This window comes from Pseudaminobacter sp. Soil_N_29 (assembly GCF_057656055.1).
Genome location: NZ_JBDGLC010000013.1, coordinates 1 through 57,671 on the forward strand (window position 1 = coordinate 1; position 57,671 = coordinate 57,671).

The 57,671-nt window shown below is 61.0% G+C and carries 42 protein-coding genes and 11 pseudogenes; 21 read left to right on the plus strand and 32 right to left on the minus strand.

The features are described from left to right. A partial coding sequence (locus AC3A4H_RS22365) for an outer membrane protein assembly factor BamB family protein (protein ID WP_487768720.1) occupies positions 1-701 on the minus strand: 701 nt, incomplete at its 3' end. Between the two features lie 389 nt (positions 702-1,090). Beyond that, the gene (locus tag AC3A4H_RS22370) at positions 1,091-2,374 is read right to left on the minus strand and encodes a hypothetical protein (RefSeq protein WP_487768681.1); all 1,284 of its coding nucleotides are present in this window, start codon (positions 2,372-2,374) and stop codon (positions 1,091-1,093) included. 187 nt (positions 2,375-2,561) lie between these two features. Here AC3A4H_RS22370 and AC3A4H_RS22375 point away from each other — a divergent pair, with 187 nt between their 5' ends. From AC3A4H_RS22375 to AC3A4H_RS22390, 4 genes are all read left to right on the plus strand, one after another. Next, a complete protein-coding gene (locus AC3A4H_RS22375) occupies positions 2,562-3,320 on the plus strand; it encodes a thermonuclease family protein (protein WP_487768682.1) in 759 nt (252 codons plus the stop codon). A gap of 718 nt (positions 3,321-4,038) precedes the next feature. Next, the gene (locus AC3A4H_RS22380; RefSeq protein ID WP_487768683.1) at positions 4,039-4,779 is read left to right on the plus strand and encodes an outer membrane protein; all 741 of its coding nucleotides are present in this window, start codon (positions 4,039-4,041) and stop codon (positions 4,777-4,779) included. Between the two features lie 829 nt (positions 4,780-5,608). Beyond that, positions 5,609-6,031: a DUF2231 domain-containing protein gene (locus tag AC3A4H_RS22385; protein ID WP_487768684.1), complete on the plus strand. Its 423-nt coding sequence runs from the start codon at positions 5,609-5,611 to the stop codon at positions 6,029-6,031. After that, complete coding sequence (locus AC3A4H_RS22390) at positions 6,028-7,365, plus strand: PQQ-dependent sugar dehydrogenase (protein ID WP_487768685.1); 1,338 nt, start codon at positions 6,028-6,030, stop codon at positions 7,363-7,365. Before AC3A4H_RS22385 ends, AC3A4H_RS22390 begins: the two co-directional genes overlap by 4 nt. Positions 7,366-7,603: 238 nt before the next feature. Here AC3A4H_RS22390 and AC3A4H_RS22395 read toward each other — a convergent pair. From AC3A4H_RS22395 to AC3A4H_RS22405, 3 genes and pseudogenes are all read right to left on the minus strand, one after another. Continuing rightward, a pseudogene (locus AC3A4H_RS22395) lies at positions 7,604-7,766 on the minus strand (DoxX family protein); the annotation flags it as partial. Between the two features lie 330 nt (positions 7,767-8,096). Then, on the minus strand, positions 8,097-8,963 hold the full coding sequence (locus AC3A4H_RS22400; protein ID WP_487768686.1) for a TniQ family protein: 867 nt from the start codon (positions 8,961-8,963) through the stop codon (positions 8,097-8,099). Next, positions 8,960-9,181, minus strand: coding sequence for a hypothetical protein (locus AC3A4H_RS22405; RefSeq protein ID WP_487768687.1), 222 nt, complete (start codon positions 9,179-9,181; stop codon positions 8,960-8,962). The genes AC3A4H_RS22400 and AC3A4H_RS22405 overlap by 4 nt, the downstream gene beginning before the upstream one ends. 50 nt (positions 9,182-9,231) lie before the next feature. Here AC3A4H_RS22405 and AC3A4H_RS22410 point away from each other — a divergent pair. The 3 genes and pseudogenes from AC3A4H_RS22410 to AC3A4H_RS22420 form a co-directional block, all read left to right on the plus strand. Then, positions 9,232-9,303, plus strand: a pseudogene (locus AC3A4H_RS22410) (transposase); the annotation flags it as partial. Between the two features lie 264 nt (positions 9,304-9,567). Further along, positions 9,568-10,788: an MFS transporter gene (locus AC3A4H_RS22415; protein WP_487768688.1), complete on the plus strand. Its 1,221-nt coding sequence runs from the start codon at positions 9,568-9,570 to the stop codon at positions 10,786-10,788. A gap of 26 nt (positions 10,789-10,814) precedes the next feature. Next, positions 10,815-11,075, plus strand: a pseudogene (locus AC3A4H_RS22420) (VOC family protein); the annotation flags it as partial. A 278-nt stretch (positions 11,076-11,353) separates the two neighbouring features. On the opposite strand, the gene AC3A4H_RS22425 reads toward AC3A4H_RS22420, so the two are convergent. Beyond that, positions 11,354-12,313 (minus strand): DUF5996 family protein, encoded by a 960-nt coding sequence (locus AC3A4H_RS22425; RefSeq protein ID WP_487768689.1) that lies wholly within the window; start codon positions 12,311-12,313, stop codon positions 11,354-11,356. Between the two features lie 525 nt (positions 12,314-12,838). Here AC3A4H_RS22425 and AC3A4H_RS22430 point away from each other — a divergent pair. The 4 genes and pseudogenes from AC3A4H_RS22430 to grpE form a co-directional block, all read left to right on the plus strand. After that, positions 12,839-13,003: pseudogene (locus AC3A4H_RS22430) on the plus strand (hypothetical protein); the annotation flags it as partial. A gap of 286 nt (positions 13,004-13,289) precedes the next feature. Continuing rightward, positions 13,290-14,147: a cyclic nucleotide-binding domain-containing protein gene (locus AC3A4H_RS22435; protein WP_487768690.1), complete on the plus strand. Its 858-nt coding sequence runs from the start codon at positions 13,290-13,292 to the stop codon at positions 14,145-14,147. A gap of 155 nt (positions 14,148-14,302) precedes the next feature. Further along, positions 14,303-16,216: a molecular chaperone DnaK gene (dnaK, locus tag AC3A4H_RS22440; protein WP_487768691.1), complete on the plus strand. Its 1,914-nt coding sequence runs from the start codon at positions 14,303-14,305 to the stop codon at positions 16,214-16,216. Then, the gene (gene grpE / locus AC3A4H_RS22445) at positions 16,209-16,760 is read left to right on the plus strand and encodes a nucleotide exchange factor GrpE (RefSeq protein WP_487768692.1); all 552 of its coding nucleotides are present in this window, start codon (positions 16,209-16,211) and stop codon (positions 16,758-16,760) included. The genes dnaK and grpE overlap by 8 nt, the downstream gene beginning before the upstream one ends. Positions 16,761-16,848: 88 nt before the next feature. Here grpE and AC3A4H_RS22450 read toward each other — a convergent pair whose 3' ends face one another. From AC3A4H_RS22450 to AC3A4H_RS22465, 4 genes and pseudogenes are all read right to left on the minus strand, one after another. Next, positions 16,849-17,163 carry a chaperone modulator CbpM gene (locus AC3A4H_RS22450; protein ID WP_487768693.1) on the minus strand — a complete coding sequence of 105 codons (315 nt, stop codon included), beginning with the start codon at positions 17,161-17,163 and terminating at the stop codon, positions 16,849-16,851. Next, on the minus strand, positions 17,164-18,069 hold the full coding sequence (locus AC3A4H_RS22455; RefSeq protein ID WP_487768694.1) for a DnaJ C-terminal domain-containing protein: 906 nt from the start codon (positions 18,067-18,069) through the stop codon (positions 17,164-17,166). It abuts the gene before it with no gap. Positions 18,070-18,359: 290 nt separating this feature from the next. Beyond that, entirely contained in the window at positions 18,360-20,195 is a 1,836-nt protein-coding gene (nhaA, locus tag AC3A4H_RS22460) for a Na+/H+ antiporter NhaA (protein ID WP_487768695.1), read from the minus strand. An 88-nt stretch (positions 20,196-20,283) separates the two neighbouring features. Beyond that, positions 20,284-20,475 (minus strand): annotated as a pseudogene (locus tag AC3A4H_RS22465) (AI-2E family transporter); the annotation flags it as partial. Positions 20,476-20,640: 165 nt separating this feature from the next. Between AC3A4H_RS22465 and AC3A4H_RS22470 the strand changes: the two are divergent. Next, positions 20,641-20,823 carry a hypothetical protein gene (locus tag AC3A4H_RS22470; RefSeq protein WP_487768696.1) on the plus strand — a complete coding sequence of 61 codons (183 nt, stop codon included), beginning with the start codon at positions 20,641-20,643 and terminating at the stop codon, positions 20,821-20,823. 256 nt (positions 20,824-21,079) lie between these two features. Here AC3A4H_RS22470 and AC3A4H_RS22475 read toward each other — a convergent pair whose 3' ends face one another. The 6 genes from AC3A4H_RS22475 to AC3A4H_RS22500 form a co-directional block, all read right to left on the minus strand. Continuing rightward, positions 21,080-22,432 (minus strand): PQQ-dependent sugar dehydrogenase, encoded by a 1,353-nt coding sequence (locus tag AC3A4H_RS22475; protein ID WP_487768697.1) that lies wholly within the window; start codon positions 22,430-22,432, stop codon positions 21,080-21,082. A 188-nt stretch (positions 22,433-22,620) separates the two neighbouring features. Continuing rightward, entirely contained in the window at positions 22,621-23,061 is a 441-nt protein-coding gene (locus AC3A4H_RS22480; RefSeq protein WP_487768698.1) for a DUF1269 domain-containing protein, read from the minus strand. A 247-nt stretch (positions 23,062-23,308) separates the two neighbouring features. Continuing rightward, positions 23,309-23,824 (minus strand): trimeric intracellular cation channel family protein, encoded by a 516-nt coding sequence (locus AC3A4H_RS22485; protein ID WP_487768699.1) that lies wholly within the window; start codon positions 23,822-23,824, stop codon positions 23,309-23,311. Further along, complete coding sequence (locus AC3A4H_RS22490) at positions 23,821-23,964, minus strand: TRIC cation channel family protein (RefSeq protein WP_487768700.1); 144 nt, start codon at positions 23,962-23,964, stop codon at positions 23,821-23,823. The genes AC3A4H_RS22485 and AC3A4H_RS22490 overlap by 4 nt, the downstream gene beginning before the upstream one ends. 254 nt (positions 23,965-24,218) lie before the next feature. After that, positions 24,219-25,880 carry an MFS transporter gene (locus AC3A4H_RS22495; protein ID WP_487768701.1) on the minus strand — a complete coding sequence of 554 codons (1,662 nt, stop codon included), beginning with the start codon at positions 25,878-25,880 and terminating at the stop codon, positions 24,219-24,221. A gap of 346 nt (positions 25,881-26,226) precedes the next feature. Further along, positions 26,227-27,780: a phospholipase D family protein gene (locus tag AC3A4H_RS22500; protein WP_487768702.1), complete on the minus strand. Its 1,554-nt coding sequence runs from the start codon at positions 27,778-27,780 to the stop codon at positions 26,227-26,229. 188 nt (positions 27,781-27,968) lie between these two features. On the opposite strand from AC3A4H_RS22500, the gene AC3A4H_RS22505 reads away from it, so the two are divergent. Continuing rightward, the gene (locus AC3A4H_RS22505) at positions 27,969-28,847 is read left to right on the plus strand and encodes an endonuclease/exonuclease/phosphatase family protein (RefSeq protein WP_487768703.1); all 879 of its coding nucleotides are present in this window, start codon (positions 27,969-27,971) and stop codon (positions 28,845-28,847) included. 51 nt (positions 28,848-28,898) lie between these two features. Here the strand turns inward: AC3A4H_RS22505 and AC3A4H_RS22510 are convergent. From AC3A4H_RS22510 to uidA, 3 genes and pseudogenes are all read right to left on the minus strand, one after another. Then, positions 28,899-29,162 (minus strand): annotated as a pseudogene (locus AC3A4H_RS22510) (lipocalin-like domain-containing protein); the annotation flags it as partial. Positions 29,163-29,349: 187 nt separating this feature from the next. Next, on the minus strand, positions 29,350-32,178 hold the full coding sequence (locus tag AC3A4H_RS22515; protein WP_487768704.1) for a glycoside hydrolase family 2 TIM barrel-domain containing protein: 2,829 nt from the start codon (positions 32,176-32,178) through the stop codon (positions 29,350-29,352). Positions 32,179-32,269: 91 nt separating this feature from the next. Next, the gene (uidA, locus tag AC3A4H_RS22520) at positions 32,270-34,132 is read right to left on the minus strand and encodes a beta-glucuronidase (protein WP_487768705.1); all 1,863 of its coding nucleotides are present in this window, start codon (positions 34,130-34,132) and stop codon (positions 32,270-32,272) included. 521 nt (positions 34,133-34,653) lie between these two features. On the opposite strand from uidA, the gene AC3A4H_RS22525 reads away from it, so the two are divergent. The 3 genes from AC3A4H_RS22525 to AC3A4H_RS22535 all read left to right on the plus strand — a co-directional run bounded on the left by AC3A4H_RS22525 (position 34,654) and on the right by AC3A4H_RS22535 (position 39,778). After that, positions 34,654-35,784 carry an efflux RND transporter periplasmic adaptor subunit gene (locus AC3A4H_RS22525; RefSeq protein WP_487768706.1) on the plus strand — a complete coding sequence of 377 codons (1,131 nt, stop codon included), beginning with the start codon at positions 34,654-34,656 and terminating at the stop codon, positions 35,782-35,784. A gap of 38 nt (positions 35,785-35,822) precedes the next feature. Further along, positions 35,823-38,951 (plus strand): efflux RND transporter permease subunit, encoded by a 3,129-nt coding sequence (locus tag AC3A4H_RS22530; RefSeq protein ID WP_487768721.1) that lies wholly within the window; start codon positions 35,823-35,825, stop codon positions 38,949-38,951. A 554-nt stretch (positions 38,952-39,505) separates the two neighbouring features. After that, entirely contained in the window at positions 39,506-39,778 is a 273-nt protein-coding gene (locus AC3A4H_RS22535) for a hypothetical protein (protein WP_487768707.1), read from the plus strand. A gap of 898 nt (positions 39,779-40,676) precedes the next feature. On the opposite strand, the gene AC3A4H_RS22540 is transcribed toward AC3A4H_RS22535, so the two are convergent. The 9 genes from AC3A4H_RS22540 to AC3A4H_RS22580 all read right to left on the minus strand — a co-directional run bounded on the left by AC3A4H_RS22540 (position 40,677) and on the right by AC3A4H_RS22580 (position 48,132). After that, positions 40,677-41,039 carry a TraR/DksA family transcriptional regulator gene (locus tag AC3A4H_RS22540; protein ID WP_487768708.1) on the minus strand — a complete coding sequence of 121 codons (363 nt, stop codon included), beginning with the start codon at positions 41,037-41,039 and terminating at the stop codon, positions 40,677-40,679. 12 nt (positions 41,040-41,051) lie between these two features. Next, positions 41,052-41,663 (minus strand): NAD(P)-dependent oxidoreductase, encoded by a 612-nt coding sequence (locus tag AC3A4H_RS22545; RefSeq protein WP_487768722.1) that lies wholly within the window; start codon positions 41,661-41,663, stop codon positions 41,052-41,054. 11 nt (positions 41,664-41,674) lie between these two features. After that, the gene (locus AC3A4H_RS22550; protein WP_487768709.1) at positions 41,675-43,069 is read right to left on the minus strand and encodes an FAD-dependent oxidoreductase; all 1,395 of its coding nucleotides are present in this window, start codon (positions 43,067-43,069) and stop codon (positions 41,675-41,677) included. A 55-nt stretch (positions 43,070-43,124) separates the two neighbouring features. Next, positions 43,125-43,658: a DsbA family protein gene (locus AC3A4H_RS22555; protein ID WP_487768710.1), complete on the minus strand. Its 534-nt coding sequence runs from the start codon at positions 43,656-43,658 to the stop codon at positions 43,125-43,127. Beyond that, positions 43,645-44,136 carry a redoxin domain-containing protein gene (locus tag AC3A4H_RS22560; RefSeq protein WP_487768711.1) on the minus strand — a complete coding sequence of 164 codons (492 nt, stop codon included), beginning with the start codon at positions 44,134-44,136 and terminating at the stop codon, positions 43,645-43,647. Before AC3A4H_RS22560 ends, AC3A4H_RS22555 begins: the two co-directional genes overlap by 14 nt. A 291-nt stretch (positions 44,137-44,427) precedes the next feature. Then, entirely contained in the window at positions 44,428-46,854 is a 2,427-nt protein-coding gene (gene lon / locus AC3A4H_RS22565; protein WP_487768712.1) for an endopeptidase La, read from the minus strand. 17 nt (positions 46,855-46,871) lie between these two features. Then, positions 46,872-47,276 carry an Hsp20/alpha crystallin family protein gene (locus AC3A4H_RS22570; RefSeq protein WP_487768713.1) on the minus strand — a complete coding sequence of 135 codons (405 nt, stop codon included), beginning with the start codon at positions 47,274-47,276 and terminating at the stop codon, positions 46,872-46,874. Positions 47,277-47,311: 35 nt separating this feature from the next. Further along, the gene (locus tag AC3A4H_RS22575; RefSeq protein ID WP_487768714.1) at positions 47,312-47,698 is read right to left on the minus strand and encodes a hypothetical protein; all 387 of its coding nucleotides are present in this window, start codon (positions 47,696-47,698) and stop codon (positions 47,312-47,314) included. Between the two features lie 53 nt (positions 47,699-47,751). Beyond that, entirely contained in the window at positions 47,752-48,132 is a 381-nt protein-coding gene (locus AC3A4H_RS22580; protein WP_487768715.1) for an aldehyde dehydrogenase family protein, read from the minus strand. Positions 48,133-48,508: 376 nt separating this feature from the next. On the opposite strand from AC3A4H_RS22580, the pseudogene AC3A4H_RS22585 reads away from it, so the two are divergent. From AC3A4H_RS22585 to AC3A4H_RS22595, 3 genes and pseudogenes are all read left to right on the plus strand, one after another. Continuing rightward, positions 48,509-49,298 (plus strand): annotated as a pseudogene (locus AC3A4H_RS22585) (carbohydrate porin); the annotation flags it as partial. Positions 49,299-49,372: 74 nt separating this feature from the next. After that, positions 49,373-49,525, plus strand: a pseudogene (locus AC3A4H_RS22590) (carbohydrate porin); the annotation flags it as partial. Positions 49,526-50,237: 712 nt separating this feature from the next. Then, positions 50,238-52,049 carry a thiamine pyrophosphate-binding protein gene (locus tag AC3A4H_RS22595; protein WP_487768716.1) on the plus strand — a complete coding sequence of 604 codons (1,812 nt, stop codon included), beginning with the start codon at positions 50,238-50,240 and terminating at the stop codon, positions 52,047-52,049. Between the two features lie 333 nt (positions 52,050-52,382). Here AC3A4H_RS22595 and AC3A4H_RS22600 read toward each other — a convergent pair. Continuing rightward, positions 52,383-52,882: pseudogene (locus AC3A4H_RS22600) on the minus strand (ATP-binding cassette domain-containing protein); the annotation flags it as partial. 546 nt (positions 52,883-53,428) lie between these two features. Here AC3A4H_RS22600 and AC3A4H_RS22605 point away from each other — a divergent pair. Continuing rightward, positions 53,429-54,047 (plus strand): annotated as a pseudogene (locus tag AC3A4H_RS22605) (amino acid ABC transporter ATP-binding protein); the annotation flags it as partial. Here AC3A4H_RS22605 and AC3A4H_RS22610 read toward each other — a convergent pair. Together AC3A4H_RS22610 and AC3A4H_RS22615 are read right to left on the minus strand one after the other, a co-directional pair. After that, on the minus strand, positions 54,044-54,664 hold the full coding sequence (locus AC3A4H_RS22610) for a DUF3471 domain-containing protein (RefSeq protein WP_487768717.1): 621 nt from the start codon (positions 54,662-54,664) through the stop codon (positions 54,044-54,046). The pseudogene AC3A4H_RS22605 and the gene AC3A4H_RS22610 sit on opposite strands and share 4 nt — an antisense overlap. Positions 54,665-54,745: 81 nt before the next feature. Next, positions 54,746-56,341, minus strand: coding sequence for an outer membrane protein assembly factor BamB family protein (locus AC3A4H_RS22615; protein ID WP_487768718.1), 1,596 nt, complete (start codon positions 56,339-56,341; stop codon positions 54,746-54,748). A 250-nt stretch (positions 56,342-56,591) separates the two neighbouring features. Between AC3A4H_RS22615 and AC3A4H_RS22620 the strand changes: the two genes are divergently transcribed. Then, positions 56,592-56,861 carry a transposase gene (locus AC3A4H_RS22620; protein WP_487768719.1) on the plus strand — a complete coding sequence of 90 codons (270 nt, stop codon included), beginning with the start codon at positions 56,592-56,594 and terminating at the stop codon, positions 56,859-56,861. Positions 56,862-57,047: 186 nt separating this feature from the next. Here the strand turns inward: AC3A4H_RS22620 and AC3A4H_RS22625 are convergent. Beyond that, positions 57,048-57,398, minus strand: a pseudogene (locus AC3A4H_RS22625) (MFS transporter); the annotation flags it as partial. Positions 57,399-57,671 lie beyond the last annotated feature (273 nt).

The following is a 57,671-nucleotide window of genomic DNA, read 5'->3' on the forward strand; positions in this document are numbered from 1 at the left end:
TTGAGGCTGGAATCGGCGCCGATCGGCTTGCCGAGATCGGTCGTCTTCTGCGGGTCGACCAGCATGTCGGCATCCGGTCCCATCGAGTAGGCACGCCAGGCACGCGAGCCGTCCTTGATGTTGTAGGCGGTGAGATGGCCACGCACGCCGAACTCGCCGCCCGAGATGCCGACGATCACCTTGTCCTTGACGACCATCGGCGCGGAGGTTCCGGATTCGCCCTTGCCGCCGCTGCTGTCGTCGCCGTTCTTGACCGACCAGACCATCTTGCCGGTCTTGGCGTCGATCGCGGTCAGCATCGTGTCGGCCTGGTTGAGGAAGAGCATCCCGTCGCCATAGGCGACGCCACGGTTGACCGTGTCGCAGCACATGATCGGAATGACGTTCGGATCCTGCTTGGGTTCATACCTCCACAGAATCCTGCCGTCGTTGTTCAGATCGAGCGCATAGACGGTGTTCGGGAACGGCGCGTGCACATACATCACGTCGCCGATTACCAAAGGCCCGCCTTCATGGCCGCGCAGCACGCCGGTGGAGAACATCCATTTGACCTGGAGGTCCTTCACATTGTCCTTGGTGATCTGATTCAGCTTTGAATGACGGGTGTTGGCATAGTCGCCGGTGGGCATCGCCCAGTTCTTTGAATCCGCAGCAAGTTTCTGCAGGTCATCGTTTGCCCACGCCCCATATGCGCAGGTCATGAGCGCGGCGGCAATTGGAAGACAGACCGCATTTTTGAACACACGCATCGAAATCCTCCCTGGGCTCACAATCGGAACATAAGGCCGTGCGGATGTGGTTTGGCGGCGTTGCCGGAAATCGACTTCCGCCTGTATAACTTTCACGGCATCTAAGGCTCCCCCTAATAATAATGAAATACAAACGAATTTTCTTGCACCATCGATACGCTTATTTTAGTGTATAGTCTCTTTGAGAGCAGTCAGACAAAAAACAATAAAGTAATTGATCTGCATCAATTCAAATAAATATATTTAAGTCCGCTGTTGGAATGTCACCATCCGGTCCTTGCCCTGCCGTATGGTGGCAATGGTGGCGCAATGAAGCGTCAGCCGAGGCTTCGGCCGCAGTCCTACTTGCACGGAGCCGGCGCTGGATATGTCCGCAGCAGCGACCGCATGATCAGGGATTGATACCTGCCGATCCCGCCAATCGGAGGCTCCTGCAGGTCGATGCCGTCGTTTACGTTTCGGATGATTTCAAGCAGGTCGTCCTCCGGCGGCTCCGCGCCGCCGCATATGAGATCGCCGACCGCGGCGAGGCCTCGCCATGAGCTGACAACCTCGCGTCCGAACCTCGTGAAAGCCACGCGCTCGTCTTCCGTAGGTTTCATCGGCCAGCCAAAAGCCAGCTTGAGCATGCCGGATCGCGGCGTGGTCAACGACATCAGGGTCGTGTGGTTCAGGACCCGGGCGGTCGCGTCCCGGTGCTGCTGGAAGCCGAGCTCGCTGTCGAAGGGCTGATCCACCTTGACTGAAAAGTACGAGTTCGACAGACCGTAGGCGACGCCAGCGGCCGCCAGTCCCGCCAGGATCGCGTTGCCGATCCATTTGTCCTTGCGGCTGACGGGCTTCGCGGCCTCTTGCCCGATCAGTGCGAGCGTCGCCAGGCTTTCGACATCCGAGTCCACGAGACGGTCCCACTGCTCGGCGGCCCTGGCTTTGCGGGTGTCCGCCGCCTTCCGGATTATCGCCATCACCTGTGCGTTCGGGAGGTCCACAGTTTCCAACTCGCCACCTCCGGAAGGCTGGTCGACGTAGTGCCCAGCCGAGTGTACCCATGCGGCGCGTGCCCACTTGAGGGTCTCGTCCAGCGTCTCCGAACCGACGCCTTCGCTTCGGGCGGATTGGACAGCGCCGACCGCCGCTAGCCGCACCGCCGTCCTCGGGAAAGCGGCCTGTCGTTCGCGAATGGCAGCGGGTTCGCCTTCGCCCTTCAGGCCCTCGATGTGATGGACGTAGTCGATGCAGTATGAAAGCGCGCCTCCGGCTTCGCGAATGCGCGCATAGTGCGCCGCAGCCTCCCGCTTCGCGTTCTCAATCTTGTCGTCTGATCTTGCCATGAATACCCCCCAAGGGGCCAAATCCTTCGATCTGGCAGTTCGTGACAAAGCTGCAGTCTTACGGATCGGCATCGGCAACGTCCACCTCGAGAAAGCGGCAGAACCCGCCATGAGCGAATTGAGGCCGGCAAAAGAACGGCGGCTGACGGTTGATTTCTGATTGAAAGCTGCCTGTCCGCCGCCCTGGGGCCCGCCCGGTTGGGGTGGAGATGCGGCACAGTCCACAGATGGGATGGCCGGGACGAACGGCGGCGAGATGTTGCCAACGAGTGCCAGCCTCGTGGTCTTGTTCATAGTGGTGATCGTCATTGCTGGCATGATCACGTGACCACAAACCGCAGCGAGGATTGACCTCTGCGTCTTTTTACGCACCCTTCGAACGATGGGCGGGAACGTTCACAACATCAGGGACCGGCCACGGCCTAACCCCAAGGTTCAAGGCCATGGTCGCCGCAAGGGGCCACGCAGGCTGCCGTGTGCGGTGCGTCGGCTTGTTGCTGCCCTGGCGATTGTCGTCGGCGTCCTCGCTTTTCAGCAAGCTGTCCAGGGTTGGCCAGACGGTGGCCGCTTCGTTGAAGGCCTGACCTCATTTTGGCCGCGCGCCGCCGCTGCGCCCATCGAAGGCCGCGCCACCGTAATCGACGGCGACACGATCGAGATCGCCGGCCAGCGTATCCGCTTCAATGGCGTGGACGCTCCAGAGAGCTCGCAATACTGCGAGGATGCCAAGGGCTTCGAGTATCCCTGCGGCCGCGTTGCAGCTGTCGCGCTCGACGAGTTCCTGGCCGCATCCAGGCCGGCACGCTGCCAGTTCGTCAGTTGGGACCAGTACGGCCGCTTTGTTGGCGACTGCGCGCGAGCCGATGGCACCAGCATCCAGGCCTGGCTCGTCGAGAACGGGCATGCGCTCGATTGGCCGCGTTACAGCAACGGAGCCTATGCCGCTCACCAGAGGACAGCACAACAAGTGCGGCGCGGCATCTGGGCCGGTACCTTTGAGACGCCATGGGAGTGGCGCGCGGCCCACGCGCGCAGTGTCGAGCAACCCGCCAGCTTCTCCCTTTCAGCCGCTTCAAGCTGCAGCATCAAGGGCAACATCTCCGCCAAAGGCGAGCGCATCTACCATGTGCCAGGCCAGAAGTATTACAGCCGGACTCAGATATCAGAGGGCAAGGGCGAGCGCTGGTTTTGCTCCGAGCAGGAAGCGCGGCGCGCAGGCTGGCGCAAGGCTCGCCAATAGCGGAAGCACCCCGCCCCCTTGCTTTATCTCCCCTTTCTGCAAGCATCTGGGCGCTGCCTGGGGGCAGGCAGCCGAAGGCTCGGCGCTCACCCTCTCTGCCTACCGCGCCGCGCCTTCTGCTCAGGCGAGTTCTTCCCGGGTTTTGCCCGACTGGCTGCTTAATAGCGGTTCTGGCAAAATCGTGCCGCTGTCAACTTAGGGCGAGAGAAGTGCTGGATCTCACTGCTCACCCGCGTTGAATCGTCCTGCGCGGTTCGGCGCGGGTTTCAGCGCAAGGCAGGCGCACTGCTCAAGCAGATCGAGCAAAGGACTGGCAAGCACCGGAACGGGCGGTCTATGCCATCGCGAGAGCGATCGAGCACAACGCGATTGCCAGACCACAAGCATTCATCTTCCAAAACGCTGGTGGCCTGGAGGCGCGGGGGTCATTCCCCATCGCGCCCCAAATCCCAAGTGCCATCGCGTAAACCATCGTCTTCCACCATGCCACGGCTATGACACCAACAATGCGAAGATAAGCATGCCCCTTCCCGAGCGGCATCGCGGCGTCCAAACAGCTTGATTGTGCCCCGGCTACCAGCTTCCATGCCGATTGCCAGACCGCGTTGTTCACGCACCTCTAATACATCAAGCAACTGTACTGTTGCCTGATTGCAACTGCCTTTGCAGTCGTTGCCGACTATAAGGCTACTACTATTGAGTCTTCTAGAGGGTAGAGATGTTTTCAAAACGTACCACCATCGTAGCAACGTTCTCGATGCTTCTGTCTTCAAACGCGTTTGCTGCCGACATCTTATCGCCGGTCCCAGAGGTGATGCCGATCTTCAGCTGGACTGGTGCCTATGTTGGCCTCAACATCGGCTTTGGCGGCGGCAAGGCCAAGCATCCGTTCGATGTCTATGGCTATGACGAGGGCGATCGCATTGACCTCATGGATGGCTCGTTGGACCTCACCTCCAGCGGTTTCCTCGGTGGCGTCCAGGTCGGCTACAATTACCAGGTGGATCAGTGGGTCCTCGGTGTTGAAACAGATTTCCAGGGCGCCAACATCAAGGGCGAGGCCTCGGCCAGCTTTGACGCTCCGTTTGGGTCGATCGACGCGAGCGCCGGCACCAAGCTCGACTGGTACGGCACCATACGCGCTCGTGCAGGCGTCCTGGCAACTGACCGCTTCCTCGTCTATGCGACCGGCGGCGCCGCCTATGGTCGTACAAAGAGCTTCATCCGCGCTGATGAACTTGACATTGACGAGAGCGTGTCGAGGACCAAGTGGGGCTGGACCGTCGGAGCCGGCGCGGAGTACGCCATCACTGACAATGTGACCTTCAAAACCGAGTATCTTTATACTGATCTCGGCAAGGCCAATCTTTTCGATGACGAGTTCCTTGGCTTGAACGCAAGCCTGGATCGGAAGTTCAACTTCCACACCGTGCGTGTTGGCATCAACTACAAATTCTGATCTGCACTCAGAAGCAACTTTGGCCCCGGCGCAAGCTGGGGCTTTTTTTGCCGAAACAAAAAAGCCGGGAGACGACGGGCTGATGAGTAAGGGTGTAGTGGTAGCCGCGCTGGACCTCACCTGGCAAACTCGCCAAATCAAGGCCGCGCCCCACGCGGACTTTTTGATCGGAAATGGAGTCGATCAGAGCCCGGCTCCGGGATGAACAACGGGCTCCTAGGTCTCACTCGTCGAGCAACTCGTTCTGCTCAACGCCACCCGAATGCCCCACCTCCGTCAGTGTTCCAAATTCTCTTGTGTGTGGCGAAATCTTGATCACCTGAGCGGGTCCATCCGCAGCCAGGCGTCGGCCGTTTGTAGATGCGAAAGCACTGCTTTCCCCCAAACACAAAAGGAAAAGCCCGCCGCCTCGGGGGAGGAGACGGCGGGCCGATGAGTAAGGGTGCGCAATAACAGCTCGAGTGTTCAGTTGTTCCCACATGGCCGAAACAAATTGGCGGTGCTGGATCGCATTTGTCGCCAGCCGTCAACGAAAGTCCACAACTTCCGTTAGGGAAAAAGTGCCTTGCGACGAATGGCAGCTATCCCACTCTCGGTGCCTGAAAGCGGACAGTCTGGACCCGGCCCCGTTTTAGCCGCGCCAACGTCTTCGCCCGCAGGTGCGACGAAGGCTCGCATTGGGAATCGCGTTCATGTGGGCTGGTTCGGCTGTGGGAGGACATGCACAGAAGTCGAGGAGCGGCGGTGACGCTGGACTAGACCGAGGCGCGCGCTACCTACCCCCTAACCAGCGGGGAAAGTGCTCCGGGGAAAATGAGAGGAGCCCCAAATGGCAGCCGTGTCCGCTCCAGCCGCCCTGAGGCCGCTTCACCCCCTCCACGCGATTCTTCTCGCCTTTCCGTTTCCGCTGTTCCTCGGGGGCCTGGTCAGCGACATCGCATATTGGAACACGTTCCAGGTTCAGTGGTCCAATTTCTCTTCATGGCTGATAGCCGGCGGGTTGCTGGGCGGCGGCTTTGCGCTGCTTTGGGCGCTGATCGACCTGGTTCGGTTCCGGACGGGGCAGATTTTCCTATACTTCATCGTGTTGCTCGCCATGTGGGTGCTAGGCCTCGTCAACGCCCTCGTGCATGCCAAGGATGCTTGGGCAACCATGCCGGAAGGCCTATACCTGTCCGTAATCACGACGCTCTTGGCGCTGGTTGCGACGTGGATCGGCTATTCGGGCTTCCGCTCATGGAGGTCACCGTGATCCGCCCCTTGCTTCTGCTTGTCGCCTGCGCTGCCATCCTCTCCGGCTGCAACAACGAGGCCGCTTCTCCGCCGCAATATGGTGCCGACCCGAATCTTCCGGCGCCACGGCGAGGCCTCTTGCCCGACATGAGTATTGCGCTTCCGGCTGGTTGGGGCGACGAGCTGCCGACGGTGCCGCACGGCTTCAAGATCCAGCTGATCGCTACCGGTCTCTCGGTACCCCGTCAGACCCTGGTCCTTCCGAATGGAGACATTCTGGTCGCGGAGGGTTCCGGCGGCAATGAATCCGCATTGCGGCCCAAGGACCTCGTCGCGAACTATATAAAGTCGCTGGGCAAGACCCATGTGAAGGGTGGCAATCGCTTGACGCTGCTGCGTGACACTAAGGGCGACGGTACGTTCAAAACGCGGAGCATCTTCGCGGACAACCTCAACGCGCCCTATGGCCTCGCATTCGTGAACGGCGCCATCTACGTGGCCAACCAGGATGCGGTGGTCCGCTTCGACTACCGTGACGGCCAGACCGAGGCCAGCGGACCGCCGGTGAAGGTCGCCGACTTGCCGTCGGCCATAAACCATCATTGGACGAAGGCGATGACGGCCAGCGCCGACGGCCGCTTCCTATACGTGGGCATCGGATCCAACAGCAATATCACCGAGCGTGGCTTGGATGTGGAGACCGACCGGGCGATGGTGTGGCAGATCGATGTGCAGTCTGGAGCGCACAAGCCCTATGCGACCGGTCTTCGCAATCCAACCGCGCTTGCCATCCAGCCGGGAAGCGGCCAGCTCTGGGCCGTGGTGAACGAACGCGACGAGATCGGCCCCAACCTAGTTCCGGATTACCTGACTTTGGTGCGGGAGGGCGCATTCTATGGTTGGCCCTACAGCTATTGGGGCCAGAACGTCGATCCGCGCGCTCAACCGCAGGACCCGGAGAAAGTGGCCTCGGCGATCCGCCCCGACTACAGCCTCGGATCGCATGTCGCGGCCCTCGGCCTCGCTTTCTCGGCCCCGGTCATGGGTCCCGAATTTGCGGACGGCGTGTTCGTCGGCCAGCATGGGAGCTGGAACCGCACTCCGCCTTCCGGCTACAAGGTGGTGTTCGTACCGTTCCGCGACGGCAAGCCGGCCGGCGATCCGATCGATTTCGCCACGGGTTTCCTGACCGAAGACGGGAAGGCGCGAGGACGGCCGGTCGGCGTGACGTTGGATCCGCGTGGCGCGCTGATCGTTGCCGACGATCTGGCGAACACCGTTTGGCGCATTTCGGCTAGCCCGCCAGTGTCGCCGACCGCTCAAGGGCAGGGCCTGTCGACGCAGACACGCTAAGGCCTCCGATGCGACCCGGAACGGGCTACATCGCAATCCAGTTACCTGCTTCTGCCCCGATGGAACTTGCGGCTTCCGGGCTTGTTCCGAAGCAAGCGCATCGGCCGCTGGCATCACCGTCGCCTGCCAGGGAGGCCCAGATGAGAAAAGCCGAGGGATCCTTTCAGCGCCCAGACACACCCGAAGCCAATTCCCTGATCCCCTGCTACGATGAGCTGTTCAAGATCCCTGTTTACAAGAAGTTTTGCGGGGCATGGCCCAGGAAATAGGCCGCAGCCATCTCACCAGAAGCGATGAAGGCGGCAATTCGGGTGGAGGTAGCCTATGATTATCAAAAGCCCGCAAACCAACTCGATTGCGCCGGCGACCAGTATGATCGCAGGCAGCGGACCTGACATCCCGGAAGCGGCGCGGTTACGAGCCTCAGAATGGAAAGCATTAGGGAGTCCGATTTTGTAGCGCATGCCCGACCGCAAGGTACAACGCGGGATTGTAACCAGCGTCGATCGAAAGCTGGACCACAGGAAGCTCCTCTTCTGATGCGATGGCTCAGGAGTAAGCTCCAGCGCAGAAGATTTGCTTCCGCCCAGCGTCACTAAAGGTACTGCTGTCACCCATTCGGGGATATGAATTAGGGATCGGGCCGTGTGTCGCTTGGCACTTAATCGTAAGAATGCGCCGGTTAGGTTCAGGCTTGGCCTTTAATTGTGAGAATCTTTGCCGTCAGATTCTCAAATCAAGTGCATCTGGGATGAAGCTTTCCACCTCCGAGCTCGGGCTATCATGCTCTCGGTGGCGTCAGTGAACCGGCCCCTATTGTCACCCATCATGTGACCACGCAGCATTCCGAGCATCTCCGGTCCAGCGCGCTCGACGATGGCGATTCCCGCCAGCAGAGCGTGCCGCATGTGAAGCGGCAGGATCGGCTTTGCAGGCGTGGGCAGGTTCTCCTGTTCCGCGGCGACGACACGGTCGAGATCGGGGATGATTGCGCCGAGCACCCGGAAGCGCCAAGGGTCGTGCTCGCGTGGTATAGGTCTTGGAATGCGTCGCATCAGGAGAAGCCGAGCAATGTCGGCTGGCGATATCCAGGTTCCAATACCACGTTCGGCTTCATCGTCGAGCAGCTTTTCGCCATGAAGAGCGGCACCCCAATATTGCCGGAAACGGGAAGGGATTTCCCGCCTACCGGCATCCCGGAGTTGGTTTCCGCACAAAGAGCACGTAATACGCCACCCCAGAAGCTGGCTTCGCAGGGTCGGCTCCGGCTCCGTATGTCCCGGGCTGCAGCTGGTACAGACCTGCGTCGGCCGACGGGAGATGAGCCGATGCGATGATTGCGCGACATTTGTGAAGGTCATTCGCCGCATCACGGCCGGCTCGGTGGCAAACATGTTGGCCAGGCGGATTTCCTGATCCCTGCCCAGTAGGAGATCGGCCGCTCGCAATGAGGGGGCCTCCGGCAGGCAATGCCGAAGCATGACCAGCGGTGGAACCGAGTAAAAGGCGGCGTGCCGGCCGATCAAGGACGACAGGAGTTCATCAGAATGGGGCGGCAAGCGCACCGGCAAGCGCCGTGGCGGCGTGTTCTCAATCATGCGAATGCCGCCTCGGCATCGAACTCTGGCTCGCAGCACTCGACCGCTTCGTCAGTAATGTACTCGCGGCCGCTCTCGATGGCGTCGACCGCGAGGCTGTTGATCATGTGGAAGATGTTGGCGATCATACCCTCGGTGATCTGCAGGATCCGTCGCAGCGATTTCGGCGTAAGCACCGAGGGCCGACGCAGCGGCGTGTTGCGCAGGATCGACGCCACGTGAACTGCTCAAACCGTCGGGCAAGCGGAAGGTCGCTGTCAATGACCGTGGAGTTCCCTTCAACGAGCTTGCCTACCTGTCGCGCTACACGCACCGGGTCGCCATCTCGAACCGTCGCCTGACGTTTGGATTTTTCATGCGCCTAAGCTCGCTCGCTACGGATTCTGGAGCACGCCGCATGAAGCGCGTCCCGATTTCGACATGCTGCTTGGCGCACACTATCTACCCATTGTCGGTGCGGGAGCCTGGTCGCGGGATGCACTGCTGGCTCGAAAGATTGGGCACAAGCCGTGATCATTGATCTGCAAACCGTGAGGCTCAGTCCTCTATTTGACTCCCCCTCGCACTTGCCACGAGGGCCATCGGGCGATAGGTCTTTTCAGCCATGGCGGAGGTAACCTCCCAACGCTTCTTTGCTGGGCTATCCAGGAACATATACCTGCTGGCCCTTGCTAGCCTGTTCGCCGACATCTCGACCGAGATGCTCTATCCGGTGCTACCAATCTTCCTGACCCAGATGCTTGGGGCAAATGGCAGCATCGTGGGATTGATCGACGGCTTTGCCTTGGCCACGCAGAGCGTCGTGCAAGGCATCTCCGGCGCGGTGTCGGACAAGCTGCAAAAGCGCAAGCCCGTGGCATTGTGGGGCTATTTTCTGGCCGCGGTCGGCAAACCCCTGATGGGCGTCTCCACCGTCTGGCAGGGTGTGTTTGGTGCACGCCTGCTGGACCGGCTGGGAGCCGGCATGCGTTCGGCGCCACGCGATGCACTGATCGCCGGCTCGGTGGAAGAGGCCAATCGAGGCAAGGCTTTCGGCCTCGAGGGACTGGGCGACAACGCGGGAGCGTTCCTCGGGCCATTGCTTGCCGCTCTCCTGATCTACGTCCTGCATATTGGCCTGCGTACGATCTTCTACGTCGCCGTGATCCCCGGCCTGCTCGCATTCGTTATGGTCGTGCTTGTCAGGGAGCGACCGGCGGAAACGCACGCCAAAGCAAAGATCGATATACGCCTGAGCCGGTTTCCGCGCAGCTACTGGACATACCTGCTCGTCACGGCGCTGTTCTCCCTTGGCAACTCGAGCAACGCCTTTCTGATACTGCGAACCGAGGATATTGGCGCGTCGTTGGAGCTGACGATCCTGATCTATGCCGGGTTCAATCTGTTTGCGGCCCTGATCTCTTACCCGGCCGGCACCCTTTCCGATAAATGGGGCCGCAAGACCGTGCTCCTGGCCAGTTTCGTCATCTTCGCGATTGCCTATCTCGGCATTGCGCTTACGCGTCAGGTGTTCGCGGTCGCCGCGCTCTTTGTCATCTACGGGCTCTATCAGGGGATCTTCCGTACGGTCGGCAAGGCCTTCGCATCGGATTTCGTGCCAGAGCCTTTGCGGGCGAGCGGCATCGGCTGGTACAGCACCACGGTGGGTCTCCTGCAGCTCATCGCCAGCCTCGTTGCGGGAGCGCTCTGGGACCGTGTCAGCCATGAAAGTGTCTTCATTTATGGGGCAGTCTTCGCGATACTGGGAAGCATCGCCTTGGTCTGGTTCGTACCGCCATCCGCAACTAGCCGGGAGAGCGCCCCGTTTCCGCGAAGAGAGGGATGACATAGGAAACCGTCAATGTTCGCTCCATCGTCGATGACGTCGAAGCCGCCATCGTCTGGTACACTACGCACCTCGGATTCACGCCGATCTCCAATTCCAGCCCGGCCTTCGCCGACGTTCGGCGCGGTTCGTTGCGGCTGCTGCTGAGCGGCCCGACCAGTTCCGCGGGCAAGCCTATGGCCGATGGTGAGCAGCCCAAGCCCGGCGGCTGGAATCGCCTCCATTTGATTGTCGAAGACCATACCTCCGAAGTCTCCCGCCTCAAGGCTGCCGGCGTGCAGCCGAGGCCGTTGCTACCGGCTCCCATTTCGGAACGCCAGCGACGTTCATCCCTGCACCTACACGGGCGCAGCTCAAGCTCGTGCGCTGGGCGGCAGGGGATCATGAAGCACGTGGTAATGCTCGGCGGCTTTCAGGTCATTGAATTCGACTTCATTGTCAACGATAGCGGGGATGACGCCTCGGTAACGTCAGTCGCTGCCCGCATCGTCCACCATCGGCCGAACGACTTCTCGTCACCACTCGGGGATCGTCGCGACCGACCACTGCCAGCAAGATCTCTTTTTCAGATCATCTCAACCAAACGTGGCCGGTAGGGCGTGCCGTAGGGACATTCGAGCTCGCTGCGATCCCATCTGCCGAGATCGGCCGCCGCATCATAGGTGCTCTGCAGGAATGCCATGAGCTTGGCCTCGGGGTCCGGCGCCGTGCGCACGGTTTCGTATGGCAGAAGGAACTCACCGAGCTCCTCGGAAAAGAACGCCTCCCGAGGCTGGATAGGAGCAGAGGCATAGCCATCCGGCGCCGGATAGGCGTAGGAATAGAAGGCCGCGTAGTCGATCGACCCGCCGCCGGGCCAGAACCCGGCGCTGCTCACCTCATGCGAATAGGCTTCGCGGGCTACCGCGTCGGACAGGCGCGGCACGCCGCCTGGGTGGAGCGGCGCCCGCCTGCCGGAAAAACGTGTCACAGCTAGATCGAAGCTGCCCCAGAAGAAGTGCACCGGGCTGACCTTGCCGAGGAAGCCGGTCCGGAACCGCGAAAGAACCTCATGTGTGGCGAGCAGGATGCGCCAGAAGCGATTGGCAAGGTCGCGGTCGTAGGAGGCATGCACGCTGTCACGGTCGAAGGAAATGCCATCGGCGATCTCGCACGGCAACGTGGTGATCGGTGTCTCGAGCCCGAGTTCGGCCAGCGCGGCCATTACCTCGCTGTAGAATTCCGCGACCGGCTTTGGTGCAAGCATGATCTGGCGGACGTGACCGGTACTCGTCTTCACCCACAGCAGATGGTCGACAAAGTCGAAATCGATCTGGAACGCCCGCCCGTCCGCGGGCATGGGCGAGGTGGTCAGTCCGCGCGCGGTCAGATAGAGCGTCACGTGCCAGGAATGGTTGAGCCATGGCTCGCGCATCAGCCGGATCTTGCCGACGATCTGTGTCCACAGATGCAGCGTCTCATAGGTGGGCTTCCATGCGGCATAGGGCAGATCCGGCCAACGTTCAGCATTAAGTGCAGACGGCATGGCTTCCACCCTTTCCTTGCGGGCTCTGGATGCCGGGGGCTTCGACCGGGAAGCCACTATACAGAAACCAACCACCGGTTGGCCAGCGGTCTCGTCGGGGCGAGCGGATTTTGCGCCGACCGTGTCGTGGCTGTAACGCACTGCTTCCGGGCGCGCCGAGCTCATGCTCGATAAGATTGGCCGCTGCCTCGGCTTGCGCCGCGTCCGAAATATCGCAGGCAGCGACCCTTGCTTCCCGGAACTTTGCGCTCCAAGTCGCGCGCTATCATCCCAACGCCGCTGGCAAAGCGCTGCACCCGGTTCCTCTCCCTCGGCCAGCGGCTACCTCGGATCAAGGCGCCGTTGCGTTCAGGGAGCGGCGGGGCCTTCGCGGCTCGGATGGCCATGTTTCCTCAACAACTTCCTCAGGCGGTAAGCAACCCGCAAGGAACTCTTGCTTCGGCCGCTGTCTGGACCCGTGAGATGGAAACTGGCGAAAACCCATAAGCTCGCGACGGCAAGCGGCGTTAGAAGAACGGCGGCGGACGCATCATCATCACGTCGTCGACGCAAAGGCAGGCACGGCACCAAATATGGCGCTCCTATTCCGCCTCCAAATGGGGCATCATCGGTCTGATGAATTCGGCCGCGCTCAAGTTTGGCCGGCACCTAGATTACCGTCAACGCCGTTGTTCGTCGACACGCCCTTGACCCGTCATCGCCAGCGTTATGCTCAGGTCGCCGATGATTTCTACCCGAAAGAAACTGCTTCAGATCTCGAAGCAGAGGCTAAAGTCGAGCTCATCGCAAAATCGCCGCTCAATCGATCACGCCAATTGTCGTATTCTTGGCGTCCGACGAAGCACACATGGTGAGCGGAGCGACTATGACGTGACCGCCGGCGACAGCGCCAATTGCACTGCTTAGCCATCCTCAAGGGTTCGATGCTCTCATCGATGTTGTCAACGGCCGAGCAAAACCGCTCAGACACGCGATCGTGACCCAAAACGGTTGGCACCGCGTACGGCCTGCGCTCGACGTCAAGAACAGAGCCCTATTTGACGATCTAGCAGGAACGCGGACCGGCAGTTTCCTGAGCTGGCAACGATCAGCGCAAAAGTCGAATTTGGCAAAGTCCGTGAGAAGGGCTTACGAGGTGGCGAATTTCCGAAAACCGAAAGCCATAGCAAAATCCCCGGCATTGTCGCTGCTAACGGCCCCCAGCCTGGCGACATCGGAGACGCTGCACGACATCGCCCATATCAGGCGTTTCGAACGTGATCAGGAAATCTTCAGGCCGGATGAGCGCAGTAACACATGGTACTGTGTGCTTTCGGGAGCCGCGAGGGAATACATTGTCCATGGAGATGGGCGTCGACAGATTATTGACATACTTCTACCCGGTGACTTCTTTGGGTTTACATTGCGAACGCATCGTTGGTTTGGCGCGCAGGCCGTGGCCAAAGATACAGTTGTCGAATGCTATCCGCGACAACGTTTGGAAGTTCTCGCCGACACGGATCCATCGACTGCAAGCGAGATCAGGGCGCGATGTTTTCAGTCGATCGAACGGCTGGAAGAGCAGATGTTGGTCATCGGCACTATGACGTCGAAGGAGAAGGTTCATGCCTTTCTTTCGTATTTTTGTGATCGGTTGGCCGCCGTGGACGATGGCGCGGCCATCCCAATATCGCGCTACGACATAGCTGACACCCTCGGAATTTCCGTCGAAACCGTCTGTCGCGCCTTCACGGAATTGCAGGACCGCGGGATCATAACTTTGCAAGGGCCACGCCGGATCAAGATCACACGAAACACATGCGATCAGGACCGGTCGACCGCGGCAAGAAGTTGACGGCCTTATCTTTTCTCATCGTACTGTTTTGCACGTCGTGAACTTCTGCCCCACCGAAATTGACGGGCGTCAACGTAATTGGTCACCGATGGCCCAAGATTTTGCGACGCGTGACGATTTGGCTGCGCCGCGTCGACATGTGCATGGAGGCTCTGATGGCAGGCAAGGTTATCGGTATCGACCTGGGAACGACGAATTCCTGTGTCGCAATTATGGAAGGCACACAAGCAAAGGTCATTGAGAATGCCGAAGGCGGACGCACCACGCCGTCCATAGTCGCATTCACCAAGGACGGGGAAATCCTTGTGGGTCAGCCTGCCAAACGGCAGGCCGTAACCAACCCGGAAAACACGGTCTTTGCCATTAAGCGCCTGATCGGGCGTCGATATGACGATCCGACCGTGGAGAAGGACAAGGGCCTTGTACCCTATAAGATCACCAAGGCCGACAATGGCGATGCCTGGGTCGAGGCGATGGGCAAAAAATTAAGCCCAAGCCAGATCAGCTCCTACATATTGGTTAAGATGAAGGAGACTGCCGAAGCCTATCTTGGAGAGAAGGTCACGCAGGCAGTGATCACCGTGCCCGCCTATTTCAATGACAGCCAGCGTCAGGCCACTAAGGATGCGGGCAAGATCGCGGGGCTCGACGTTCTACGTATCATCAACGAACCTACAGCGGCGGCTCTTGCCTACGGACTCGACAAGAAGAAGACCGGGAAGATCGCGGTCTATGACCTGGGCGGCGGTACCTTCGATATCTCCCTTCTCGACATCGGCGACGGCGTGTTTGAGGTCAAGGCAACCAACGGTGATACATTCCTGGGGGGCGAGGATTTCGACAAGCGGATCGTCGACTGGCTGGCCGATGAATTCAAGAAGGACCAGGGCATTGATCTTCGAAACGATCGGCTAGCCCTCCAACGGCTTCGCGAGGCCGCAGAGAAGGCCAAGATAGAACTGTCATCGGCGATTGAAACCACGATCAGCCTGCCGTTCGTCACCGCAGATCAGCACGGCCCCAAGCACCTCGAGATGAGGCTTAGCAGAGCCAAGCTCGAAGATCTCGTCGGGGACCTCATCCAGCGCACGGAACCGCCGTGCAAGGCAGCTATGAAAGACGCCAAGGCAAGGCCCGAAGATATCGAAGAGACTGTGCTGGTCGGCGGGATGACCCGTATGCCGAAGGTGCAGGAGACGGTCGCCAAAATTTTTGGGAAGGAGCCTACCAAAGGCGTCAATCCGGACGAGGTGGTCGCGGTTGGCGCCGCCATCCAGGCAGGCGTGCTGCAGGGCGACGTCAAGGACGTGCTGCTTCTTGACGTGACACCTCTTTCGTTGGGCATCGAGACGCTCGGCGGCGTGTTCACGCGCCTTATCGAGCGCAACACAACCATACCTGCCCAAAAGAGCCAGATTTTCTCGACGGCCGAGGACAATCAAGGCGCCGTTACGATCCGCGTTTTTCAAGGCGAACGCGAAATGGCTGTCGACAACAAGATGCTCGGTCAGTTTGACCTCGTCGGCATTCCTCCTGCGCCGCGCGGGGTGCCACAGATCGAAGTCGCCTTCGATATCGATGCCAACGGCATCGTCAACGTTACGGCAAAGGACAAGGCGACCGGAAAAGAGCAGCGGATCAAGATCGAGGCTTCGGGCGGATTGTCACAATCCGACATCGACCGGATGGTGAAAGAGGCCGAAGCCAATGCCGAGGCGGACAAGAAACGCCGAGCGTTGGTTGAGGCGCGCAACCACGCCGACGCGCATATCGCCGCAAGCCAACGCGCGCTGGATGAAGCCGGCGATAAGGTCTCTGCCGCCGACAAAGCTCCGGTCCAAGCAGCTATCAACGATCTGAAGACGGCGATGTCGGGAGACACGGTCAGTGAGATCGAGGCAAAGGCCAATGCGTTGCACGTGGCGTCGACGAACTTTGGCGCAAAACTTCACCAAGCAAGTGCCGGTGCCGCGGAAGGTCAGCAATCGGCCGCGGGATCGTCGGGGGAGGATGTAGTCGATGCCGATTTCGAGGAAATCGAAGACACGGACGGAAAAGGTCATGGGTGAAGCGCGGGAAGGCGAAATGGGATCGGGTCCACGACCAGAGGATAGACCGGAACCAGGCGACAGCACAAAAACCGAAGCCGTGACCGCCTTGGAAGCGGAACTCGCAGACACGAAGGACAAGCTGCTGCGATCGCTTGCCGAGCAGCAGAATATTCGGCGGCTTATGCAGAGAGAGCGTGATGAAGCGGTGAAATTCGCTGCTTCGCGGTTGGCCGAGGACTTGCTCGAGACACTGGACAATTTGCGTCGCGCGGTCGAGAGCGCGTCCGCCAGCACCTCGGGTGAGATCGAGATGACGCGGCTTGTGTCGGGCGTCGAAGCCACCGAGCGCAACTTGCTGACCGTTCTCGCGCGTCACGGCGTGCAGCGTATCGATCCTCTCGGTGAAAAATTTGATCCGCATCGACACCAGGCGGTGTTCCAGCGGTCCGATCCTGCGGAAGACGGCACAATCATCGAGGTCCTTCAACCTGGATATATGCTCCACGACAGGCTCTTGCGGCCGGCGATGGTCGGCGTCGCAGCCGAGCCAACTCCGCCCTGATCCGAGAGGATAGGCGGCGCAAAGCCCATGGCCTGCAAGAAACCCTTGTTCGGTGGAAGTAACCAGTGAGCGGCGCTGTCGATATCCCCTATCTGGCCGAGTACTTCCGATCTGGCCGGCCGCTGGCGCCTTGGGTAGCCCTAAGTGCCCCGAGGAGTTTGTCGTAGTCGCGACGCAGCATGTTGAGTTGGTCGATCAACTCCAGCACCACCTCGATGCCCTCGCCGTTGACCCCCATCAGTTCGCCTAAGTCGTGAATCAAGCGCGCTCGCGCCTCGTCGACGTCGCGAAAGACGCGTTTCCCCTTGATGCGATGGGGGACGATCCATCCGTCATTGAGCCAAGCGTGCAGGGTCTTGATATCGATCTCCATGCGGTCCGCGAACTCTTCTTCCGTCGACATCTACGCTTCCATCGATCGCCTGGGATTGTAGGCCTTACCGGCTGGCCAGTTGGACACGAAGTCTTTCAGATCGGGGTCCGGCTTGTTCGGCAGAACAATCTTCAGAGTCGCATACGCGTCGCCCCTGGTTCCGTCTCCTTTCGCCACGCCTCTGCCTTTCAGGCGCAGGGTCTTGCCACTGCTGGAATTCTCCGGAACCGTAGCGACCACTGGGCCGATGGGCGTTGGCACCTTGATCTTGCCGCCGTTCACCGCCTCCGCGAGCGAGATAGGAAGGTCGAAGCGGATATCATCACCATCGCGCCGATAGAAGGGATGCGGGCGCACGTGAAGCTCGATCAGCGCGTCTCCGGCTAGTTCGCGGCCCTGTTTGGCCTCGCCTTGTCCACGCAACCGCAAGATCTGGCCGTCACGCGCTCCTGCGGGAATGCGGATTTCCAGCGCTTTGCTGTCGGGCATCGTCACCCTGAGTGTGGCTCCATTGACCGCGTCAAGAAAGTCGATGTCGATCGAGTAGCGAATATCCGCGCCCCGCATGCGGAAGTTGCGGGCCGAACGACGCGAGAAGAACTCGCCAAACATGTCGTCCAATCCGGCCTCATCGAGGGGGGAGCCATGTTGATAAGCCTCCGCATCGGCTTCGGAAAAGTCCCGATAATACCGACGCTGCGGCGTCTCAAGGCCCTGCGCGTCGATCTCGCCGCGATCAAAGCGGCCCCGTTTCTCCTCGTCGCGGAGTATTTCGTAGGCCGCGGACAAATCTTTGAATTGCTGTTCGGACCCTCTATCACCAGGATTGAGATCGGGATGGAGTTTCTTTGCACGGCGGCGATACGCCGACTGAATCTCCTTCTGCGAGGCGTCGCGCTTGACGCCGAGAATCTCGTAGGGGTCCTCTCCTTTCATCGCAACTGTCCGCCACAATCCATCTTTGCCCACGTCCAGTCAGGTCATCGTCCTTACGATTAACCGAAACCGGCCGGCGTGAAACTGACAGGCGTCAATGCCAGCATTAGCAGCGTAGATGCATCAATCTGGAAAGCGAACTCACGTGGGATCCTGACATCAATGCCACCGATGTCGGCGTCTCGGCGAACAATGGGCCGGGCGGAAGGCAGTTAGACGTCGCTGACTACCGAAATGGGTGTTCTGTTCGAGGGCGGCTCCTGCGGCCGATCTACAACAAGGCGAGACCACTATTTGGCCTCCTTCTCGCTCTTCGTCGTGTCTTCCTTATCGGGCGACTTGGCGTTCCAAAGAAGCAACGTCCCCGCTATTGCTGCAACCACGGAAGCCAAGAGAACAGCGATCTTCGCGGCTTCGAAGTCGCTATAGCGGGGAAAGGCCTGGCCCGCGATGAACAACGACATGGTGAATCCGATTCCGGCGAGGACGCCGGCACCAGCCAATTGCCGCCACGAGTATGCGTCCGGCTTCTGCGCGATACCCGCCTTTACAGCTAGTACTGACGCTGTGAAAAGCCCGAGCGGCTTGCCCACTACCAGACCGGTCATGATTGCAGCCACCAGCTGACCATGCCCGGTCAGGTTACCAGCGCTGAATGCGACCCCGGCATTTGCCAGGGCGAAAATTGGCAATACAACGTAGCTTGAGCGTGCGCCGGCGTGACGCAGAAGACGATCGGCCGGGGATTCAAGTCGATTGTGGATCGTATCGAGTGCGCGCAACGCTGGAAGTGACGGACCGTTGCGGAGCACCTCCTCACCACGGCTTGCCTCCTTGCGCAGTATGGCGTTGGCCTGCACCGTCAAGGCGGGCAGGTTCGGCGGCGGGCGCGTCGGGATGAACAGCGCCAGCAGGACGCCGGCAAGCGTGGCGTGTAGTCCTCCCGCATGAATGAACGCCCACAACAGGACGCCGATCAGCATATAGGGAGCCACGCGGTAGATATGCCATCGGTTGAGAAAGGCGAGCACGGCAACTGCTGCCAAGGCCGCGAGCAGATATCCGATCTGGAAACCGCTGGAGTAGAAGAACGCCACCACGAGGATCGAACCGATGTCGTCGACAATGGCGGCTGCAGTCAGGAACACCCGAAGCTCCAAGGGAACCCGGCTGCCCATTGCCGCCATGACCGCGATGGCGAACGCCGTGTCCGTGGCGATCGGCACGCCCCAGCCGTGCTGCCATTGGCCGGACGGAATGATGAGGAGGTATAGCAAGGCCGGCGCCAGCATGCCGCCGATCGCCGCCGCTACGGGCAGGGCGGCCGATGGTCGGTTCGCCAGATGACCGGCGGTGAGTTCGCGCTTTATCTCCAGTCCCACGACCAGAAAGAAGATCGTCAGCAAGGCATCGTTGACCCACTCCAGCACAGACATGCTGAAGCCCCAACTGCCCAGCGAGATGCCAAGCTTCCATTGCCAAAGGGCCGCGAATGCTTGTTCGAACGGCGAATTGGACAGGGCGAGTGCCAGCAGCGTCGCGATCAGCAGGAGGACGCCGGCGGAAGGTCCCCATTGCACGAACTCGAATGCGGCGACCCGTACCCGATGCCCCATTGTCTCGAGCATGGCGTCGCTGAGGGAACTTTCGTCCCACGGCCCCTTGTAGCGTCTGCCATTGATGAAGAAGGTCGGCGTTATCTTGACGCCGCTTGCTTCCGCACTCAGTTCGTCCTCCGCAACACGCTGATGCGCTTCCCGCGAGGATTCCGTAAGATCAATGCCGACCGACGCGGCGGCCGTTTCGAGGTCGTGTTCGGTGAGCGCATTGGAGCGCGACATCAACTCGACATGGACTTTCCAGAACTGCTCGCGATCGACGCGTTCCGCCAGTTCAGCAGCGCGCCGGGCGAGATCGTTGCCTGGCGGTGGACGATGGCGGAACACATAGCGCATCTGATCGTCGAACCGGTCGCGGAGTTTTGCGATGACATCATCGACGGCGCGGGAACTGACGCTGCCGTAACTGCCATATTCAACCAGCGTGATCGGTGCATCCACAGGGCCGAGGATGTGATCGCGATTCTGGTCGATCGGTGGATCGAGATGATCAGTTTTTGAAGCCATGCGCCTTCATCACCTTCTCTTCGTCCGACCTCAGCGGAAGGATCTTGCGGCTCGCTCAATCAAGCGGCCGAACGCTTTCGTGTGGCTCTCAGCGGCGCGGAGTGGTGACCGCAATGAACATCGCCGCGACCATTGGGCCGGCGACGAAGCCCTTGAAACCCATTGCGGAAATGCCGCCGAGGGTGGAAATCAGAACGACGTAGTCGGGCATCCTTGTGGACTTGCCGACGAGTACGGGGCACAGAAGATTATCGGCCAGTCCCATGACCAGCATACCGAATAGGGATAGTCGCTTTCCAGATCGCCCCGGAAATCATCGGACTTGGTTCCTGTCATAGTCTCCGCAAGTAGCGAATATGGCCCGGAGGGTCGGATTCGTACATCGCGCCTCTGAAACTGCTAAGCGCGCTGCGCCTCCTTCCTGCGCTCGGCGGCGATGAAATGCGTGACCGTCGGCTCGCCGAGCAACCTGGAACGGACCTTGGCCGGCCACGAAGACACAGACGTCTCGGATCAGGTTCGGCTCATTCTGGAGGCGGAAGAAATCGAGATGCTGCTGTCCGCAAGAATGCAGCAGGTCGAGGGCCGCTCAGGCGAGCGCCTACATGCAACAGGCAACGTACGCTAGAGGCAACAGATATCCCGGTTGCGCCCCGCCGCACGCCCAATACGCAGGGGTGAAGGGGCTTGTCGATGCCGACGACCGCATTCCGGCTTCACGATGATCGGCGCCGAGGCTGGCAAAGTGATGGCGGCGGGGGATCCCCAACGCGCGTAGCGCGACGCCATTCGAACCCATCCCTCAATGGCGAAGGGTATGAACGCCATGTCTGGCAATGTACCGGCTCCTGCGCAGGCTTCGGTTCAGGACGAGGTGGAAACGTTCAAGGACTACCGGCGGTGACCCGGAAGATCGTGCCGTTCGCATCGTCGCTGACCAGCAGAGCGCCGTCCTGCGCGACGGCTATGCCGGCGGGCCGGCCCCAGACCGTCTCTTCGTCCAGCACGAACCCGGTCATGAAATCCTCATAGACGCCGGTTGGCTTGCCGTCTTTCATCCTGGCGCGGATCACCTTGTATCCGGTCCTCTTTTCCCGGTTCCAGGAGCCATGCATCGTGGCGAAGGCGTCGCCGCGGTATTCGTCCGGAAATGCGTCCGCGTCATAGAAGACGAGCTGCAGTGTGGACGAATGCGCCTGGAGCAAGACGTCAGGCACCTGGACCTTGTCTTGTAGGTCCGCGCGCTCGCCGGCGTGGGCCGGATCTTCGTTGCCGCCGGTGTAGTACCAAGGCCAGCCATAGAACCCGTGCTCCTGCACTGTTGTCAGGAAATCGGGTACCAGGTTGGGGCCGAGGTGGTCGCGTTCGTTCCCGGTGCACCACAAGGTGTTGGTGCCGGGCTGAATGGTCATGCCGGAGCAATTGCGCAGACCGGTTGCATAATTGCGGACTTTCTCGCCCTCCGGGTCGAAGACACGCACCACGGCCCGGTTCTCCTCGTCGCCCCAGGCCGCACCCACCCCGTGCGTCTTCTCGAAAGCCTTGATCTCATCTGGTGACTTCTTCGGCATGTCGGGAGCGACATTGGTGGACGAGCCAATTGAGACGAACAGGCGTTGGCCGTCGGGCGAGACCGCCAGGTCGCGCGTCCAGTGCCGCTTGGTAGGAATATCCGGGATGATGATTTCAGCTGGGGCAGTCGCGTTGCGATTGCCGGCCTTGTACGGATACCGAACGACCTGGTTCGCCGCTCCCACATAGACGTATCGCGGTTCGGTTGGCGGGTAGAACGCGATGCCGAACGGCCTGTCCAGGCCTTCGGCAAAGACCTCAGGCTTGGCCGGCGCATCTTTCGCCGCGTCGACGGGAAAGACCAGCACGCGCCCGCTTCCGCTTTCCGCCAGGAAGATGTCGCCATTGGGAGCGACCCGCATGACACGGGGCTTGTTCAGGCCGCGGGCGAACACCTGCACCGTAAAACCTGCCGGCACGTCCGGCATCTTGCCTTGCGGTGCCTCGACAACCTTTGCCATGTGCTCGAAATCCGGCGCTTCGGGATCGTTTCCAGCAAGGGTAGGCGGTGGCAGGTTTGTGGGCGTGATGTGACGACCTACGCCAGGGGCGTCGGCCTCCCAGCTGCCAAAGGCGGATTTGCCTGTAAGAACCTCTTTGGCTTGCACTGGCACAAGCGAAACAAACGCTAGCGGCAGACTGAGCAGGAACATCGATGCGCGCAATGGTCATTCCTCCCCGAAGACAGGTCCGGGTATGCTTGGACCAACACTCAAACGGAGCGCGGTCGGCAAAGGTTCCGGATCGGACCACAGAGTTGAAGCCCGCGTCCGGCCCCAGATCAGCGTGTGCGCTGCGGGCCTGAGAGCCGGCGATCGTGCAAAATCTTATGCGGCGCTTTCAAACCATCGGGTCACTCCTGATGGCAGATGGCCCCTCCTATCGCTTTCATCCGGCTGTTAAAAGCGGCCATGTCGTCGACATCAACATCGATGACGAGGGCCGCTGAGCCTGTGCGCAAGTTCCGTGAGACGTCATCCATGATCTTTTTGTCCGCGCCACGGTTGGTGGCCGCGGCCGACGCGCCCGCCACCGCCCCGCCTGCCGCCATGATGGCTGCCGCCAGCAATCCCACGCCCAGCCCAGCCAGCCCGCCGATCAGCGCGCTGGCGGCGACAACAGCCAATCCATCGTCAGACACAACCTGCATCGACAGTTTCCCGTCGGCATCCTTGGTAACGGTGGCCGCGGCGTACAATACGAGGCTGCCTTCCGAACTAAGATCCTTCAGGGCCTGTATTCCTTGCCGCGAACCTGTTTCATCCGAAAAGGCTACAACGACGAATGTGCTCATCGAAGCTATCCCGTCATCCTCTGGCTGATCGCCGAAATGAAACCATCGCAACCATCGACGTAAGATGTTGTACAGCGACCCAAGCGGCAAGCGCGGTTACGCTTGTATCCTGTCTGGAGCAAGGCCGCGACGGTTCAGCAATCCGGTCAAGCTTGCCACGTCGGCGTGTAGACACCAACATATCATGGACAGCCAGTGGCGTGCTCGCTTGATGCTGCTTGCAGATCGTCCTGGCTCCAGTTTTGCGTCACTTCCGGGGCTCCTTGTCGTCGCCGATTTCTTCTTGGGCTGACTTTGCGGATCGATCACCTGGTCGGGCGACAGGGAGATTCCAACCGCGCTGGATCGCCACCAGCCGAAGTCCGAAGCACAACATCGCCCCGGCAATCGCCGCCGCGCCTGAAGGGAGATGCAGCATATGAGCTGCGACGACCACGGTGGCGCCGGCCAGGGCGGCGATGGCGTAAAGCTCGGCACGCAGCTCCGTCGGTATTTCGGTGACCAGCACATCGCGCGCCACGCCGCCGCCAATCCCGGTGAGCATGCCGAGCAAGGCGGCCGCTACCGGATGAAGGTTGAATGCCAAAGCCTTGTGTGTGCCAGAGACGGCGAACAGCGCCAGTCCGGCGGCATCGAACAAGAGCACAGCGTTGTGTATCCGGTGGACCTTGGTGAACCAAAGGAAGGTGGCCATGCCTGCCAACAACGACACGCCCAGGTAGTGCCAGTCACTGATCGCCGCCGGCGGGATCGCACCGATCATGTTGTCGCGCGAGATGCCGCCGAAATTTCCTGTGCAACGAAGGACAGGACAAGAACCCCGAACACGTCGAGGCGTTTCTTCACGCCGGCGCTGGCGCCGCTGAGCGCGAAAACAAAGGTGCCGAGCAGGTCGAACAGCAACAAAAAGCCCGTCATCGCGGCGCCGATCTCAACCAGAACCAAAGCTTACTCTACGCGTCGCGGGATCGATCAACCAGGGTTCTTTCCCTATGCCGCCAGCAGCCAGGCCGATGCGGGTCCTTTCTTCCCACCGGAACTGTGGTCCGCTTAGCCCGAGGTCGGCCCTTCCTCGGGATCGGTGTCTTCGTCGGGCCTTGATCCGCCCTTGTCGCGCTGGGGGCCGGCTTCCGCATTTGGCCGTCGTGCACTGGACTTTACGTGTGCAATCTTTGGGCCTGCGCGTGGCGAGCGCGCGATCTAGCAGCCACGAGGTGGGTGATCTGTGGTCCATCGCCTACCTGGAACCGGAGCACTTCTTCTTCCTGCGCCTGGTCAGCCCTGGTCACGCGCTCATGTTGTCGCAGATGATCCGCCCAGGAGTCGGAGAGAAACGTTTCAATGAAACGACTGTTGTCGCTCGGGTCCTCGAAAATCTGCCAGGCGTAAGCGCCGTCGCGGTAACGCTCGCGCCCCGCCCGTTCGATCGCCTCAAGGAAGGCCTCGCGGTTCTTGGGGTCGATATGATAGGCAATGATGACCATAACCGGGCCGCGCGCCGGATTGATATCGCTGGCCATCGCCGGCGATGGCCAACTCATGGCGGGCGTGAGATCTATGCCTTTTCCCATCTGCAAGCGCCACCGCCTCAGCAGCGGAACCGAGAGGCCGCCGCCCACCGCCGCGATCAAGAGCGCAGGCGCGACACCGAGGCGCGAGCCAACTTCGCCCCAAATGGCGCTCCCCAGGCTGAGGGCGCCTGCCATAACGGTGATGTAGACGGCCAAGCCGCGTCCCCGTACCCAATCGGGAAGCGCCGTCTGGGCCGAAACGTTCAAGCTCGAAACCGCGGTGATCCAGGTGGCACCCGCGACCACGCTCGCGGCGATTGCGAGCGCGGGCGTGGATGCCAGCCCGAAAAGGGCTGTTGCCGCCGCACTGCCCAGTGCGCCAGCATGGCCCAGTCCGTCGGGCCCGAGCCAATCCTTTAGCCGAGGGAGCAAGGCCGCAGTGGCCACAGCCGACATCCCGATGCCGCCCAACAACGCTCCATAAAGGGACGGCCCGCCACCAACCTGTTGGCGCGCCACAAGCGGTAGCAGCGCCCAGTAGGCGCCGGCGAAAATGAAGAACCCGGCAGCGCGGATCAACGTAGCGATCAGGGGGCGGTTGTAGCGCGCATGCCGAAGCCCCACGATCATAGCACTCGCAAAATGTTCGGCCGGGAGTCGTGAGGCAGCCCGTGTGGGCTCGGGCCACCAGGCGAGGGCCCCGATGACCCCCAAATTGCTGGCTGCGTTCAGCAGAAATGGGGCCGGCACACCCAGTGCCCCCAAAAGCGCACCTCCCAGTGCGGGCCCAACCGCGCGGCTGACGTTGACGCTCACGCTATTGGCGGCGACGGCCATCGGAAGCTCTGGCCTGGGGACGAGGAGCGAGACGATGGCTTCCCATGCCGGAGCGGTGAGGGCCTCGCCGGTCGCCACCAAGAAGGCAAAGAAGAGCAGGTTCCAGGAGGTGACCAGATGAAACCAGATGACAGCAGCAAATGCCGAGGCGCTCAGAGAAATCGCTATCTCGCCAACGATCAGGTATTTGCGCTTGTCGACGATGTCGACGAGGGCCCCTCCCGGGATAGCAAGTAGAAACACCGGCAAAGTCGATGCGACCTGAACCAGCGAGACCATCAATGGCGATGTCGCGAGGCTTGTCATCAGCCAGCCGGAGGCGGCGGAATACATCCAGCTGCCGATGTTTGCGACGAGGGTTGCCAGCCAGATCACTGCAAAGGACTTGTGGCGGAACGGCGACAAAACCGAGATAGACGACTTGGCCGCATTATCCCCGGATTGCCTTCGCCCGCTTGCTGGCATGGCCATTCCTCTGCCTGCGACAGGCGCATACGCGATGCTGGCTGCGCACCTCGATATAACTAGAGCATGAGGCGAACCGGCGAAGCGGAATTCTCAAAGAAGCGCGAAGCGGATGCAAGCTGCCTGCAATGGGGCCGGGGAATGCATACCGATGCCCGGCGTCAAAATCCTCCAGGGCTTCGCCGCTTGGCGCCAGCCGCTCGGATCTGGCGGGCACCCGGCTGCGCGGTTCGGATGCCAGTTGTTCGGACGTCAAATCAGATACGGCAGCGGCGCCTTATCAACGAGGGTCATCGAGCTGAGGCCTGGATCAAGACCAATCCACACTGGACCCGCGCCGATCGCACTAGCTTCATAATTGCGACTCGATCGGCAGCCAGCCAATGGTGGTGGCGGCGAGGGACCGCCAGATGCTCGCTTCAGGCTCGGATTTCAGCTTTTTCGCGCTGGCTCCGGCTCCATCCAGCCAGACGATCTCTCCATTTTCGAGCAGAAGCCGATAGCTGCTCGCCGGCGATACCTCACGGACGAAAACCCTGTTCACCTCCATTGTCAGGTCGCGGTCGTCAAACAGAACCCCCATTTCAGTATTGAGCGAGATCGAACGTGGATCGAAATTGAACGAGCCTATGAAGCCCGATTTGCCGTCGACGGTGAAGGCCTTGGTGTGAAGACTGGCACCGCTCGATCCGAACAAGGATACATCCTCACGGATGATTTCCGGCCGAAGTTCGTACAAATGAATGCCACCGGACAGCAGCGGTTCGCGATAATGTGCATAGGCACCATGCACGGCGGCGACATCGGTCGCCGCCAGCGAATTCGTCAGCACGGTTACCACCGTGCCGCCCGCAACCAAGCTTCGCAGGGCCGCCACCCCCTGATCTCCCGGAATGAAATAGGGCGAGATGATGTGCAACTCGGTCGTTGCCGAGTTGCACACCGGAAAAATTGCGTTCAGGAGCCAGTTCTCCCTTGCTTCGCTGTTGGCCTTTTCTGCCGGGTCGGAAACGATATTGGCATTGGCGGTCCAGTGAAGGGGCTGATCTCCGTTCAGCAGGGATTCGGGGCTGTCCGTGTCCTGCAAGCGCTGCAGGTAAGGCTGCGCGGCGCCACCCGATAAAAGTGCTTCCAAACGCGCCTTCGTCCCCTCCAGATCACCTCTGCGCTTCCCGGAAAGCGATTTGACGGGAAGTACGGCGCTGCTGTTCCAATAGTCGTCGAAGACGGATTCGGCCTGTTGCACCACGGGCCCCAGCAGAGTGAGGTCCATGTCGCGAAAGTTCGAGGTTTCGGCCGCGTCGAAATAGGCGTCCCCGATATTGCGCCCGCCGACAATCGCCAGGCGCCCATCAGCTATCCACGCCTTATTGTGCATGCGCCGCGTTGCGCTGATGGCGCGAAGTGCCATGTCGAAGCCTTGCCGCAGCACGTTGGCCCGGCTGCGGGAGGGGTTGAACAGCCGGATCTCGATATTGGGATGGCTGTCGAGTGCAAGGTAGACGGAGTCGTCACCCTTGGTGTTGATGTCATCGAGAAGCACTCGCACCCGAACGCCGCGATCGGCCGCTGCGATCACTTCGCGCGCCAAGAGGCCGCCCGTCAGGTCGTCTTTCCAGTAGTAATATTGCAGATCGAGACTCCGCTCGGCGCTACGCGCGGCGAGCGCCCGGATCGCGAATGCCTGAAGATTGCTCGCGACCAGCAGAAGACCGCTCTTGCCCGGATGCTGCTTGAGCTTCGGCGCTACGATCCTGTCAAGCAACGTATCGCGCTCCGCAACCGGCAACACCCTTGAGGGCGCGCCGCGAGCCTGCTCGGCGAAGCGTCCGTAGGAGTAAAGCGCGGCCAGCGACGCGAGCACAAACAAAATCGCGCAAATCGCGATGGTCCACACAAGGCCCATTGTCAAAATTCCGGTCGAAAAAACTTCGAATGTTGAAACAGGCTATTTGCGGGAAACGGAGCGTTCAAGCGTTCGGTCGTGGTTAGCAGGACCACGATCACTATATCGGAGCCAGGACAGCATCGCAGGACGGCAAATGGGCCCTCGTCTCCGCCGGCGAGGGGCCAATCCGTGGAGACTATCGCCTAGTGCATCGAACAAAACGAAACAAAAATCCTTCTTTCCGCAGGTTTGGACCGCTTCTCGCATCGACGATCCGCCAGGATCGAAAATCCTACGTCATAAGACCCGCAAGGGTAGATGCATCCAAGGTCGTCATCGCCTCCTATAATATTCACAAGGGCGTGGGCAGGGACCGCCGTTTTGACCCGCATCGGACGGTGATGGTGATCAAGGAGATCAACCCCGACGTTATCGCTCTGCAGGAGGCGGATCGGCGATACGGTGACCGCTCTGGTCTTCTCGATATGGAAACGCTCAAGCGTGAATGCGGCCTCATCCCGGTCCCATTGGAAGTTTCCCAAGGCGGCCACGGCTGGCATGGCAACGTTGTCCTGTATCGGCGAGGCATCGTCACGGCTGCACACCAGCTTGATCTGCCAGGCCTTGAGCCGCGGGGCGCTGTCGTGGTCGATTTGAATCTGCCTGCGGGACCTTTGCGGATCATCGCAGCGCATCTGGGGCTGCTGCGCCGCTCGCGTGCGCGCCAGGTCGCAACTTTGCTTTCCGCCACTGAACCTCAGGATGGACGACCGGTTCTGCTCATGGGCGACTTCAACGAATGGCGGCTCGGCGACCGTTCCGCCCTCCATGGACTGGCACCGGCTTTTGGACCCTTGCATGCAGCGATACCGAGCTTTCCGGCGCGGTTTCCTGTCTGGGCCCTCGATCGCGTTCTCGCTTGTCCGCAAACTCTAATTTCGAGCGTGACTGTGCACGATACTCCCCTGTCCCGTGTCGCGTCGGACCACCTGCCGCTCAAGGCTGTCATCGATCTCTCCGCAAGAGACCAGGATCAGGTCTTCAAAATGGATAGACTGGCTACCGCTGAGGATCGGAGTGGATGACAGGTGTGGCACGTATAACCGACGGCGCAAGCTCCTTCAAATCCGTCCCGGCTAAGCGTTGGCCTCTGCCCGCCGCCAGGAGAGATAGGACATTGTTTTCTTGCCTCCTGACATGATTGGGGTTGCCGAACTCAAGCATAGCATATCGCCCTCGATCTTCACGACGCGCGGCTGAGTCTGTCCAATCCAGTTCGGGAATAGCGATACAAACATGGAATGCGTCAGGGTCTGCTTTTCCTGGTCTGTGTGGAATGGGCCGCTGTAGGCGATATAGCCAAGCGCTTCTTCCCTGATCTCCTCGTCACTTCCAACAAACCAGTCGCCGGATGCGAACTAGACGTCCGGGCTGCATGAGCTGCGCCGAAATAAATCCGTCGGGCGTATACATGATGATCCCCTTCCCGTGGGATAGGAGGGGGCGAGCCCCTAATCGATCGTCCTTCGGGAGGCGCCTTGGGAGTGGCATGAAGATGAGCACAGGGTATCGCGGGCGAGCGCTCCGCTATCGCTTCCGGATCCTGATGTTCGACACGACGGCTTCGCCCAGGCTCGGAGTGAAATCAAGCTTGAGATATCCGGCAGAGACCTGCGTCGCGAAGGATTCTTGGACGACCGTGCGATACTTGCCTTTGGCAGCTTGGAGAACGTCGAAGTTTTGCAGCTTGGTCTCACCGTTCGCGACGACGTCGAACACGCGCTGTCCGATATTCTTGGCCTTGTCGGGCTCGAGAAAACCGAGCGTGACCATGTAGTCCCCGGGATGGAGCGGGACGAAATAGCTGAAGCTGCCGCGGCGGAAATTCGCGAACAGCTGCGGATCGTCCGTCCCCTGGACAGCGGTCGTGTCCGTCGGCGCATCGAGCCCCTTCGAGACGAGCCAATCGCCTTCGCCGCCAATGAAGAAGTTGTCGGAGCCGAAGAGTTCGCCCGATGCGGATTCCGAGGCGGGCGCCGTCACGTCAGGGTTGGTGGCGGTTTTGATGGCACTCGTGTCGGGATGTTCGCCGGACATGAACCCGGTCTCCAGTTGGCCGGCCGCGATGTTGATGTTGCTTGTGTTCAGCGCCCAGTCGACCGCATCTCTGGCGGCGTCGCCCCCACGGTGGCCGACAGCCACCACCTTGTTGGTGCCCGGATCCAATTTGACATTCTTGAACACGCATGTCTTCAGCAGGCACTGCTCTTGCTTCATAGCGCCGGCGGACCTGTCGTTGACGGAAAGTTCGACCGAATCGGCGTTGCTGTAGACTTTGACGTCGGCGATCGGGTAGGCGCGGTTCGTATAGCGGCGGCTCGTGATGTAGGTCACGAGATCGGGACTCCAGTTTGCCTTGTAGAAGTAGAATGGATCCTTCCTGGTCTTCAGGTCGAAGCTGACGAGGCCCTTGGTATTGACGTCTTGAACATCACCCTCGTTGCGGAGACCGGTGGCGAAATCGAACATGTTCCAGACATAGGTGGCAAAGAGGTAGTTGGTGGACTGGATCTTGGCATAGTCCTGCTCGTGCACGAAGCTCGCATATTCCTCCGGCTGATAAACAACAGATACGCCCGGATTTCGGACCTCGGGCGGCCCGCCCATGACATTGTCTGTGTGATGGGTCAGCGCCGCGCCGGCGCCATATTCGGATATCCCGACGGGCTGATCGGGATACCGCAGGCGCACGGCATCGAGTATGGTGGTGAGCCTCGTGACCGGGCCCGAATACCAGAGGGGGTACTGGTTGCGGGCCCAGACGTCGGTGATGCCGCCCAGATCGATGTAGTTGCCGTTCACCGGAGGTTTCGCCTGGGTGACGTTATCCGCGTAGGCCGTAACCCGATAGAGATCCTCGGCCTTGGCCACCGCCTGCAATTCGCGAAACACTGGCGTGAGATTGTCATGCCAGGGCTCAAGACAATCCTTGTGCATGTAGGTGGTTTCATTGCCGAGGGCCCAGATGGCCACGGCAGCGTGATTGAACTGCTGGCGGATCATCTCCTGCAACTGCTGCCGTGCACTGGCGCGGAATGTGCGTGAGGCGTCACTGCGGGGGCACACCGATCGGCCTGCTTCTCCGATGATGACGGGGACATCCGTGGTGACGCCGATGCCGACGGGTAGTTCCGACCAGGCGACCAGCCCCATGCGATCAAGGCTGTCGAGCGTGTACCGGTCATAGGGATAGTGTGCGAGGCGAATGGTGTTGGCTCCGATCTCCTTCACCAGGGCCAGCTTGTCATCGATGTCGTGGGTCGTCTCGGCCCAGCCTTTGCCGTAAACCTCCTGGTGCATGGCGACCCCGTGCAGAGACATATGCTTGCCGTTCAGAAAGAAACCTTCTTCAGGGTCGAAGCGCATCTCGCGGATGCCGAAATCCTGCACGACCTTATCGAGGGCTTTGCCGTTCTGCGTCAGCAGCTCGGCAACCAGCCTGTACTGATAGGGATCTTCGACGCCCTGCCACAGGTGAGGTCGGCTCAGCACAAGGTCGTGGGCGACCTCGAGCCTGCCGCCCGCATTCAGCGATACGCTTTTCTCTGCGCCCTGGACAACGCGGCCGTCGGCATCCAGCAGGGAGAGGCGAAGCCGGTAGTCGGCGTCCGCCTTCGCATCGCTCTTCAGCTTGGCACGCACGTTGACGGCGGCACGGTCGCGGGAGATGGAAATGGTAGCGGCATAGACGCCGGGACCGCCCATATCGCCAAGTTCGAAGTGCACGGGGTCGGCGGTCGACACCAGGGAAACATGGCGGTAAAGACCGCCATACAAAACGAAATCGCCTCCCAACGGAGGAATGTCCGTCGGATCGTCCTCTGAGGTCGGCGCGCTATTGTCTACCTTGACGAGCAGCACGTTTTTGCCGTTCGGAACCAAAGTGTCCGTGACGTCGAACCGAAACAGTGTGAACCCGCCCTTGTGCCGCCCGAGCTTGCGTCCGTTCAGCCAGACATCGGCGACGAGGCTTGCGGCGCCGAATTCGAGCCATTTGCGCGCTCCCTTCGCCGGCGTATCGAACGCGAGCCGATACCAGCCGAGACCGCGCTTGTAAGGCGAGGAGTTGCTGGTGCTGGCCGCTTCCGCATCCCAGGTATGTGGCAGGTTTACGGTTTCCCAGTTGGCCGCGCTGGACGCCAGTGCCTCTTCGTCAGTGAGATTGTTGTCGAAGGTGAATTTCCAGTTTTGCATCAGAGGCGTGGTCATTCGCAGTTCGGTCGCGGTAACGTCCGGATTGACCGCCGCTGCTGCGTCGCTCTGGTCATGAACCGCGCTGACCGGTGCATCCTGGGCCAAGGCCACGCCGCTGAGCATTGAGAGAAGCAGAAACCCGGCAATCCAAATGCGTTGCATGAGCTTTCTCCCTTCGTTCTGCAGGGCCGCGGTAAGGAGAACAAGGCCTATGCCGGGCGTCAGCGCGCCGCTCGGTCAGGCCACCGTTCCCTCACGTCCCAACCCAGCGGGAGCGCAGGAAATGCGCCGCCATCTTGGGCCGGCGGTCGCGGGTGAACACGCCCTTGAAATTCATTCCCCCTGCGCGTCCGACACCTTGGACGGTCCTGAAGTCGGCAAAGGCCCAGACCTGCATCCCGGCCATGAAGGGACGCTGCGCCGCGACATCCAGGTAGCGGCGCAGGAACTCGACCTGATATTCCTCTGTCCACATCTCGGGCGGTAGGCTGTGTGTGCCAGGCAGGGCATCGCTGCCGAACTCGGTAATGATAATTGGCTTCCCGAACACCTGATGCAGCTCGTCCAGCTCGCGGGCCAGCACCTTCGCCGCTTGATCAAGCCGCCCGCCGAGGGCATACCACCCATAGTAGCGGTTGATGCAAATCACATCGAATGGTTCGTGCCATTCCCGCGGCCCGCCCCCGACCCCGACGAGCGTGACCGGCCGCGTCCCATCGAGCCGGTATACCTCTTCATAGACTCGGCGAAAGAAATGCCTGCCGGCTTCAATGGCCTTCTGCTCCTGCGGCGGCGACAGAATCGCATCTTCATTAGGCGCGCGTGCCACCGGCTCGTTCGCCACGCACCACATGATCGTGCTCGGATGGTTTTTGTCGCGCGCGATCAGCTCATGGAGCTGAGATCGAATTTCCATAAGGCGCTGCTGGGTGAGGTCCTCCGAATCCGCGAAGTTCAAGCCGACGGCAGGAATCTCGTTGATCACGAGAACGCCACGCTGGTCGGCCAGCTGCATCACTTCTTCCGGATAGGGATAGTGGGAAGTGCGGAAGGAGTTGGCGCCGACCCAGCGCAGCAACTCGTAGTCGCGGATCCACATCGGCAGGTTCAGGCCACGGCCCGTGAGCGCGAAATCCTCGTGCTTGCCAAAGCCGGTGAGCTTGATCGGCTGGCCGTTGAGCAGGAGTTCGCCGCCTTGGACCGCGACGGTGCGAATGCCGATGTCGAGGGTGTAGGTGTCAGTGACCTGCGCCCCGTCCGTGAGCGTGACCGTCAAAGGATAAAGATACGGGTCCTGCGGGCTCCAGAACCGGGCCGTGGGCACGCGCAGGATTGTCTCGGCCGTCCCATCCCGGAATTCGAGGTTGGCCTCGATGTCGTCCAGACGCGCCTTTCCGGTGCCTGCATAGCCGCCGACGGTTGCGACCTTCAGATTGACAACGCCGTCACCGCCTTCGATCGTCGTGACGGCGGTGATATCGTCGATGTGCACGGCTGGGACTGCGCAAAGCCACACCTGGCGGTGCAGCCCCGCATAGGGAAAGAAATCGTAGGTCGTCCCAGGAAATCCGGCCGCAACCCCGAGCACGCCGCCGCCGCCCGGCGGCGGCCCGGGCGGAACGCGCTCCGGCCGCGGCTCATTCTCGACCGTGATGGCGATGACGTTTGCCCGGTCCCAGGCGAGCTGATCCGTGATCTCGACAGAGAACGGCAGGCTGCCGCCGAGGTGCTCCGTCACGACCAAGCCGTTGATCCAAACCCTGGCGGCATAGGTGGCCGACCCGACACGTAGGATCACGCGCCGACCACGCCAGCCCGTGGGCACCCACACCTCCGTTCGGTACCAGGCCAGCCCGAGATAAGTGTGGGCGTCGTCGAAGAGGTCGTTCCAGCTGCACGGCACCGGGATCATCCGCGGGGCGGGTATCTCTCGGAACCAGCCCTGCACCTCGCCTTCCCCCTGCGGGTCCATCTGGAACTGCCACAGACCGGAGAGGTCGATCAGGTCGCGGGTCTCGTTCCGCTGCGGATAGAGAAGGCCTTGCCCGGGAGAGGTCGAATTCTGGGGCTGGGGAGGATTGGACAGACCTTGGGCAGCCAGGGGCACGCCTGCCATCGACATGGTTCCGGCCAGGGCCGAGGCCCACAAAAGGTCTCGTCGGCTTATTGAGATGGGGCGGGAACCCATCGGCCCCGGGTCGCCATTGCTGATGATTGGCCCCCGCATGACAACTCCTCCCGCCCCGTTTGCACGTGTGTTACCGTCGCGTTCCAACAAGGCACCCGCGCGTCGAGATGGCCGCCGTGGGTACAACTTCTTACGGGGGCAAATGATCCGAGGCGGGAGAAATATTCGAGCGGTGCCGCCGCAATCCCGGCCTCGTTGGGACTGGTTCTTTGCTATGGGGTTGTGAGGCCGCATTCAACACGATTGGAAGCAAAGATTCTTGGCGGGAGGGAAGCGGTATCCGAAAACCGTCCCGCCTGTTCGGCCGGCACCCGTGTGATCCCGGCCCCAAAGGCGTATGATGCGACCCCGGAGTGCAGCCGTGCACAGTGACCTATCCAGCCGTTTCTGCGGGGCGGGATTGCGGCCGTAAATATCCAGGAGAAGCTCGCAGTCGAGAGGCAGAGAGCATGATCTACGGTGTCCGCCTGGTTACGATTTTCATGCTTGCCCTGCCGGCCCCGGGCCCGTCCGTATCTCGAGCCCTTGCTCAGGACCAACAGCCGCCGCCCGCAGTCGTAGTCGAGCGGATCAAGGTGCAGGACGTCAGGAACCCCGATCAGTTCACGGCCCGAATAGAGTCGATCGAGGCCGTAGACATCCGCGCTCGCATCCAAGGATTTCTTCGCGAGGTGGGTTTCAAGAACGGCCAGTCGGTCAAGAAGGGTGATCTGCTCTTCGAAATTGAGCGGGACCAGCTGGAAGCGACCGTGATGTCCGCAGAGGCCCAGGTGTCGCGGGCCGAGGCGGTTCGCAAATCCGCTGAGCGCACGCTGCAGCGGAATAAGGAGCTCTTCAGCCGAAACACGATTGCGCAGGCCAATCTTGACGATGCGCAGGCCGCATTCGACATTGCCGCCGCGGACGTGAAGGTCGCCCGGGCGGCCTTGCAGACAGCGGAACTCAATCTCTCCTACAGCCACATCGTCGCGCCAATCGACGGAGTGATCGGACGCCCTGCTCTTACGGTCGGAAATCTGGTCGGACCCGATGCGGGTTCGCTTGCCAGGATCGTGAGTCTCGATCCGATCCGCGTCGCTTTCTCGATGACTGAGGGCTTTCTGGTCACGCTGCGGCAGGAGAGCAAAGGCGTGGAACTCGACCCGGACGCGGTCGAAATTGCGCTCAGACTCGCCAATGGGACGAATTATGACCAGGCGGGGCGCATCGACTATGTCGAAAACGAGGTCGATCCCAAGACCGGCACCGCCACGGTGCGCGCAATCTTCCCCAATCCAAACCGTGTGTTGATCCCCGGCCAGTTCGTCACGCTTCTTGTCCGCGAGAAGCATGTTCCGTCATTGCCCGTCGTGCCCCAGACGGCGGTTCTCCAGGACAGGGAGGGGCGCTTTGTCTATCTGCTTGGCAAGGACAACAAGGTCTCGCAGCAACGGATCACCACGGGTGCGCGGGTGGGGAACGGCTGGGCCGTGACCCAGGGCCTCGCCGGCAACGAGCAGGTAGTGGTGCAGGGCATACAGCGGCTACGGGACGGCATGACCGTGCAGCCCAGCGAGGGCCAGCCTGTTGGAGGCGGCTGATGATTTCGGACTTGTTCATCACCCGCACGCGGTTCGCGATGGTGATTTCCATCGTGATCTCGATCGCCGGGGCGCTGTCGCTTCTCGTCCTGCCGGTCCAGCAATATCCGAATATCACCCCGCCGACCGTCAGCGTCTCGGCGACCTATCCGGGCGCGAGCGCCGAGGTGATCGCCGATGTCGTCGGCGGCCCGCTGGAAACGGCGATCAACGGTGTCGACGACATGATGTACATGTCGTCGACGAGCTCGAACGCCGGGCAATATTCGCTGTCCGTCACCTTCAAGGTCGGAACTAATCCCGACACCGCCCAGGTGAACGTGCAGAACCGCGCGCAACTCGCCATTTCCAAATTGCCGTCTGCGGTGGCGCAGCAGGGCGTTTCGGTTCGCGCCCGCTCGCCGGACTTCCTCATGGCGCTCGGCTTCTACTCTACCGATCCGAAACTGAGCGCGCTGGAGGTCACCAACTTCGTCAACACCGGCATCGTCGACGCCATATCGCGCGTTCCTGGCGTCGGCGAGGCGTCGGTCGTCGGCGGCGCAAAATACTCGATGCGAGTCTGGCTCAATCCCGTCCGGATGACCGCGCTCGGGATTACGCCCGGCGACGTTTCAGCCGCCATCCAGTCCCAGAACATCCAGGCATCGCTCGGACAGGTGGGCGCGCAACCAGCTGCCGAGGGCACGGAGCTCCAATATTCGGTGGTCGCGCACGGCCGGTTGGCTGATGAACAGCAGTTCGGCGCGATCATCGTGCGCACCGGCGCGGACGGCGCCATCGTGCGGCTGCGTGACGTCGCCCGGCTCGAACTCGGCGCGGAGAGCTACGCGGTCAGCGCGAGGCTAGGCGGCGCCGAGACGGCAATGATGCAGATCAACCAGGCGGCGGGCGCGAACGCGATCACCACGGCCAATGCGGTCCAGGCGGAACTTCAGCGCCTTTCGCCGACGTTTCCTCCCGGCCTGCAATATCAAATCGTCTACGATTCGACCAAGTTCGTGCGCGCCAGCATCGCTTCGATCGTGCAGATCCTGATCGAGGCATTTCTTATCGTGCTGCTCATCACCTACCTGTTTCTGCAGGACTGGCGCGCCACGGTGATCTCCGCGGTGGCGATACCGGTATCGCTGCTGGGCGCTGCGGCCATTCTGCTGGTGACGGGATACTCGGCCAATACGATCACCCTGCTGGCGCTCGTGCTGGCGATCGGCCTCGTCGTCGACGACGCCATCCTGGTGGTCGAGAATGTCCAGCACGTCATGGAGGAGCATCCAGAACTGGACACGGCGGCGGCCACTCGCAAGGCCATGGCGCAGATAACCGGGCCGATTATTGCCACGACGTTCGTTCTGCTGGCAGTGGTGACCCCGACCGCCTTCCTGCCCGGCATCAATGGCCAACTCTACCGGCAATTTGCCGTCACGATCTCGGCCTCGCTCGTGGTCTCCGCGCTCGTCGCCCTCACCCTCAGTCCCGCCCTCAGCGTCGTGCTGCTGAAGCCTGCCAGGCAGGGCTATCGCAGAGGTCCGCTCGGTTGGTTCGCACGCGCGCTCGATGCAACGCGCAATACGTACGGTCGAATCGTGGCGTTCCTGGTGCGGCTCTGGATCCTGCCGGTCGCCGCACTTGCCGCCTGTTTCACCGCCGCCCTGCTTTTGTTCACGAGCCTTCCGGCGACGTTCCTGCCCGAGGAAGACCAGGGCGCGCTGTTCCTGGACATTTCGCTGCCCGACGCCGCTTCGCTCAACCGCACGCGCGCGATCATGGATCAGGTCCAGAAGACGCTGCAGGAGACGGATGGCGTGGACAATGTCATTGCCGTTTCCGGTTTCAGCATTCTCCAGAGCACGCTGACGCCGAACGGCGGCATGGTCGTCGCCGCGCTCAAACCCTGGGAAGAGCGACTCGAGCCCCAACTGCAGATCGGCAGCATCCTGGGCAAGCTGCGCGCGCATTTTTCAACCATTCCGGGTGCCAACATTGCCGTCTTTGCCCCGCCAGCCATTCCGGGCGTCGGCGCCGTCGGGGGGCTCGACATACGGCTACAGGCCCTGCAGGGGCAGCCTCCCGAAGAGATCGCCCAGGTGGTGCGCTCCCTGCTGACCGAATTGAACCGGGCGCCGGAGATTGGTAGCGTCACGTCGACATTCAGCGCCGACGTTCCGCAGATCTTCGTCGACGTGGACAGGACCCGCGCCGAGGCGCTCGGCCTTAGCGTAGCGGACATCTTTTCCGAGATCGGCGCGAATTTCGGCTCCCGCTACGTCAACGATTTTACCCTTGGCGGCCGTGTCTTCCAAGTCAAGCTCCAGGCGGACGCCGATTACCGGGGACATGCCGACGATATCCTCAATCTTTATGTGCGCAACGATGCCGGCCAGATGGTCCCACTGCGGACGGTCGTGTCCACCACGACGGTGCTCGGCCCATATGTGATCTCCCGCTACAATCTCTCCGTCTCGGCTCCGCTCAATGGGCAAGCGGCGCTCGGCGGAAGCTCGGGCGCGGCGATGGATGCGGTCGAGCGCATAGCGGCCCAAAAGCTGCCAAAAGGCTACGGCATCGATTGGTCCGGGCTGTCTTACCAAGAACGGCAAAGCGGCGGCCAGGAGCCGATCGTATTCGGTATGGCGCTGCTCTTCGCGTTCCTGTTCCTCGTCGCGCAGTACGAGAGCTGGATGCTGCCCATCTCCATCATTCTCTCCCTGGGAGCGGCGCTGCTCGGGGCCACCGCGGCGCTGGCGCTGATGGGGCTGCAGAACAGCCTCTACGCGCAGATCGCCATCGTGCTGCTGATCGGGCTTGCCTCAAAAAATGCGATCCTGATCGTCGAATTCGCCAAGGAGCGACGGGAGGAGGGCCACACGATCGCCGAGGCGGCTCGGATGGGAGCAGAGCAGCGCTTCCGGGCGGTGCTGATGACCGCGCTCGCCTTCATCTTCGGCGTGCTGCCGCTCGCCCTCTCCAAAGGCGCCGGTGCGGGGGCTCGCGAAGTCGTCGGGGTGACGATCGTCGGCGGCATGCTGGCGGCCTCGACGATCGGCCTGTTCATCATCCCTTCGCTGTTTTCGATCATCCAGCATATTTCGGAGTGGGCATCGCCAGGGCGTGAGCCGCAAGCTGAGGAATTGAACGCGGATGGCAATTCGAGCAAACACGCTTAATTGTAAGATTGCATGCCTGTAGCCGTGTGGTCCGCGGCTAGCGGATCCAAGGGCTCACTGCGCGAGGCCGGGCTCGTCCTCGAGGAGCTTTGCTCTCAAGAATGGCGACCGCGTGATTGACTGGCTGACCGCTACAAAACCGTGCGGTCTCGCGTTTCGCGCAAAGCCTGCCACGTGGTAATTGCTGCTGGGCCTGCTGGAGATGAGCGGCCCGGTTAGACTGTAGCTGGTTCCAGCAGCCACGGGCGGATGATGTAGCCGATCGCCGCGACGCAGCCGACGCCCACCGGGCAGCGTCAGGAAGCGTCCGCACAGGCGCTTTGTCCGCGCTGCGCTCCTCCCTTAGCGTCGCCGCGCCCATGTCGAGCGCGGTTCGTACGGCTTCGATCAGAAAGGCCGCGCCGAGCGAAACCCGATCTGCAGCAGTAGCAGGAAGTCGCGTCAGCACCGAAAGCCGCGCCAGCACCAAAGGATGCTTGTCGGCTTGGTTGACCTGCCTTGACAGTGACGGAAATGTATATACAATGTAGATATCTTTTTTGTGTGAGCGCGCCATGTCAGAAAAAACCAACAAGGTGAAGGCCAACAAGAAAGATGGTCAATTGCTGATCCGTATCAGCATCTCAGAGCGCGAGCAGTTCCTGCAATTATGCGAACAGCTGGATACCAGCGCCGCTCGCGAGATCAGGCAGTTCATTCGTGGGTTCATCAAGCAGAACACACCGATCGAAGGCCTTACAAGCAAGGAGACAATTCATGTCGAAGAACGCAAAACCCGCCGCAGAAAAAAAGGTGATTTCTCTCAAGCAGGAGATCAAGAAGCGTGAAGCCAAGGTCGAGAAGCACGAGAAGAAGATCAAGGCACTGAAGAAGGCGGCGAAGAAGGCTGCATAAGGTATGAGCAAGAGGCCGCCATTTGGCGGCCTCAGCTTTCCGGCGAATCCTCGCTATCATCGATAAATATGGATGCGACTTGCCAGGCCGTCCCGACTACGTAGTCGGAAAACCGCTATACTGGCGGGGCAACTTCCCTTCCATCTCCGTCCGCCCGCAGTCATAAAATGCATGCCCGTTTGAAATCTAAATATAAATCCCCATATCGATCATAGAGAAAGATCAATATGGAGAATTTACCCCTTGACCAAAGTACAAGTAGAAAGACCAGAAAGCCGGCATGAGCGCGTGGACCGAATTGCGCGTGAACTTCTACACGCAGAGCGTTCCGCGCGCGATAAAAAGACTGCCAGATTGAGGGAAATGCGCCTGAAAATGGAACGCATGGCGTCGTCCTAGGCAATTCACACCTTGGACGCCGCCAAGGCTGGCCCTACGCATGTAATGCGAGACTTCTCCTCCTGAAACCACGAACCCGTTGTCCATAGCAGTGTGGATCATGCCCTTAGCCATCACAGACGACCTGTTTCGCGCGGCAGATCAGATCGAGCAGTTGAGCAGCCTAGAGCTGGCGATATTGCTGCGCAGCCGCGCTTATCCAGGGCTATAATATTCATCTCGGTTCTGCCGAGGCGGTCGCCGGTCCGTGCGGCGTTACCTTCGACCTCAACGCCATGGCCAGCGCCATACCATCCGCCAGCCCTGCCGAGGCGTTGTACATCCAGCGGCCGATATTGGCGACGCCGGTCGCCAGCCAGCGCAGCCGGACTACTTTATTGTGAAAGGGCGCCAGAGCCGACGTGGTCGCGTGAGGCTGGGCGGCTACGGCCATCATTTCCCGCGGCGATCAATGTTTTCTTCTTCCTCAACGGTGCGGACCGCTTCCGGAACGGCTTCCAGGCGCGCGCGGGGAATGGGGTCGCCGCTGATGTCCGAGCGGCCATAGGTGCCTTCCCTGATCTTCTCGAGCGCTCGCTCGATCGCATGGAGGCGGCGGCTGTCGACGTCATGAAGCGCTCTGTGGATCTCGTTTTCGGCCATACCCTGGGCCGCTTCCTCGAACTCCCGGCTTTCGTCTCCTTTGTCTTCCTTGGCCGCGCGCTCCCTCGCCAGCCCCGCTTCCTCGGGGCCGAGAAGCTGCAGGCGCAGTTGTTCAAGGCGTCTGCGCTGCTGTTCGATGAAGGATTTTTCCATGGATTCCCTTCTTCAATAGCCAACGGTAAAACGGCGACGACTGTGTTTCGGATGCTCGAGTTCATCGACCAATGCGATGGCAAAATCTTCCATGGAAATATGGCTTTTGCCGTTCGCATCGACAAGCAGCCTGTCGTCGCCGATCCTGAATTTACCCGTGCGTTCGCCTGACGCGAATTCCGCCGAAGGCGACAGGAAGGTCCAGTCGAGCGTCTTCTCGCGCCTGAGCGTTTCCAGAAATCGGCTTCCCGCTTCGGCCTCGAGCTTATATGCCGGCGGGAAGTCCGGCATTTCCTGAAGTGCTTTGCCCGGTGCCGCTTCGAGACTTCCGGAACCGCCGACGACAAGCAGCCGACCTACCCCCGCCGATTTTACGGCTGCAATCAGCGCCTCCGGATCCGAAGTGACAAAGCGCGTCGCCGATATCACGGCATCGTGTCCCGTCAGCAGCGGAGCGAGCTCGGCAGCGACCCTGGCATCCGCCCGTTCAAGGGTCAGCCCCTCTTGTGGTTTGGCTTTCTCGGGATGACGGGTTATGCCCGTCACTGAATGTCGTCGCTTGAGAAGCTCCAACGCGAGCCTTGAACCTACATGTCCGGTAGCGCCGATCAATGCGACTTTCATATCCGCCTCAGTCATGCCGTTTTCGCGGGAACATTGCCAAACAAAGCGTTCAAACCTTCCGCCATCGTTGGATGGGTGAGAATGGCATCGCGCAAGCCAAAATAACGCAGGCGGCCCAGCATCGCGGTCTCGACGACGGCCATGACTTCGCCGGCTTCTGCCCCGATCATGGCGAAGCCGGCGATCTGGTCGTCGGCGTCGACGAGCGCCTTCATGAACCCCGCCGTCCGGGATGTCGTCCTGGTCCGCAGGATCGCCGTCATCGGCAACTTCGCCACGCGCACGGCTATGCCGGCGTTCCGTGCCTCCGTCTCGCTCATCCCGACCCTCGCAAGCGGCGGATCGATGAACATGCAGTAAGGCACCATTCGCCCTTTGGTCGTTCTGGCACGGCCGGCCAGATTTTCCCGGATGACGCGGAAGTCGTCCAATGAGATATGAGTGAATTGCGGGCTTCCCGCGCATTCGCCGATGGCCCAGGTATCCGGCGCCGTTGTTTCAAGACGTTCGTTGACCTGGATATATCCCCGGTCGGTCAGCGCGACGCCGCCATGCTCGAGACCGGTATCGGCGGTGTTGGGGACGCGACCGGCGGCAACCAGGATGTCGGTGCCCTCGATCGTCTTCTCGCCGCCCGGCGAGCGCAGGTGCATCCGCACACGGTCGCCGGATCGTCCTTCCACCTGCTCTGTTTCGGCAGACAGAAGCACCTCGATCCCTTCCGCTTCCAGAATGCGTAGGAGCTCCTTGGAAATGTCCTGATCCTCGCGGCCGGCTAGTCGCTGGCCATGTTCGATGATCGTGGCGCGGCTGCCGAAGCGTCTATAGGCCTGCGCGAATTCGAGGCCGACATAGCCGCCGCCAAGAACGATCAGATGTTGTGGAATCCGGTCCAGTTCAAGCGCCTCGATATTTGTAAGAGGATGCGCTTCGGCAAGACCTGGAATGGAGGGGATGCTGGCGTGGGTTCCGAGATTGAGGAATAGCTTTTCGCTGGCCAGCCGCCGCGTGCCGCCGCCGTTCAGCGTCACCTCGACGGTTCTTGGCGCGATCATGCGCGCAGCCCCCATGATGAGCTCGGTGCCCGTTGTCTTGTAGCGTCCAAGATGGAAGGTGACGAGGTCGTCGACCATATCGCGCTTGCGCTTCAGCACCTTCTTCATGTCGACCGACATGGTGCCGGTCGTAACGCCGAACTCTCCGGCATGGGCAACGGTTCTGGCGACGCAGGCGCTCCAGATTTCGTTCTTGCTTGGCAGACAGTTGATGTTGGGACAAGAACCGCCGATCCATCGCCGCTCGACCACGGCAACCTTTTGGCCGGTCTGCGACAGGTGCCAGGCGAGGTATTTCCCGCCTTCGCCGCTGCCGACCACTACCGCGTCGTACTGCTCTGTTTCGGGCATTGGCTCCTCCGGTTTGGCGCGCACTTCATCGACCGTTGCGCCAATCATCGCCAGCTCAATGAATTGACTCCAGGTTGTTCTCGATTGCGGCGGAAAGCTCGCGGGCGCTGAAACCACCGTCGTGGCGAACTCCGTTAATGAAGAAAGTCGGCGTTCCGTTTACCCCACTGCGGACCCCGCCGATAAAGTCAGACTGGATCCTGTCGGCATGCGCCGACCGGGCAAGTGAATCGCGCAGTCCGATCTGGGAAAGGTTCAATCTCGCTGCGATGGCGAACAGAAGCGGCATGCCCAGTTGCTGCTGGTTGGCGTACAGGGCGTCATGCATTTCCCAGAAGACACCATGATCGCCGGCATATTCGGCAGCCTCTGCGGCAGCGGCTGCAAATGGATGGACTTCCGTCATCGGAAAATTGCGGAAAACCACACGCAGTGATCGGCCGAAGTTCTGCTCCATCAGGTTCACGATTGGATTTGCCATAGCGCAATAGGGACACTGATAGTCGCCATATTCGACCAAAGTCACCTCAGCTTGGGCGCTGCCGCGGATGTGATCGCTCGCAGAAACTGGAATCCTAAGACGCGACATTGCTGGCCTCCAGGTCCGGCATCTGGTCGAGCGCATCGAGAATACCGTCCGCTCCCGGATTGATTCCCACCGGCGACAGATAGCTCCATGCGATCATGCCGTTTTCGTCGACAATGAACAGCGCGCGTGCGCTCTCGCCGACATCGTTTTGATAGGCGCCGTAGGCACGCGAAACCTCGCCTTTCGGCTCGAAGTCCGACAGCAGCGGGAAATGGAGATTACGATCGTGCGCGAATGCCTGGTGACACCAGGCCCCATCGACTGAAATTCCGATCATTTCGGCGCCTTTCCTGCGAAATTCGGAAAGCACATGATTGTAGAGCGACATCTGATCGCCGCAGACGGGACTCCAATCGGCCGGATAGAAAGCAAGGATGACGCGGCGGCCAGAAAATTCCGACAGGGAAAGCGTCTGATCCGGGGTTGCCTTGAGCGAGAAGTCCGGCGCTCTTGTGCCATGCGAAAGAATGGTTGGCATACGTACCCTCCAGGATGGCTAGGAAGCTGAAGGTTTTCTGGCGTCATGTAGAACGTGCACCGCAGCGTCGACGTCAGAATCCCGATTTGAGCTCGTTTTCGGATGCTGCCTCGTATCGCCGTCCGTTCTCATGCCGCAGTTCCTTCCGAAATGGGCGCCTCGGCCGGGTTGCCGGGACGTAGAGCTGGAAGGCTATTGCGCTTCACGGGCGAATGCGTTGACGCTCGTCAGTTTTAGCTGCCTCCATGTCGAGCCAGGAGCCAGAATGCTTTCAACAAACCCTGAACCGCCCTATTGGTCGGTGGAAGGAAGAAGGACCGTCGGCCGTGGAAACGGTTTGTCCGTGAGCCCGGCCGCGACCGCGTCATCTACTTTTTCCAGCCATATGAATTCGAGCTTGTCTCGTACTTCTTCGGGAATATCGGCGAAGTCGCGACGGTTGCGGGCAGGCAACATCACCCGCGTGATCCCGGCCGCGGCCGCAGCGACGACCTTTTCCTTTGTGCCGCCGACAGGCAGCACCAGACCGCGCAGGCTGATCTCGCCGGTCATGGCCGTATCGCTGCGCACGGGGCGGCCAGTCAGCAGAGAAACGAGCGCGGTGAACATGGCGACGCCAGCACTGGGGCCATCCTTCGGCGTCGCGCCGGCGGGAACGTGCACATGAATGTCAATCTTCTCGAACAGCGCTTCGTCGATGCCGAGCGATGCGGCGCGATTCTTGACGAGGCTGAACGCGGCCTGGGCGCTCTCGCGCATGACCTCGCCCAGCTGCCCGGTGAGGATGAGATTGCCCCTTCCCGGAATGCGGGTCGCTTCGATGAACAATATGTCGCCACCGACGGGCGTCCAGGCGAGGCCCGTCGCCACGCCCGGAACGCTGGTGCGCATGGCGACTTCATTTTCGAAGCGCGATGGTCCGAGGATCGCCTCGAGGTCACCCGACGCGATCCTCACCGTGGTCGCGCTGCCTTCCGCGACCTGCATCGCGGCGTGGCGCAGCGCGCGGCCGATCTCCCGCTCCAGGCTGCGCACGCCGGCCTCGCGGGTATAGTCGCCGATGATGCGCTGGAGCGCGTCGTCATCGATCTCGACCTGCTCCGGCTTCAACCCGTTCGCCTCCAATTGCCGAGGCACCAGGTAGCGCCGTGCGATCTGTAGCTTCTCGGCCTTCGTGTAGCCGGCGAGGCTGATGATCTCCATGCGGTCGAGAAGGGGCCCAGGCGCCGTATCCAGCATGTTGGCTGTGGCGATGAAGACCACATGGGACAGATCGAACGGCACCGCGAGATAGTTGTCGCGGAACGTGCCATTCTGCTCGGGGTCCAGCACTTCGAGCATGGCCGCCGACGGATCGCCCTGGATGCCGCGACCCATCTTGTCGATCTCGTCCAGCATCATCACGCAATCGCGCGCCTTCGCCTTGCGGATCGCCTGGATGATGTTGCCGGGCAGGGCACCGATATAAGTGCGGCGATGCCCCCTGATCTCAGCCTCGTCATGCACGCCGCCCACGCTGATGCGCACGAAGGGGCGGTCCATCGCCCGCGCGATGGACTTGCCGAGCGAAGTCTTGCCGACGCCGGGCGGGCCGACAAAGCACAGGATCGGCGCCTTGCCGTTCGGCGCCAGCTTGCGAACGGCAAGATATTCGACGATGCGGCGCTTGACCTTGTCGAGCCCGAAATGATCCTCATCAAGGATGCGTCGGGCCTGCGCAATATCGATAGGCTTTTCCTGAGGAAGAGCCCAGGGCAGTTCAACAAGCCAGTCGAGATAGGTGCGCACCATGCCGGCCTCAGCGGCCGCCTCCGGCATGCGCTCGTAGCGGCGCAACTCCTTGCGCGCGATCTCCTCGACCTCCTGCGGCATCTGCGCCCTGGTGATCGCCTCGCCAAGTTCGGCGATCTCCGGCCCGCGGCCGTCATCTTCGCCGAGCTGCTTCTGGATCGCGGTCATCTGCTCGCGAAGGATGGCCTCGCGCTGCCGCTCATCGAGCGACGCTTTCGTCTGGCGGCCGATTTCCTGCGTGAGCCGCAGCACTTCCAATCGCTGCGCCAGATAGCGGGACACCTTGTCGATGCGCGCGGCCACATCGATGGTTTCCAGGAGCTCCTGCTTTTCTTCGGGCTTGATGTCGAGATAGGCGGCGACCAGATCGGCAAGTGCTGCTGGCGCGGTGGCTGCATTCAGTGAGGCGATCATCTCCTGCGGTACCTGCGGCAGAAGTTGCAGCCCTTCCATGGCTTGCTGGCGCAGATGTATCATACGGGCTTCGAGCTGCGGCGTCATTTCTTCGGACTGCCAGATGCGATGCACCCGGGCGGCGAAGTATGGCCGCTCGCGAATGAAATCGATCACGCTGAACCGCTGCTCCCCCTGCAGGACAAGGTGATGGCTGCCGTCGGGGGTGTTGACGTAGCGCAGGATGTTGGCAATCGTCCCGGTGCGATGCAGGTCAAACGCGGATGGTTCGGCGGCGTCCGCATCACGTTGCATCAGGACGCCGACCTGCCGTTCTTCGCGCATGGCCTGTTGGGCGGCCAGAATGGAAGCCTGCCTGCCGACGGTGACCGGAAAGACCGTGCCCGGAAATATGACGGTGTTGCGCACCGCGAGAATAATCAGCGCGTCGTCCGGCACCCCGGCCGCGGCCGGAGGCGTATCCGCGCCCGTTTCCGCTTCCGACGAGCGGAGGATGTCGTTGCGTTGGACCATGATCTTCCTCCCGCTCGTCAGGCAGCCTTGCGCAGGCTGAACACCACGCAACCATGGGCCGCGCTTCGCTGCACGGAGGCATAGCGGCCGGGAGGCAGGGGGATGCTGCGTTCGAACCGGCCCTGCGGCAGTTCCAGCCGGTGAATGATGGCGGTGCGAAGTTGTGGCGGCAGCGGGCGGCGGCCCGAGACGAGCAGAAAGCCGCCATCAATGGCGGCATCCACCTGATCCGGGTCTATGCCGGGCAGCGCCACCAAAATCACGACTTCATCGGCCAGTTCGAGCACATCGACAGGAGGCTCCCACGCGGCTTGGCGCGTTGCCGCGCCAGGCTGGAAGAAGTTGCGATGCAAACGCTCGGCCCGCGTCAGCATGGCGATGGCTTCCGACCACATCCAGTTGTTGGGATCGTGACGCCTCATCTCGAAAACTCCGTCTCGATTTGCCGTTCTATAGGTCAGAACTCGGTGCGTTCCTCACGATGTTCGTGGAAATAGACGACCATCAGCATCGACATGCTGATCCCGGCGATTGTGCCTGAGATTAGACCGAAAAGGGCGCCAGAGCTAACGCCGAACAGCAGGCCGATATCATGCCCCGCCAATCCGCCGACAATCGACGAAAAGACCACGCCCAGCCAGACGGCGGGCGGAATGGATTTGCCGCGCGGCTTCATGAAGACGGCAGGAAAACCTTTTCCAAGGAAATGTCGGACCAGCCAGATGACCGCCAATGCAAACAGCGCCGCGACGATGGAGAGACCCCGTCTGTCGCTCATACTGCCATCGAGGGACGTCCCGAGGGCCGTGCCGGCGAATGCGCCCAGGATCAGGGCGATGAACATGAATACGGAGACGAAGCCGCGGGTATTCGGTTTCTCGCCATGTCGCAAATCTGTCATTTCTGCTCTCTCTCACCTTTTCGCCAAGCGACCCTCCTTGATCGGGCATGGATCAGGACGGATAGGCAGGAGAACGCCGCGAGAGTGACCCAGTGCGCACGGGCGAATTCCTTCATTGCCCATTCCCCATTGAAACGTCCCAAGCCTGAATTCTTTTCGCCTCCAAAGGGTGCATTGGGCTCATCGTCGACGGTGATGTTGTTAATATGAGTCATTCCCGCGACAATGCCATGTGCAAAGCGGGCGCCACGTTCAAAATCACTCGCAACGTTGGCCAGTTCGAGCGCGTGATTGTCGTCCCGTGCCTTCAGGATCGGCAGCACCGGTCCGAAACTCTCATAGACGGAATAACGCACGCTAATCGCAATCAGTGCCATCCGCACTCCCCACGTCATTAAATGCGGGGAGATCGTGTGCTCGCTCTGCGCGCTAGGAGATTCTGTCCTGCCATCGGCCAATCGCCTGCGCTTTGCGCTGCAGCGTGACCGGCGCCCATGACACCTCCCATCAGCGCGACTGCGGCTAGCATCGCGGGATTCCGCTCGCGCGGCGACGAAGGCCGACGAGCGCTTTCCTTGTTGAGCTCGTTGCTCATTTTACCACCTCTATGAGACGTAATTGCGTACCGGCGGCGAACGGGTCCGATGCCACTCATGACCTACATCGTGAATTCAACGCCTGGGTGAGGGCGCCTACAACCCGACCGGCGGTACCTTCAGCACGGTCCGCTATGCGGACCAGTATACGGGGGGCGTGACCTTTGACCTCGACCGGTTGCTGGGCATCCCGAGCGCGAAATTCCAGACCACGTCCACCGAGCGCACCGGCCGCAACCTCAGCGCCGATGCCGATCTCGGCACGCTGCAGCAGGTGCAAGAGGTGTACGGCCGGGGACAAACGGTACGGCTCACGGATTTCTGGTATCAGCAGACTTTCCTCGTCGGGGTCGTCGACTGGAAGGTCGGCCGTATGCCCTTCGGAGAAGACTTCGCCGCCTTCTCCTGCGACTTCCAGAACCTGACCTTCTGTGGCGCGGATCCGGGTAATTTAGTCGGCAACCACATCTTCAACTGGCCGATCAGCCAGTGGGCGACCCGCGTCAAGCTTGCCCTAAAGGATTTCGGCTATTTCCAAGTCGGCGTTTACGACATCAACCCGAGATACCTGGGCCTCTCGCAGGCGGTGCTCCAAGTGTTCTTCCCCGATTCCACCGGCGCCATGGTGCCGGTCGAGCTTGCCTGGCAACCCAAGTTCGGCGATGGCAAGCTCCCCGGCAGTTACAAAATCGGCGGCTGGTATGATACCTCGACGGCCAACGACGTGGTCGACGACATTAACGGCAATTCCTTCGTGCTCACCGGCCTGCCGCCGCTACGGCGCCATGGACGATATGGCGGCTATATCAATTTCCAGCAGCAGGTGACCAGCAGCCTGACTGTCTTCCTGAACGCGGACCTCGACTACTGACTGGCAGATGGCCACCGGCTTAATCTATACCGGTCCGTTCAGCGCAGGCCCCGATGACGATATCGGCTTTGCCGTGGGAACCACCCATGTGAACAGCCGCGTGGCAGATGTGGAGGCTTTGCAAAATTCGCTGGGCCGAGGACCGTTCAGGATTCGGAATACGCGTTCGAGCTGTTCTATACCTTCCGTCCGCAGCCCGGGTTGCTCTTCCGTCCTAACCTTCAGTATGTGCACCGTCCAGGTGGAACCAGCTTCAACAACGATGTGTTCGTGGTGGGTCTGAAGACAGTGGCCAACTTCTAAGGCGGGTGGCAAGATTATGAAGCGACAGGCTGTTGGTGACATCTATCAGTATGTTTCCTCGTCGCGGTCGCGTCTCTAGGAGGGGCCGGTCGCCTTCATTTCACCCTAAGCGCCGTCCCGCCCACACCTTCTCGGGCGTGCTGTAAGGGGGCAATTTAGCGATCCGTTTTGGACGATGCGTTGGGAACAGTCTCCGCCAGCGCGCTGATCGGTGGTCTGGCAGGCCTGGGTGTCGGATAGCTCGCGGCAGCCGTCATCGCGGCAGGCCGCGCGGTATTTGGCGTATCGGCGGCGCTCACTAATCGGGCTGCTGACAAGAAGATCGTGGAGGACCTCTCTCGTCACCTGCGCGAACACTCGTCGGCCCTCGTCGCCGACATTGATGTCGACGACATGGTGCATCTGGAAGGCCGAATGAACGCACTTGGAGGACCCCCCATCAGCAGTAATCGCCAGGTTGAAGTTTCGCGAGTTCCGCAAGATTATGCAGGTTTGATGATTTTGGCAGATCTCGGAACTTGGCCGGCGCTTCCTTCACGCCGATGAGCATTGGCAGCGGGGCTGCGGGTGACCCTGTAGCCTCATCTTGCGCGTAAATTCCGTTTCATGAATCGACTGGCACTTAGCAAACGCCGGAAAATTGATGGGCGTCAATGCCGTCACTCAGAAGGCACGACATTAATCCGCACTTGCCTGAGCAATGGAGTTTTCGATGCCAACCACCTCCGAGCTGATCATCGACCGGCTGTTCGATTGGGGTGTCGACACCTACTTTGGGCTGCCGGGCGACGGGATCAACAGCTTCTTCGAAGCGTTGCGCAAACGCCAGGAGAAGGTGCGGTTCGTGCATGTGCGTCATGAGGAGGAAGGTGCCTTGGCGGCGGTGGCCTATGCAAAGTTCACTGGCCGCCCGGCTGTCGTGGTGACAACATCGGGACCGGGGGCGGTGCACATCCTTAACGGACTTTACGACGCGGCCGTCGAGGGCGTGCCGCTTCTCGCGATCACCGGACTGCAGTTCCACGATATGCTCGGCACCCACTACCTCCAAGACATCAATCACCACTACGCCTTTGACAACGCGTGCGTGTTCAACCAGCAGGTCAACAGCCCGGTGCATGCGATCAACATGGTCGACCTCGCTTACCGGACAGCCACCGCCCGGCGCGGACCAGCTCATCTCGCGATCCCGATTGACGTCCAAGGCTGGGAGGAAGATCAGGTGCCGCGGTCGAGCAAGAACCTGCCCAATCGGGCGACGACCGCGCTTCCACAAGCATACGCGGCCGGGGCAGCGGTCGATCTCGACAAGGCGGCAGATCTCCTGACGGGCTGCGAGAAGGTCGTAATCATCGCCGGTGCGGGTGCCCGCGGCTCACATGCCGAACTCGAAGCGATGGCAGAGACACTGGCCGCGCCGATCGTCAAACCCGCCCTGGGCAAGGACTGTATCGGCGATGACAGTCCCTACGTCCTCGGCGGCACCGCATTCGCCGGCACCTCGCCAGGTCAATGGGCGCTCAGCGAATGCGACGGCCTCCTGATCGTCGGCAGCTCCAGCGGCTTTTTCGACTTTTGGGCGCAGCCCGGTCAGGCTCGCGCCGTGCAGATCGATGTCGACACCACCCGGATCGGGCTGCGCTATCCGGTCGAGGTTGCCGTGGTTGGTGACGCCCGAATGTCGCTAGCCGGATTGCGCGAGCGGCTGTCCCGTCGTGAGGAGCGTGGCTTTCTCGAGGAGGGACAGCGACGGCTGCAAGATTGGTGGGACCTGGTCAACAAGCAGAGCAGCAGCACCGAGAAGCCGATGAAGCCGCAAGTCGTCACCGCCCGGTTGGCCGAGCACCTGAACGACGACGCGATTGTGTGCGGCGACGCCGGCACTGTCACCGTTTGGCAAGGCCGGATGCGGATGCGGACCGGACAGCTTTTCAGCTTTTCCGGCACCAACTGCTCGATGGCGGCGGCAATCCCTTACGCGATCGGCGCCAAGACCGCGTACCCCGACCGGCAGGTCGTCGCCATCCAGGGCGACGGCGGCGCCGCGATGCTCATGGGCGCCCTCGCCACGCTGGCTCAGGGTCAGCTCAATGTCACCGTCGTCGTGCTCAACAACGCGTCGCTCGGGCTGATCGTGTGGGAACAGATGGCCTATCTCGGCAATCCCGAGCACCAGTGCGAACTGTCCCGGATCGACTTCGCCAAGGTCGCCGAAGGGTGCGGAATACGCGGCTTTCACCTCGACGATCCTGCGCAAGCCGGCGAAGTCATCGCCGCCGCAGTCGCCCACCGTGGGCCGTCATTGGTCGATTGCTGGGTCGATGTCGACGAATCTCCGTTCGCCGAAACGCTTAAAGCTACTCAGGCCGAGCACATCGTCGAAGCGCTCTCAGCCGGAGAACGCCGCGCCTCGCGCAAGGCAACCCTGCTCTCCGATGAGTCCGTCGTTGCCCAGTCACCCGGCCTGCAGCAGGTCAGCGATCAACTCCGCGAACTGGCTGGCGAGGATACCATAGGGCAGTGACAGGCTTGTAAATGCACATCGATCATGCCGCCTCAGGCGGCCTGTGGGTGTCGTTCGAGCAGAACATGAACTTGAAGCCTTCGAGGCGCGGCGCGACGTCATATTCCCGGCATTTTATGGGTATGCATGAGCGCTGACCGTGAGGATGGGGGGATGCTTCAGGTTGTAGGCGATGATGGACCTGGACGGTGGTGAGACCTCTCCTGTTGATGGTTACTGCAACCTCTGTCGGGCGCCCGTCCGGTGCGCCGTCTTGTCGGCGTCCTTCGCGCGGGCCGGTTGAAGGCGCAGGTGACCGCACCCGAATCCGGGCCGGTGCGGCGCGCGCCCACGAAGCAACATGATCGCCTCTTCGGTACGCACGTCGACGCCAATGAACGGCTCGTCGAGCAGGATGATCCGCCCGTTCCGCGCAAGGGTACGTGCAAGGAAGACGCGCTTCTTCCGGCCTCCCGAAAGCTCGCCCGGCGCTTGCGGAAGTCCGTCATGCCGACCCGCTCCACCGGCGCACGGTCGACCGCGCAGAGCATGCGCAGAAAATTCGTGTGGCCGTCGCAGCCCATCACGACGTTCTCGACGACGACCGGGAAGTTCCAGTCGACGTCCTCGCTTTGCGGAACATAGGCGACCACGTTTCGCCTAAGTGCCTCCTTGGCAGGCACTCTCGGGATGCCGATGCGTCCGGCCGCGAACGGAACAAAGGCCATGATCGCCTTGAACAGGGTCGACTTGCTAGGAATTGCAAAGCTCGCTTTCCTGAGCGTAGTATGGCGGTTGCGATAGGTGACCGTGACCTGTTCGACGGCGAGGTCGTCGCCCTCCCCTGTCGCCAGCGATCGGGAGTGCGGGAGGGGCGCCGTCTCTGGGCCATGCCTGTGATGGTTTGCGTCGTCACGCACAGCAGGGGTAGAGCGCTGAGGGTGCGCTACCAGCGCCCGCTCCGAACTGGGGCAGCGCCCCTAGGAGCACCCCCACGTGCCCAACGCATTCGGCACGCGCGCCAGCCTTTCACCGCCGGAGCCCGATATGGATTCCCGGACCGTTTTGAATACGCAAGAGCAACATACGCATGAGGTTAATCGTAGCCGCCGCCGTTCGCGGTATATTCGGAGGTCGGAGGCCGCACGGGCAAACCCGCTGCCTCCCAGTCCCCGCCGTTAGGCCGCCACTCGGCCAGTCACCCCCAGCGCCAGCACGATCGGGCCATGCCCAAGGGTGCTCGCCCCGGTGCATGTAATACCCGTCAACGCCCGCGGCCGGCGTGTCATGCTGCGCAGTCATGTCGATACCATCCAGCAGATCGAGCCGCTTCTGACGATCGGCGACATCGTACATCCGATCCTGCGCCAGGATTCGGAACGCACTGCGTGCATGTCGTCTCCGGGAAATCGACGCTCATCAAGTGCGTCAATGCATTGGAGCCCATCCAGGAGGGAACAATCATTCTCGATGGGGTTCATGTCTCCGACAAAAAAACCAATCTCACGAAGTTGCGCTCCCGGGTCGGCATGGTCTTCCAGCATTTCGAGCTCTTTCCGCATCTTCGCATTTCCGAGAATCTTTGCCTCGGTCAGACAAAGGTCCTCGGGCCGGCGTCGTGACGAAGCGATGGCGAAAGCTATGAAGCTCCTCGACCGTGTCGGGCTGAAGGCGCACGCGGAGAAATTTCCCGGCCAGCTCTCCGGAGGGCAGCAGCAGCGAGTGGCTATCGCGCGCGCCTTGGTCATGGACCCGATCTGCATGTTGTTCGATGAGCCGACTTCGGCGCTCGATCCCGAGATGATCAACGAGGCGCTGGATGTCATGGTCGAACTCGCACAGGAGGGGATGACCATGATGGTCGTGACGCACGAAATGGGCTTTGCAAGGAAAGTCGCTGATCGTGTGATCTTCATGGACCGGGGCGAAATCGTGGAAGACGCGACGAAAGAAGAGTTTTTCGGCACGCCTCGCAGCGAAAGAGCGCAAATGTTCCTTTCAAAGATACTGTCACACTAAAGCGCGTCGCGATCTTTCAGATTCGCTCCATACGCTTTAATGAGACCTGTGCGCGGGCAGTGCTGGACGGCTAGTGCCACAGCTTCATCTCTTGGCCGTCGCTGGAAAAGGCAAAGCGGTAGATCGTCTGGAGACAGACCGCTCGCGGACCTGGGCATTGCGTGCGCAGGCTTTGGCATTTTGGCGGAAACCGGTTCCCGGCTTTCCGCCACATGCATTAACGCTGCCATACCGCCATGCCGTTGCGATTCAGATAATCCACGGTAAAAACCCGTCGCCGCGCCATCCCTCAGCGCGAAGCGGACAGAGGAACGGGATCCTTCCGCAGCATTCTCACTCCTTGGCATCATGGCAAAAGCATCCCCCTCCCAATGGGACAGGTCAAAACGGCTCTTCCCGGGACCAAGCGTGAGGACCAGCCGGTCGTTCTCGACGCTGATTTCGGCCGGACCGAAATAAGCGCTGTCGTAGCGCCCGGCATAGGAAGAGAGCGGCTGCGCTGCTTGCGGATGCGCTGGGGGCTGCATATTGGCCAGATCTCCTTCCGGGTCGAAGAGCCCGATCACCAACCCATTTTCAACTGTATGATTTTGTTCCCGATCAATGGCGACGCCCAATCGCAGACAATCGTCGATTTGGCCTGACGACGTCCTTGCTCCTTTGGGACTTGTCGTCCATGTAACCGACCGGTGAAGTTTTCACGGCTTTGGCTGGCTTGGCAGCGTCAGGATCGCGACCCACGCCGGACCACTGTCCGTATCGACAATGGCATTCTTCATGCCGCCTGCGACCGCCACGTACTGGGTGCCTCCCAACATATAGGTGATGATGCCGCCGCCAATGGGATCGCCCAGGTTCTTTTCCACCAGCACATGGCCGTTGGCCGCATCCAGCGCCAGGAAGTTTCCTTTCGTGTCGCCAGTGAACAGTACGCCGCTCTGCGTCGGCGTAACCGATGCCACCATCGGGGTATCGGTGTTGTATTGCCACAAAACCTGCCCACTGTCGGCGTCGACGGCTGTGATGTGGCCGAAGCGCTGGTCTTTTGGATCCTGTTCGCCAAACCCGTTGGCGGACCCGATGAATGGCTTGGGTGGCTCATGCTTGAGCGTCTCCGGGCCGCCAAGTTTGATCGTGGTTGCCCAGTCGATAGCGGGGACGAACAGCGCATTGAGCTGCGGCGAATAGGACGGGCCGAACCAGTTGGTGCCGCCTTGGGTGCCCGGCAAGAAGCGAGTTCCTTCTGGCGTTAATGGCGCATCGACATTCTCGATCCGTGTAACCGGCGTCTGATAGAATACTTCGCTCAAATCTCGGCTGAGACCATAGACATACCCGTTCTTGCACGCCGCAGCGACCATCTTTCGTCCAGCTTTGGATGTGAACAGGATCGGGCTCGCGGCACAGTCCCAATCATGTACGTCATGCTTGACGAACTGATGGTAGCCCCTCAACTCCCCCGTTTTCGCGTTCAGGACGATCACACCGCCCGTATAGAGATTGTCGCCACCACGATAGTCTCCCGCGAAATCCGGGCCAGGGTTGCCGACCGGCACATAAAGCAGCCCCGCGTCGGGGTCCAACGCGAACGACGAATACATACCTCCGCCAGCCTTGACTTTGCTCGGATCGTCCGGCCAGGTTTTGGCGGCTTCGCCGGTGGACGGAACGTTGTCGAAATTCCAAAGTCGCTGGCCAGTTTTCGCGTCAAACGCCCTGACATGGCCAATCGCTCCGGTGTCGCTCCCGGAATTCCCCACAAGAACCAGGTCTTGCCAAAGCACAGGCACCGCCGTGTAATATTCACCGGCGCTCGGGTCCGCACCTTGCACGTCCCAGATAAGGTCGCCTGTCTCTGCGTTCAGCGCGAGCAGATGTCCGTCGGGCGTACCGCGATACACTCGACCGTCGGCATAGCCTACGCCGCGCACCGATGTCTGCAGTCCCATCGATTTGGGCTCGTAGTGGTGAACCCAACGCTGTTCACCGGTGCGCGCGTCGATCGCGTAGGTGTTCTTCATGGTCGTGACGTAAATTGTTTCGCCGACGACAACCGGACCTGACTGGAAACTCATCGTCTCGGGAATCTTGTACCGGGCCACCTCCTTGAGTGACGCGACGTTCTGCGTATTTATCTGCGCAAGCGTCGAGAAGCGGGTGGCATCGTATCCGCCATTGAACCCGAGCCATTCGGTATCAGCCGTCGGGCTCGTTGTTTGCGCCTCAGCGTTCGAGGCGCTCCATGCGAGGGTTGTGATTGCGATGGCGGCGAGAGATTGATGAACGCGGTTCATACCACGGTCCTCCTGTAGCAAGGCTGAGAGCAAGACCATCGAGATGGTTCGTCAGGCGCGACGAATTTGCCATCGCCCTGATCTTTTCTCACACGCCAAAGGCTCATGGATGAAATTAGCCCGGCAGAATTCCCCGACAAGTCCAGCAGGCTTTTTCCCTTGGTCGACGTGAGGCGTATGCGCTGTGCCGAGGGCACCTTCGCGTGTTGACGTGAAGAACGATGTTCGAAGCCTTTGAGGGCTTCGACACATGACGATTTCAGAGCTTACGCTTAAGTCCAGGGGGGAGGAGCCGGTTCGTCGGCTTGAAATCTTCACTGGCTCCGGCCGGCGGCGGGAATGGCTGCCGGAGGAGAGGGCGCGGATCGTAGCGGAAAGCTACGAGGTCGGCACGACCGTGAGCGCGGTGGCCCGGCGATATGCCTTGTCCCCGCAGCAGTTTTTTGCGTGGCGTCGGGCCGCCCGCCAGCCGTTGGTGGGATCGTCGGCACCCGAGCCGCTCTTGGTCCGGCGGTGGTGACGGCGGCGTCTCCGGAGCCCGCGGCGATCTGTCCCCCTATTGCCGCTTATGGCCCGAAGTAGCGATAGCCCTTGCGTCGAACAGTGGCTCCGAATTTACCTGTCACGCCTCACGGCCCCACGCGACGGCAATGAATGCGTGACAATCGGCGTTAGTCACACGCTTGTGATGACGCAAATGTGCGCATCAGGATTCGACAAAAACGTCTCCGTGAACCGGCCTGGCACGCGGAGTCCTCGAATATGTCTCAAGCTTAGGCTCCATCGCGTTTCCGATCGTGCGAGAGACGTTCGACGGCTTCAAGAAACGCCTTTCGGTTGTTGGGACCAATCCGTACTCGAGCGTCACCATGACCGGACCCGCATCGTCCTCGATTGCTTTGGTATTGATCGGCACAGACCAATGCATTGAGGGCGTGAGGCCGATACCTGCGCCGGTCGGAAGCTTCCAGCGCCAGGTCAGTGGAATTGCCACCAGAGCGCCAGCCGCAGCGACCTGGTGCGTAACGGCCAGTCCCGCTAGTTCGGCCATCACGCCCCGAGGCCACGCTGCCGATGGTCATGCTTCCAAAAACCGCACACATACATGGCAAGTCCGCAGCCGCGGACCCAGTCTTCGCCTGGCCAAAACGTTCAGATTTGCCAGTACGGCGATCCACGACATTCCTGCAACGAGACTCGCCGCCAGCGCTGTCAGCGGTTCGCGGGCAAGCCCAAACAGCACTAGCGAAATGGCCGTGCCCACTTCATCGAGAGCAACGATGCAACTGGGGTTCAACTTAGCTTTCAGCCGAGGCAGGAGGAATGCAAA

Excerpts from the sequence above, each read along its gene's own strand:
- AC3A4H_RS22370 (WP_487768681.1), bottom strand. The coding sequence starts at position 2,374 with ATGAACAAGACCACGAGGCTGGCACTCGTTGGCAACATCTCGCCGCCG.
- AC3A4H_RS22380 (WP_487768683.1), top strand. The coding sequence starts at position 4,039 with ATGTTTTCAAAACGTACCACCATCGTAGCAACGTTCTCGATGCTTCTG.
- AC3A4H_RS22385 (WP_487768684.1), top strand. The coding sequence starts at position 5,609 with ATGGCAGCCGTGTCCGCTCCAGCCGCCCTGAGGCCGCTTCACCCCCTC.
- AC3A4H_RS22400 (WP_487768686.1), bottom strand. The coding sequence starts at position 8,963 with ATGATTGAGAACACGCCGCCACGGCGCTTGCCGGTGCGCTTGCCGCCC.
- AC3A4H_RS22415 (WP_487768688.1), top strand. The coding sequence starts at position 9,568 with ATGGCGGAGGTAACCTCCCAACGCTTCTTTGCTGGGCTATCCAGGAAC.
- AC3A4H_RS22425 (WP_487768689.1), bottom strand. The coding sequence starts at position 12,313 with ATGCCGTCTGCACTTAATGCTGAACGTTGGCCGGATCTGCCCTATGCC.
- dnaK (WP_487768691.1), top strand. The coding sequence starts at position 14,303 with ATGGCAGGCAAGGTTATCGGTATCGACCTGGGAACGACGAATTCCTGT.
- grpE (WP_487768692.1), top strand. The coding sequence starts at position 16,209 with ATGGGTGAAGCGCGGGAAGGCGAAATGGGATCGGGTCCACGACCAGAG.
- AC3A4H_RS22450 (WP_487768693.1), bottom strand. The coding sequence starts at position 17,163 with ATGTCGACGGAAGAAGAGTTCGCGGACCGCATGGAGATCGATATCAAG.
- AC3A4H_RS22455 (WP_487768694.1), bottom strand. The coding sequence starts at position 18,069 with ATGAAAGGAGAGGACCCCTACGAGATTCTCGGCGTCAAGCGCGACGCC.
- nhaA (WP_487768695.1), bottom strand. The coding sequence starts at position 20,195 with ATGGCTTCAAAAACTGATCATCTCGATCCACCGATCGACCAGAATCGC.
- AC3A4H_RS22480 (WP_487768698.1), bottom strand. The coding sequence starts at position 23,061 with ATGAGCACATTCGTCGTTGTAGCCTTTTCGGATGAAACAGGTTCGCGG.
- AC3A4H_RS22485 (WP_487768699.1), bottom strand. The coding sequence starts at position 23,824 with ATGATCGGTGCGATCCCGCCGGCGGCGATCAGTGACTGGCACTACCTG.
- AC3A4H_RS22495 (WP_487768701.1), bottom strand. The coding sequence starts at position 25,880 with ATGGCCATGCCAGCAAGCGGGCGAAGGCAATCCGGGGATAATGCGGCC.
- AC3A4H_RS22500 (WP_487768702.1), bottom strand. The coding sequence starts at position 27,780 with ATGGGCCTTGTGTGGACCATCGCGATTTGCGCGATTTTGTTTGTGCTC.
- AC3A4H_RS22515 (WP_487768704.1), bottom strand. The coding sequence starts at position 32,178 with ATGCAACGCATTTGGATTGCCGGGTTTCTGCTTCTCTCAATGCTCAGC.
- uidA (WP_487768705.1), bottom strand. The coding sequence starts at position 34,132 with ATGGCAGGCGTGCCCCTGGCTGCCCAAGGTCTGTCCAATCCTCCCCAG.
- AC3A4H_RS22525 (WP_487768706.1), top strand. The coding sequence starts at position 34,654 with ATGATCTACGGTGTCCGCCTGGTTACGATTTTCATGCTTGCCCTGCCG.
- AC3A4H_RS22530 (WP_487768721.1), top strand. The coding sequence starts at position 35,823 with ATGGTGATTTCCATCGTGATCTCGATCGCCGGGGCGCTGTCGCTTCTC.
- AC3A4H_RS22535 (WP_487768707.1), top strand. The coding sequence starts at position 39,506 with ATGTCAGAAAAAACCAACAAGGTGAAGGCCAACAAGAAAGATGGTCAA.
- AC3A4H_RS22540 (WP_487768708.1), bottom strand. The coding sequence starts at position 41,039 with ATGGAAAAATCCTTCATCGAACAGCAGCGCAGACGCCTTGAACAACTG.
- AC3A4H_RS22545 (WP_487768722.1), bottom strand. The coding sequence starts at position 41,663 with ATGAAAGTCGCATTGATCGGCGCTACCGGACATGTAGGTTCAAGGCTC.
- AC3A4H_RS22550 (WP_487768709.1), bottom strand. The coding sequence starts at position 43,069 with ATGCCCGAAACAGAGCAGTACGACGCGGTAGTGGTCGGCAGCGGCGAA.
- AC3A4H_RS22555 (WP_487768710.1), bottom strand. The coding sequence starts at position 43,658 with ATGTCGCGTCTTAGGATTCCAGTTTCTGCGAGCGATCACATCCGCGGC.
- AC3A4H_RS22560 (WP_487768711.1), bottom strand. The coding sequence starts at position 44,136 with ATGCCAACCATTCTTTCGCATGGCACAAGAGCGCCGGACTTCTCGCTC.
- lon (WP_487768712.1), bottom strand. The coding sequence starts at position 46,854 with ATGGTCCAACGCAACGACATCCTCCGCTCGTCGGAAGCGGAAACGGGC.
- AC3A4H_RS22570 (WP_487768713.1), bottom strand. The coding sequence starts at position 47,276 with ATGAGGCGTCACGATCCCAACAACTGGATGTGGTCGGAAGCCATCGCC.
- AC3A4H_RS22575 (WP_487768714.1), bottom strand. The coding sequence starts at position 47,698 with ATGTTCATCGCCCTGATCCTGGGCGCATTCGCCGGCACGGCCCTCGGG.
- AC3A4H_RS22580 (WP_487768715.1), bottom strand. The coding sequence starts at position 48,132 with ATGGCACTGATTGCGATTAGCGTGCGTTATTCCGTCTATGAGAGTTTC.
- AC3A4H_RS22595 (WP_487768716.1), top strand. The coding sequence starts at position 50,238 with ATGCCAACCACCTCCGAGCTGATCATCGACCGGCTGTTCGATTGGGGT.
- AC3A4H_RS22615 (WP_487768718.1), bottom strand. The coding sequence starts at position 56,341 with ATGAACCGCGTTCATCAATCTCTCGCCGCCATCGCAATCACAACCCTC.
- AC3A4H_RS22620 (WP_487768719.1), top strand. The coding sequence starts at position 56,592 with ATGACGATTTCAGAGCTTACGCTTAAGTCCAGGGGGGAGGAGCCGGTT.